Raw genomic sequence first — 55,515 nt, 5'->3', positions numbered from 1 at the left:
TTTGATTTTGCCACGCCAATTGAGCGGCGCCACCCCGAAGGCGCTTGGGCATCGCAGAAATGGCACCGCTATGGCGATGACGTGCTACCACTGTGGGTTGCCGACATGGATTTTTACTCACCACCCGCCGTCGAGCAGGCGCTACAGGCGCGGGTGCGCCACGGTGTCTACGGCTACGGCGAGGTGCCTGCCTCGCTTGAAGAAGGCCTCTGCAACTGGAGTGACACGCACTACGGCTGGGCGATTCAGCCCGAATGGCAGCACTGGTTGCCGGGTGTCGTGCCTGCGCTACACATCGCTGCCTTGGCTCTGACCGAACCCGGCGATGCCATCTTGAGCGTGACGCCGATCTACCCGCCGTTTCTGGCGGTCGCCGAGCGCACCGGTCGCCTTGCCCAGCGCGCACCTCTGGCCGAACCCAGCGGCCCCCATGCGCCCTGGCGCCTCGATATCGACGCCTTGGAAGTGGCCATTACCCCGCAAACGCGGCTGCTGCTCTGGTGTCATCCGCACAACCCGACCGGGCGGGTATGGCAGATTGATGAGCTCGAACGCCTTGCCGCGCTCATCGAGCGTCACGATCTATGGGTCGTCTCCGATGAGCTGCACTGCGATCTGATCCTGGCCGAAGGCGAACGTCACCGGCCGCTGGCAGCGCGCTTTCCCGAGCTTGCTCGGCGTATCGTCACGCTATGGGCGCCGTCGAAGACCTTCAATCTCGCCGGGTTGAGTAGCGCCTGCGCGGTGATTCCCGACGCCGCGCTACGTCAGCGCTTCGTCGCCGCCTGCAAAGGGCTGCTGTCGGCGGTCAACGTGCTGGGGCTGGTCGCCGCCGAAGCAGCCTACCGTGAAGGCGAACCGTGGCGCCAGGCGCTTTTGGCCGTCCTGCGCGCTAACCGCCAAATGCTGATAACGCACGTAGAACGGTGGCCAAACGTGACCATGGCGCCGCCGGAAGCGACGTATTTGGCTTGGCTCGACATGCGCAAGGCGGGCCTTGGTGCTTCGCCCTACCAGCGTTTGCTGGACGAGGCGGGCGTGGCGCTCTCCGACGGGGCTCCCTTTGGCTTGCCAGGGTTCGTGCGGCTCAACTTCGGCACCACCGCCGCCCAGCTCGAGGCGGCACTGGCGCGTTTGGATCGCGTGTTGGTGTGAGTCCTAGAAAAGACGCCTCAATACATCAGCGCGAAGAGCTTGCGACGGTAGGCCACGGTCAGCGGATGATCGGCGCCAAGGGCGTCGAACACCTGCAAGAGGGTCTTACGCGCCGCGTCCTCGTTATAGGCGCGGTCACTTTTCATTAGTGCAAGCAGACCTTCAAGGCCCGCATCGTAGTCGCCATCGGCGACTTGGCGCAGGGCGCGCTGGTAGCGAGCTTCGCTATCGTCACGCTCGCCCAGGGCGGCAATCTCTTCGCTGCTGAGCGCCTGTTCGGCAAACTCGATGCTGGCGCGAACGCCGCGCGCTGGGGCGGCGTCGCGCTCCTCGGGCGGTAAGTTATCCAGCACGCCGCGCGCGTCCTCACCGCGCCCTTCGGCGACGAGCACGCGGGCCATGGCGACCTGATAGGCGTAGTGCTCGGGGTATTGCGCCATCAGCTCCTGGTAGATGGCGCGCGCAGTGGCGGTGTCGCCTGCTTGAAGCGCCGATTCGGCTTGCTCTTCAGGGCTCGGCGCGGCCTCGGCGGGCGCCGGGAAGTAGCGGCCGAGCCACTCGCGAATCTGCTTCTCAGGCAAAGCGCCCTGGAAACTATCCACTAAGCCGCCTTGGCTGATCAGTTTGACATCGGGCACCGAGCGCACGCCCAGCTGCGCACCAATCTCGGGGTTAGCCTCGATGTCGAGCTTGGCCAGAATGAAGGCGCCGGCGTATTCGAGCGCCAGCTTCTCCAGAATCGGCATGAGGTTCTTGCACGGTTGGCACCAGGGCGCCCAGCAGTCGAGTAGAACCGGCACCTGCATGGAGGCTTGAAGCACCTGCTGGATGTTGCTGGCGTCGAGCTCGATGATGACGTCGTCGCGGCTAACGTGGGCCGTAGTGCTCGCTGCGGGCGCGTCGTCGTTCGGCGTGGGCTGGGCCGACAGAGGATTGCCGGTACGGGGATCGATAATCGCCATGGCATCTGTGCTCTATTGAAAGGGGAGTGAATACGGAGCGTGAAGTACGCATGAAGAAAGCATGCCACAAGATATGTAGGCGCGGGAGGCGATATTCAAGCGCCAAAACGCCGACGGTATGAGGGCCGTCGGCGTTTTGGTAAGGGTAACGCTTACTGGCGCGAGGCGAGCTCGTCCTGCATGCGATCGAACATCGCGTACATATCGTCGCACAGCGCCTGGGAGGGCTCGTGGTCGGAGCCAGGCTGCATCATTTCAAGCTCCGCCTGATGCTGCATCAAAGTGCTCTCGACGTCTGCCGCCGACATGATCTCCTCAAGCTCCGCGCTGACTTCGTTGATCTCGCGGCCCTGCTGCGCCTGGGCGTTGGCGTAGTTTTCGACGTCGCCCTGAACGCTTTGGCTGGCGGCCATCAGCGCGGGCGTGGTGCAGGCCTGCTCCTGGGCGAAGGCGCCCTGAGTTGCCATGGCACCAACGATAGTGAGAAAGAGAGCTGTCTTCTTCATGAGTTCACGTCCATTTGAATGAGATGAAGCGGCATTAAAACACGCGCGCCTATTCGAAGACACCTTCGGTTGAGAATCGTTCCGAAGGGCGCTTGGGGCGTGAGGGCAGCGCAGGCAGCACAGCCTGGGTCAGCGCCTTACCCGCCGCCGAGTGCAGCGTTAGCGGCTGAGTGACGGCGCGATCCTCGACCAGTCTGCCCGCATCCATCACCAGCACGCGGGTGCAGAACTGGCTGACCAGGCGTAAGTCGTGTGTGATGAACAAAAACGCTACGCCAAACTCACGCTTGAGCGTTTTGAACAGCGCCAAGGTTTGGCGCTGCAGATGCAGGTCGAGGTTGGATACGGCTTCATCGAGAACGATCAGCGCCGGGCGCGGCGCCAGCGCCCGGGCGATGCAAACGCGCTGCAGCTGCCCGCCGCTCACCTGGTGGGGGTACTTATGGGCGTCACTGGCGACAAGCCCTACCGAGCTCAAGAGCCTAGCGACTTCGGCGTCGCGCTCGGTCGGCGTCAACGTCGTCAAGTGACGCAGCGGCTCTTGGATGATCTCGCCGATCGTCAGACGCGGGTTGACCGCGCTCTGAGGGTCTTGAAAGACCATTTGCACCGTGCGGCGAAAGTCGTGCCAGGTATCGGTATCGAAGCCCTGCAAGGAGCGATCCTTGAAGCGGATCTCTCCGGCGTTGGGCGCTTCTAGCCCGGTCAAGAGCCGTGCGAGCGTGCTCTTTCCGCAGCCGCTGCGGCCCAGTAGCGCCACCGTCTCACCGGCTTCGATGGCAAACGATACCTCGTGGAGGACCGGCGTTGACTTGCCTGCGCCGACTAACGAGAAACGGCGATAAGCGCGACAGACCGCGTGGGCGGAAAGCAGACTCATAGCGCCTCCTTGTGCGCGTAAAGCGACAGATGCGCGGCAACGAGATCGCGCGTTATGGCCTGCTGAGGCCGATGGAAGATCGTCTCGACCTCGCCCTCTTCGATCACGCGGCCTTGCGCCATCACCAGCACCCGGTCGGCGAGCCTTGCTACCACGCCCATGTCGTGCGTCACCAGCAAAATACCCAAGCCGTGCGACGTTTTGAGCCGCTCGAGTAGATCCAGAATATCGCGCTGAACGATCACATCCAGATCGGTCGTCGGCTCATCGGCGAACAGAAACGGCGCGCCGCTGGCTAGGGCCAGGGCGATCATCATGCGCTGGAGCATGCCGCCCGAAAGCTCGAAGGGGTAGCGTTTGAGCAGCGTCTGCGGCTGTTCGAGCCCCGCCGAGGTCATGGCCTCAAGAATACGCTCGCGCCAGAGACGCTTGGGAACGCCAAGGGCACGAAAGCTCTCGCTGGCATGATCGTTTAGCGAGCGCACTGGATTGAAGGCGCTGCGTGGGTTTTGCATGATCGAGGCCACGGCGTGACCACGAAGCTTAGCGGGTGTTGCGAGGGTATCATCGAGGCGAACGTCGCCGCCTACTTTCTGAACCCCCGGCGGTAGGGTGTCGAGCGCGGCAGCACACGTCATCGACTTGCCCGAGCCGCTGGCACCAACCAGCGCCACGACTTCACTGCGGTAAAGAGTGAGCGATACGTCGTCGACCAAGCGGGTGCGGGCTTCGCTAAGCGTGCTATCCACCTTTAGGTGGCTAAGTGCTAGGGTGCGGTGCGCGTTCAATGGGCGTGCTCCCGGCGAAGGTGAGGGTCGAGGCGGTCGCGCAGGGCATCGCCCAAGAGGTTGAAGGCCATGACGCTGACGAATAGCGCGAGCCCCGGCCATAGCATCAATAGCGGCTCGGTCCAGACGAACTGACGCGCGTCGGAGAGCATAACACCCCACTCGGCGGTGGGTGCCGCGACGCCTAAGCCGAGAAACGAAAGCCCCGAGACATGGAGCATGATGTGACCGATATCGAGCGACGCCAGCACGATGAGCTGGGAGAACGTGGCCGGCAGGAGATGGCGCACGAAGACACGCGTGCGGCTCGCACCGGCCATGTGCGCCGCCGCGATGAAGTCACGGTGTTTTAGCGACAGCACGATGCCGCGCACGATTCGCGCGTACCAGGCCCAGTGCGACAGCGCGATGGCGATCACCACGTTGGTAAGCCCGGTACCTAGCATGCCGATCATGAACAGCGCCAGAACGAAGGTAGGAAAGGTCAGAAAGACATCGGTAATGCGCATGATCACCTGATCGACGCGCCCGCCAACGAAGCCAGCGGTGCCGCCGATGACGATGCCCAGCGTCAGCATCACACTCAAGGTGATGGCGACCACACCTAGCGATACGCCGGTGCCCGCCATCAGGCGGGAGAGAATATCGCGCCCTAGATGGTCGGTGCCCAGCCAGTGCTCGGCATTGGGCGACTGCAAACGCGCGGTGAGATCGACGGCGTTAGGGTCGAAAGGCGCTATCCAAGGTGCAAGGCAGGCCGTGACGATCAGGGCTAACGCCATGACCAGCGCGATGCGCGTCGTCCAGCGAGCCTGTTGCCAAAAAGAGGTGAGCTGCGTGGATGGGGTTGCTACCGCTACGTTCATTCTGCCCCCTCCGCCGAGAGTCGGATACGTGGGTCGGCCCAGGCATAAATGATGTCGACGATCAGGTTACACACCACGAAAATGGTCACCATGAGCAGGGTAAAGCACTGAATGACGGGATAGTCGCGATTGAAGATGGCCGACACCGCAAAGCGTCCAACGCCCGGCCAGCCGAAGATGCTTTCGATGATCAAGGTACCGCCAATCAGTTCGCCGATGTGCATGCCGACCGCCGTGATGATCGGCAGGAGCGCATTACGAAAGACGTGCGAGCGCTCGACATGACGTTCCGGCAGGCCGCGCAGGCGAGCGTAGGTAACGTGACGCTGGCCCTTCACCTCGAGCATGCTGGCGCGCAGGAGTCGGGCGTTGATCGATAGCGACATCAGCGCGATCGCCACAGCGGGCATGACCAAGTGCGCCCAGCCGCCTCGCCCCATGGGCGGTAGCCACCCCAGGTGCACCGAGAACAGCAGCACCAGCAGAAAGCCGAGCCAGAAGTTGGGCATCGAAACGCCGATGAAAGCGATCAACCGCACCCACTGATCGGGCGCCTCGTCCTGATGGCGCGCCGCCCAGCGCCCTAGAGGAATCGAGATGCCAAGGGTCAGTAAGAGCGCCACGCCGGCCAACTGCAAGGTAGCGGGCAGGTAGTAGAGCAAATCCGGCAGAACCGGGCGCTGAGTCGCGTAGGAGACGCCAAAATCGAGCTGTAGCGCACTCTTTAGCCAGGTGATGTACTGCACCAGCAAGGGCTTGTCGAGCCCCAGCATGATGCGGGCATGCTCCAACGCCTGAGGCGTTGGCGGCACGCTGGACAAGCGCAAGTAGTCCATCGCCGGGTCCGAAGGCCCCAAGCGCAGCATGAAGAAGATCAGCGCCGATGCGGCGAGCAGCATCAGCGGTAAAAGCAGTAAGCGTCGCAGAATGAAACTAGCCACCGGTTACTGACCTTGAGGTGCGATACGTTCGAAGGGAATTTCGCTTGCCATGGCGCCAAAGGGAATGGGTCCCAGCTCGGGGCGCGCCACCGCAATGGCGTTGGTGTACGTCAGCGGCACATAGATGGCGGATTCGTGCAGCCTCGTTAGCAAAGCGGTATAGAGCTCACGGCGCCTCTCTTCGCCTGTGGTCGTCAGAATGTCGCTGATCATGGCATCGATGTCGGCTTTATCGTCGAGCCCTAGCTGAGCTTGGTAGTCAGCGTGGGCAGGCACGCGCATGGAGCTGATGAAAGCGTGCGGATCGGAGGGGGCTCCCCAGGTGCGATTGAAGATCATGCCGAAGCGACCGTCGCGCTGGCGCGCATAGACGCTGCTCTCTTCCTCGCCGATCAGGCGCGTCTCGATACCCACGCGCGCCAAGTCCGCCTGAATGATTTCGGCCATCGACTTCGATACGGCGTCGTTGCCGACATAGACCAAATCGGTGCTCAGGCGCGCGCCTTCACGCTGGCGCACGCCTTCTGCATCGCCCAATCTCCAGCCCGCACCCTCCAACAGCTGTCGCGCGAGCTCGGGATCGAACGCATAGGGTGCAAGAGGCACATCCGCATAGGGCAGCGTGGGAGAGAACAGCGCATCAGCCGTTGGTTGCGTGCCATAAAAGACGGTGTCTACCATGGTCTGCTTGTCGATGGCGTGATTGATCGCCTCACGAACGGCCTGATCGCGAGTCGCTTCCTGCTGGCTGTTGATCGCTAGCATTTGGGTCGCGATGGGGTCGGACACTTCGGTAGTGAACTGGCCCATCTGCTCGAAGCGCTGGAAGGTGTCTGGGGAAATGGGGCCATCAACGCCATAGATCAGGTCGATCCCACCCGTTTGGAAAGCAATGGCGCGGGTATTGGGGTCGGGGATGACGCTAATATTGACTCCCTCAAGCGCTGGCTTCTCACCCCAGTAATGTTCGTTACGCACGAAGTGGTCGTATTCGCCCAGGCGCGTGTCGGCCAGTACCCAAGGGCCGGTGCCGATGGGCGCGGTGATACCCTGCGCTGACTCACCATCAATCAACTGTGAGGGGGCGACGAAACGAAACGGCCGCGGCAGCGAAAGATCCTGCAGTAGTGGGTAGTAGCTGTCTTGAAGCGTCAAGCGCACATGGTGCTCGTCGATCACCTCCACCTGTTGGATCTGGTTGGTAAGCTCGAGCCAAGCATGGCGTTCGCGGTTAGCTAGAATGGCATCGAAGTTGGCCACGACTGCCTCTGCATCGAAGGGTTCACCGTTAGAGAAGGTGACATCGTCGCGCAGGGTGAACTCATAGGTACGGCCGTCCTCGGAAATTTCCCAGGCGGAAGCGAGCCAGGGCGCCAAGCTGCCATCTTCCTGATACTTCACCAGCGGCTCGAAGACCATGACCTGAGCGAACATCTGGTTGGGTGAATAGAGGTGCGGATTGAGCGGCCCGACGTTGACCGGCCAAGAGAAACCGAGCGTTTCGGCTGCGGCTGGCCCCGCCAGTCCGGCGACGAGCGCAACAATTGATGCCGACTTGAGAAGTGATCGCATGAAGTTTCCCGAGTGCTTGGTGCTATTGGTATGACGAATTTATAAAAACATCATACTCTGCTTAAGCGTTCGGCGTCATACCAAAAGATGCCCCAGCCGGAGTCGATCAATGAGGTTCATGACAGATAGTCGGCGAGCCGGGTGGCGGCCGAGCTTGTCCAAGCGGCGCGACATGGCTGCTTCACGCCGGTAGGCGGAATCGCCGGACAGGTAGGTTATGACCGCCACCTCCACGATGGCGGATTTGGAGATGCGGCTCAGCGCTAGCGGCTCGGTCGGCACGGGTCAATGACTTCCATTGTGTCCTGCAACCCTTTAGGTCATTCGTTGGCGAAGATGATGTCGACGCGCCGGTTCTGTGCGCGCCCTTCCGGATTATCGTCTCCGTTCGGCAGAGTGTTTTCAGCAACAGGTTCGTGGAAGCTTCGCCCGTCTTCCTCGATCTCACGTGATGTTCCCAGCACATCACGCAATGCGGAAGCAACCGCTGCGGCCCGCCGCTCCGACAGGCCCTGATTGTACGCATCATCGCCTATGGAGTCCGTGTGGCCGATCACATGAATCGCCCCCACCGTATCCATCAACTCGTTATCGGCGATGGCCCGAACAATCCGTTCCGATCGAGCATTGAGGACATCCTCATCGAAGGCAAACAGCACATCCGCGCTCAGCGTGATCGTTGTCTGATCCTCGTCTTCGACCTCTGCCCTGAGACTGCGAGGTGGGGAGACCTCAAGACGCACCGGCGGGGGGATATCGATCCTGCTGATACGGGAGGTCAACGGAGAGATCGAGGCGGCAATCTCGGCGCTGTCCGGCGTGCTCATCTCGTCAAGAAGGTCGACATCTTCAGCGATTGCCCATGACGGAAGAGACATCGTAAGAAGCGCAACAAGTAATAAATGGGCTGTGCGATACAACATCATTCCACCTGGTAGGGGACATCGGTAAGCGGCGGCAAGGCGACCCGTTCTGCCTCCAGATAAAGGTCGAAGCTCTCCATCTCTTCGACCGGCGTTCCGAAATAGAAATAAACCGTGCGGGGGACGCCTTCAGTCATGGGAATCACGCGGCTTGACCCGCGGGTGACCAGTTGATATTCAAGCAGATTGGCCGGATCGATCAGTCGCGCATTTATAGGATTACTGAGATTTGCGCCCAGCACCTGGGCGAGATCGGGGCTGCGTCCGGAAAAGGGCTCGATCTGCCATTCTGGCGTGAACGTTACCCCGATCCGCAGCAATTCCCCGACGATTTCCATCGACGTTACTTCGATCGTGACGGTCGCACCGCTTTCGCCCGGAATATCGACGACCAGCGGGGCCGCCACGGCATCGCCCCCCGCTGCTGCTTCGCCCTGGATCACGGGAGTCTCAGAGGCCCCGTTGCCCGCTTGTTCGGTGTCATTGGCATAGGCTGCCGAAGTGATGGAAAGCGCCGTCAGAATGGCTGCTGCTTGCGCGAACGATATATAGCGCATCGAGAAACTCCTTTGCAGAAACTGTACTTTTGATGGGCCGCTTATGCTGCCGTTTGATCTCGACAAATGTGAAATGTGAAAAGACAGAAGTTAGCTCGTTTATCGATCAGCCCACTTGAGTGTTCCATTTTAAAAGTTAGTGCATCGCTGGCCTTTGTTCCATGAGAAGAGTGGTTTCCGGGGCTGGCGGGCGATAGCCCAATCAGTGGGGGAGGACCAAAGGGCACCTGCTCCAACAGCCGCACCAGCCTGCGCGAAACGCTGATCTGCTCCGGGCTCCACTCTTCACGCAGCCGGTCGGCGACGGCGGCAATCATACTGGGCAAGCGCTTTTTCCACTTCCAGGGTGTACGGCGACGGTGATCACTGAGGGGCTGGGCCTGCTCGGGGTCGTAGTCACCAGAGAAGGCAGTAAGGGTACCGGCGCTGGCCTTCCTCTACCGTGCGACCCAAAGAGCTGCGGTCATTCTATGAATTCCGAGTTTCAATGGCAGTCTGGTGGTTCATTATCACTTTTTCTTATTTGCCGTTCGGCGCGACTTTCACGGTAGAGGGTTCACTGCACCAGAGCGTGGCTAGGTCTTCGGCGCTTTGCCATTGACCGTTTCGAGGTCGGCGAGAATAGGGCAGTTGGGGCGATTGTCGCCAGCGCAGCAGTCGGCCAGCACTTGCAGCGTATCTGCCATCTGCTGAAGATCCTCGATTTTCTGGCGAAGTTCTGCGATGTGCGCTTGTACGATGCGCTTTACATCGGCACTTTGGCGGCTTCGGTTGCGCCAGAGCCCCAGCAATTCACTAATCCCAGCGACCGAAAAGCCCAAATCGCGCGCCCGCCTTACGAAACGCAGTATGTGGATGTCGTTGTCGGAGTAATTCCTATAGCCCGATGCTGTCCGGGCTGCCGGCGGGATTAGTCCGATCTGCTCATAGTAGCGGATCATCTTGGCCGAGACGCCCGAAGCACGCGCAGCATCCCCGATGTTCATGTTCATTCCTCCTTTCTCAGTGTGCGGCTGCGGCGATTCGGGGACCGGCCTGTGAAGCCATCTCCGCTTTGGCTGTTAGAGGCGCGCCAGCGCTTGAGACGCAGCGCATTGCTGAGCACGAACACCGATGACAGCGCCATTGCGCCGGCTGCAAAGATCGGCGAGAGCAGAATGCCGAAGGCTGGATAGAGCGCGCCGGCCGCCAACGGAATCAACGCCGTATTGTAGGCGAAGGCCCAGAACAGGTTCTGGCGGATATTGCCGATGGTCGCGCGCGACAGAGCGATGGCGTTCGGCACGCCCTTGAGGCTGCCGGTCATGAGTACCACGTCCGCCGCTTCGATAGCGATGTCGATGCCCGTGCCGACGGCAAGGCCGACATCGGCCTCGGCGAGCGCCGGGGCATCGTTGATGCCGTCGCCGACGAAGGCGAGCTTGCCGTGCCGGGCCTTGAGCACTCTAATCGTCTCGACCTTGCCTTCGGGCAGCACCTCGGCCACCACCTCGTCGATGCCGAGACGTTTTGCGATGGCCTCGGCGGTGCGACGGTTGTCGCCAGTAATCATCGCGACCGTGAGGCCGAGATCGTGCAGGGCGGCGATGGCGGCAGGGGTCGTCTCCTTGATCGGATCGGCGACGGCGAGGATCGCAGCCAGCCTGCCGCCGATGGCGGCATAGAGCGGCGACTTGCCCTCGTCTGCCAAACGCGCGGCCGTTTCCCTGAAGATGCTGACATTAAGGCCGAGCCGCGTCATATAGCGATCCGCGCCGATCTCGACGCGCTCGCCGTCTGCTTCCGCCTTGACGCCGAAGCCGGTGACGGACGCGAAACTCGAGATGGACGGAATGTCCAGCCCATCGGTCTCGGCCAACTCGACGATAGCGCGGGCGATGGGGTGTTCGGACTTCGCCTCGACGGCCGCAACTTTGGCCAGCACGTCGTTGCGAGCGAAACCCTCGGCCACAATGAGATCGGTGAGCGCGGGCTTGCCCTCGGTCAGCGTGCCGGTCTTGTCGACTGCGATCACCCTGGCGTCCTTGAGAAGTTGCAGCGCCTCGCCCTTGCGGAAAAGTACGCCCATCTCCGCGCCGCGTCCGGTGCCGACCATGATCGAGGTGGGCGTGGCGAGCCCCATGGCGCAGGGGCAGGCGGCGATGAGTACAGCGACCGCATTGACCAGCGCGAAGGTCAGCGCCGGGGACGGCCCGAAGACGAGCCAGACGAGAAAGGTCAGGGTCGCGACAGTAATCACGGCGGGAACGAACCACATCGTGACCCGGTCCACCATGGCCTGGATGGGGAGCTTGGAGCCTTGAGCCTCCTCCACCATGCGGATGATCTGAGACAGCACCGTCGCACCGCCCACCGCCGTCGCGGTGAAAGCCAGCGCGCCCTTCTGATTGACGGTGCCGCCGACCACCTTGCTGCCGACCGTCTTGGCGACCGGGATCGGCTCGCCGGTGATCATCGATTCATCGACATAGCTCTCGCCCTCGACGACCTCGCCATCCACTGGCACGCGCTCGCCGGGACGCACCTCGACCACATCACCGGGCGCCACCTCGTCGATGGCGATCTCGGCGGTTCTGCCGTCGCGGCGCACGCGGGCGGTCTTGGCCTGCAAGCCAACCAGTCGCTTGATCGCTTCCGAGGTGCGGCCCTTGGCCCGCGCCTCAAGGAAGCGCCCGACTAGGATCAGCGTCACGATGACGGCGGCAGCCTCGTAATAGACATTGACCGTCCCGGCGGGCAGCAGCGCGGGGACGAAGGTCGCAACGAGCGAATAGGAATAGGCCGCCATGGTGCCGACTGCGACGAGCGAATTCATGTCGGGAGCGAGTCGAGCGAGCGCCGGGAGGCCCTTCTTGTAGAAGCGGATGCCGGGCACGAACAGCACCAGCGTCGTCAACGCGAACTGAATATACCAGTTCCACTGCATGCCGATGGTCGACATGATCAGCTCATGCGTGCCCGGAATGAGGTGCGAACCCATTTCGAGGATGAAGACGGGCAGCGTCAGCACGGCGGCGAAAGTCAGGTCGTGCTTAAGCTTGGCCTGCTCGGCCTTCTTTTTCACCGCCGTCTCCTCTGCATCCACCGTGCCGCTGGCTGAGCTCTTCGCCGTGTAGCCCGCACCGGCGACGGCGGCGACGAGCGCCGCTGGATCGGCGGAACCCCGCACGCTTGCGCGCTCGGTGGCTAGATTGACGGTGGCATCCGTCACGCCCGGCACCGCCTTTAGCGCCCGCTCGACATTGCCCACACAGGAGGCGCAGGTCATGCCGTCGATAGAAAGCTCGGTCGTAGCCGCAGGAACAGCATAGCCTGCCGTCTCCACCGCCTTGACCAGCGCCGCCCGGTCGAGCGGGCCATCGCCACGTACAACGGCGCGCTCGGTCGTGAGATTGACGATAACGGCGCCAACGCCGGCCACCTTCTTCAGCTCGGCTTCAACGCGCCCGACGCAGGACGCGCAACTCATACCCTCAATGGGCAGGGTGATTGCGGTTTCCGGCAAGGAGCCGCGCTTGATAAAGGGGGGCATGTGGTCTCCTTGGAATGACTGTTTAAAGTGTCCAGCAAGAAGGTAGGGCTTCCCAACGCTGGAAGGTCAAGGCTAATTATTTCTGGATTCAGGTCCTTGACTCTACAACGATGGGAGGCTTTAAGTTGAAGTTTTAAGGCGAAATAAAGGAGGTGTTCACGCGCAGCTTCCACGGTCGGCTCCGTAGATGCTGCCGCCGACAGCGGCCTATCGAGTAGCTAACGACCGCATGCATGAAGGTATGATGATCGAATTCGCTGGTAACACAGATGTAGATTTCATGCGCGGCATGATCCCTCATCACCAGGGTGCGATCGACATGATGCGAGCATGGCTCGCTGATCGCGAATACTAAGGATAAGAGGCGGATTTATTAAAAATAGAAGCAACCGGGACCGGGTTGGAGCCGATGACCTTCAAGGGTCTACAATGAGCTGAGCCCGACGCGCGCCTTCCCTCGATATACCTAACAAACACAAAAAACCCGATTCTCTGAAAGAATCGGGTTTTTCTGAATGATGGTAGCGGGGACCGGATTTGAACCGATGACCTTCGGGTTATGAGCCCGACGAGCTACCAGACTGCTCCACCCCGCATCAACGTGGGCATATTCTACGGTTTTTTAGACCAAAGTCAAGCGCTCTGTGAGAATGCCCGTTCAACGCCATTCGCAGCACTGCCGTATGCAACATTGGGGGAGTACAGCTATGCTTGAGAGGTCAAGGCATGGCGCCTTTAAGAGTAACGATAACGTGCCGGTCTTGCTCACTGCAGGGCGCGTACCGATGGCTCCGTCGCGCTCACTCATGATGGCTTGCGATGCCCAGCAAAAAAGCATTTGCCGCTAAGCCTTTCGCCATATCAGGGAGATAGTCAATGGCCAATCAAGCTCTCGTCGCCTGGGTCACGGGTGGAACAGGTGGTATCGGGACGGCGATCTGTCGCGGACTGGCTGCGGCGGGATATCAGGTGGTGGCGGGGTATCGCAACCCCGACAAGGCGGCAGCTTGGCTCGAGGAGCAGCAAGCCGATGGGTTTCATAATATCGCCATGTCGGGCGTCGATCTCTCTGACTACAGCGAATGCATCAACGGTGCGCGCGAGATCACCGAACAGCATGGCCCCATTGCCGTACTGGTCAACTGTGCGGGCATTACTCGCGATGGCACGCTCAAGAAGATGTCCTACGAGCAGTGGCACGAGGTGATCGATACCAACCTCAACAGCGTGTTCAATACCTGCCGCAGCGTGATCGAACCCATGCTCGAAAGCGGCTATGGGCGCATCATCAACATCTCCTCGATCAACGGGCGCAAGGGGCAGTTTGGCCAGGTCAACTACGCTGCTGCCAAGGCGGGCATGCACGGCCTGACCATGTCATTGGCACAGGAAACGGCGACCAAAGGCATCACCGTGAATACCGTCTCGCCGGGCTATATCGCCACCGACATGATCATGAAGATTCCCGAAAAGGTGCGCGAAGCAATCCGTGAAACGATCCCGGTCAAGCGCTATGGTACGCCGGAAGAGATCGCCCGGCTGGTCACGTTCCTGGCCGATAAGGAGTCGGGATTCATCACGGGGGCCAACATAGATATCAACGGTGGGCAGTTCATGGGCTGACACTATGAGTCTTACACTATGAGCTGATGCGGTCTGCGTCATCGCTAACGAACGGCGGCGAGAGGTTTTCCCCTCGCCGCCGTTCGCTGTGTAATAGCGGTGATATTTAGGGGGGAGGTACACGGCTGAGATGTTCCAGCAGCGCCCCCAGTTCGCGTTTTTCTTTCTCCCACACTACAAGTGGCATGGGTCCAAGCGCTAGTATGGCGGCCAGCACCGAGCGGATTTCTGCTTCGCGGTCGGGAAGCTGATTCATGCCCTCGTTGAGGCGCTCGACCTGGATGGCCAGGCGTAGCGGCTCGTCGCCCTGCATGACGCGTCCCTGCACCAACAGCGCTAGATGAACGCGAAGCCGCGCCAGGCGCTCGGCCATCTCCGTTGCTTGAGCGCTCGATGCTTCTTGAGCCAAGGCTAACCGTTGGCGATTGCGCGTCTTGTGCGCGTTGCGCGCCTCGGGTGGCAGCGCTTCGTTACCTACCACGGCCTGCGCATCGACCTCATCGCGCACGCCTTCATCGAGCGCCTTTTGGTCGGCGGCGAGGTGAGCGCGCTGGAGCGCGATGAGGCCCTTCCACTGCCGGGCGATCTCGGCCATTGCCAGACGGCTCAAGCGCTCGCGGCGAGCACGAACGATGCCGCTCAAGCGGCGCTGCATACCTTCGCTGCGGCGATGGCGGGGCAGGGGTTCTAGCCGCTCGGCCTCGGCGAGAAAGGCGTCTAGCTTGGCACTTTCGCTCGCGTCATTGGGTTGCCACTGCTCCATCTGATCGATCAGCGCTTGCATGGCGTCGAGCTGCGTCTGCTGATACGAGGCGCGCGCTTTGCTCTGCTCATCGCGTTCAGCAAACAGGCGGTCACACTCAGCGCGAAAGGCTTTCCATAGTGCCTGCTCCTCGCCCTTGGGCGCGCGGCCCAGCGCGCGCCACTGCTGCTGTAGCGCCTTGGCCTGCTCGATACGCTGTGAAAGTGGTTGATCGCTATTGCTCAGCGCTTGAGTGGCCTCGACCAGGTGACGCTTGTGATCGGCGATCTGCTCGGCGCGCTCGTCGATCAGCGCCTGCAAGCGGTGACGGATCTTACCGAAGCGGCGGCCGATGGCGTCCGCCTGCTCACGTGGCACCGGCGTGTGGTGGCGCCACTGGTGGCGGGCTTTGTCGCGAATTTCGCGCAGCGCATCGGGGTCGGCATTGTCGGCGGGCTGATCGAGCAATGCCTCGAGCTGTTCGCAGAGGGCCTCGCGCGCTTTGAGGTTGACCTCGCGCTCCTGACTCAGGCGCTCGCGCCAACTGGCAAGACGCTGGTGAATGCGATCGGAGGCGCTGCGAAACTGCGTTGACTGCTCGCGATTGGCAGCGGCGTCGCCCAGGGCGCTCCACTCCTTGACCAACTGGCGATGGCGGCGGTCGAGCGCGTCGTCGCTAAGCGTTTCATCATCAGCCAAGGCCTCGATTGCAGCGCACAGCTGCGTGCGTTTAGGGCCTGCGGCAAAGCCGCGCCAGTCGCGCATCTCCGCCAAGCGCGCGCCAAGCTTTTTGAGGCGCGCCTGTAGCGGCTCGGCGTCGCTCCCGGTGAGCGCATCGATAGCGGGTTTGACGCGCTGGTGAAGACGGTTGGCATTGTTGAAGTTGCCGCGCTCGAGCCACTGCTCGAGGGTGTCGAGATCCTCTTCGGCTTGAGCCAGCGATGGCGAGCTCGCCGCGCTATCAGCGTTGGCGCCCTCCAGCGCGCGGCGGGCGTCAGCAATCAGCGGTGGCGCCTTGAGCTCGCTTGGCCAGCGGCACGCGCGTAGCGCTTGTTCGAGAGCGGCATAGTCGTCCGCTTCCAAAGCGCGTTCAAGCGTGGGCGCTTGCTCCAGCAGGCGCTGCCAGGCGTCGCCAAAGGTTTCGGCGATGGCAATGGCGGCCTGGTAGCGTTGGCGCTGTGATTCACTGGGCGGGTGGCTATCGGAGAGCGTTTGCCAGCGCTGACCGTGAAGGCGGCGCTGGGCGGCGAGGCTCGCCATGTCTTGAATGCTCAGTTTGCGCGCATGGCGCAGGGCGGAGAGCGTCTCTTCGAGCGAGGTGATCAACTGTTCGCGCTGCTCGCTACTCTGGTCGCGCAACGACTCGCTGTGGCGCTGTGACTGCTCTCGGGCCTCGTGCTGTTGGAGGGTGCGCCGACAGCCGATGATCGCCTGCTGATAGCGCGTCTCCTCTTCGGCGCTTGCGGGATGTGTCAACTGCTCCCACTCGCGCTGCAGATGGCGCAATCGAGCACCATAGAGCGGTTCCCAAGCAGAGCGTGCCTGCTGCTCGAGCTGGTCGAGCACGTGCTTACGCTGGTTCTCTTGCTGGGTGACCCATTCGGCGTCGGCGCGTAACTGGCTCAGGCGGTCGCGCGCCAGACGCATCACTTGGCGGTCGCGGCGCGCCTGTTTCACCAGTTGTTTGAGTCCCTCTTCGCTGGTAACGCGCTCGGCAGCGCGCTGGCGCACGCTGGCGACACCATTGTCGCAGGCCTGCTCGATCAAGTAGGCCTCGTCGTCGAGGCGTTCGAGCGCCTGCAAGCGCAGGCCAAGGTTGTCGCCTTCGAAGGCAATAGCCGCTAGTAGGCCGGGCTGCTCGATGCGCGCCAGCAGTGCTTTACGCGTGGTCAGGTCGGTGCTGCCAATACGCCCGCAAAGGCGCCCGAGCAGCGCTCGGTGCGCAGCGCTGTCTGAAACGGGAGCGTTGCCGAGCCAAGAGGCGGCTTCGTCCATGAGCCGAGGCAGATCATCGAGGCGCTCAAGGGCCGCCCAGCGCACGCTAGCGTCTGGGTCTTTGGTCAGGCGCTCGAGCGTTTTACGCTGCTCGGGGTTAGCGGGGTCGAGAGTTGCGAGCGCCTGGCGGCGCGTCTCGGCGTCCGGGTGCTGCCAGCGAGGCGCGAACAGGCGTCTAAACAGTCCGTGCATGGATCATCCTGTAAACCGGTACTTCGCGTGAAAAAAATTGGCCATCGACGAACGGGCGGTTGCAGTTGCCGACGCTGTCGCTTAGCTTTGCTTATTCTAACCGATCATCACATGGAGTTCGGCCGTGAGTCTCAACGTGGATAGTGCCGACGTGGCCTTCACCTTCAAAGGCGGCATGCTGCCGATGACCGTCATGGAACTGGCCAGTGCGGACCCCGAACATATTCGGCGCCAACTGGCAGGAAAGCTTTCGCAGGCTCCCGCTTTCTTTCAGCATACACCGGTTGTCCTGAGCGTGGAAAAACTCGATGAGCCACACTTGGCGCTCGAGCGTATTTGTGCGGTATGTCGCGATCACAAGCTGTTGCCGGTCGCGGTACGCGGCGGCAGCGAGCCGATTCGCCAATCGGCGTGGGCGCTGGGCTTGGGCTGGTTTCCGCCAGTGGAGGAGGGGCGCGCCCGAATTCTTGAGAGCGTATCCGAGCGCACGAACGATGCCGTCGACCCCGCAGCCACCGAGGTGGTCGAGGAGCGCGCCGCCGATGCGCCGGTGGCCTTGAGCGAGACCACACGGCTTTATCGCGGTACGGTACGCTCGGGCCAGCAGGTTAGCGCCGCCGAAGGTGATCTGGTGGTGATCGGCGCGGTCAATGCCGGAGCCGAGGTGCTCGCTGCTGGCAGCATTCATGTCTACGGCGCCCTGCGGGGGCGGGCGCTGGCGGGCATCCACGGCAACGCTCAGGCCGGCATTTACTGCCGCGAACTCGAAGCGGAGCTGATTTCGGTGGCCGGGACCTATAAGCGTCTCGAAGACATCGACCCCAAACTGCTGGGGGTGCCCGTCGAGGTGCACTTCGTAAAAGAGCAGCTGGAAATCAAACCGTTGGCCTAGCGTGACGCCAGCGGGTTTGACGGCAGTAGGCGACGTAAGGAAGGCTTATCCGTTACAGTGGCATATCGCTCGGCGGCGGCGTTTAGCGCAACGTCCCACGACATACCTCTCGTAGCCCAACTTCAAGAAGGAAGTGACTCTTGGCCAAGATCATCGTAGTGACCTCAGGTAAAGGGGGGGTCGGCAAAACCACCAGCGCCGCGGCAATTTCCACCGGGCTTGCGCTGCGCGGCAAGAAGACCGTCGTCATCGATTTCGACGTTGGTCTGCGTAACCTCGACCTCATCATGGGATGCGAGCGTCGCGTCGTGTATGACCTGGTCAATGTGATCCAGGGTGAGGCCGGGCTCAATCAGGCGCTGATTCGCGACAAGCGGGTCGAGAACCTGTTCATTTTGCCGGCCTCACAAACCCGCGACAAAGACGCTTTGACCAAAGAGGGCGTCGCCGAGGTGCTGGAGAAGCTCAAGGCCGAGTTCGATTTCATTCTGTGCGATTCACCCGCGGGTATCGAGCGTGGCGCGCAGTTGGCGATGTACTTCGCCGACGAAGCCATCGTCGTCACCAATCCCGAGGTCTCCTCAGTGCGCGACTCCGACCGCATCCTTGGGCTGCTCTCCTCCAAGACCCAGCGCGCCGAACAGGGCCAGGACCCGATCAAAGAGCACCTGCTGATCACCCGTTACAATCCGCAACGGGTGACCACCGGCGACATGCTCACCCTCGAAGACATCCGCGAAATTCTGGCCGTTAACCTGCTCGGTTTGATCCCCGAGTCGGAAGCGGTGTTGCGCGCCTCCAACCAGGGCGTGCCGGTGACCCACGATGGCGCTAGCGACGCAGGCCAGGCCTACGCCGATACCGTGGCGCGACTGCTGGGCGAAGAGATACCGCTGCGCTTTCACGAGATGCAGCGCAAGGGGCTTCTGAGCCGGATGTTTGGAGGGAATCGTCGATGAAACTGCTGGACTTCTTGAAGCGTGAGCGCAAGAAATCCGCGTCGGTAGCCAAGGAGCGTCTGCAGATCATTGTGGCGCATCAGCGCAGCCAGCGTGGTCAACCCGATTACATGCCGCTGCTCGAACGCGAGCTGCTGGAGGTCATTCGTCGCTATGTCCAAGTTGGCGACGATGCCATTCAGATCTCGCTGGACAGCGAGGACAACTGCTCGGTACTAGAGCTGAACGTTACCCTGCCCAAATCGTGACGCGGCGGGCGCCGGGGTTATGCTAGGCTTGGGCTTTTGAGTCCAGCGGAGAGCATGTTGATGGCGCCATCCAGTGCCGCCCCGGCCAGTTTCCTGTGGCATGATTACGAAACGTTCGGGGCCGACCCGCGACGGGATCGGCCCGCTCAGTTCGCGGCCATTCGCACCGATGCCGAGTTAAACGAGATCGGCGAGCCGATCGAGCTCTATTGCAAGCCCGCCGACGACTACTTGCCGCACCCCGCCGCCTGCCTCATCACCGGTATCACGCCGCAGAAAGCCCAGCGGCGCGGCGTCCCCGAAGCCGAGTTCGCTGCTGAAGTACTGCGCCATATGAGCGAGCCGGGCACCTGTGTGGTCGGCTATAATAGCTTACGCTTCGACGACGAAGTTTCGCGCCACCTGTTTTATCGTAATCTTCTCGACCCCTACGCGCGCGAGTGGCAAAACGGCAATTCGCGTTGGGATCTGATCGACGTGGTGCGCGCCTTTCATGCTCTGCGCCCTGAAGGTATCAACTGGCCGCAGCGTGACGACAAGACCCCGAGCTTCAAACTCGAAGCGCTTACCGCCGCCAACGGCATTCCCCACCAAGGCGCCCACGACGCTTTAGCCGATGTCCGCGCTACCATCGCGCTTGCTCGGCTTTTGCGCCAGCATAACGCCAAGCTCTTTGACTACCTGCTGGGGCTGCGCGGCAAGCGCGCGGTTTCGCGCCAGCTCGATCTGCCCAGCGCCAAGCCGCTGTTGCATATCTCCCGACGCTACCCGGCAAGCCGTGGCTGTAGCGCCTTGGTGATGCCTTTAGCCGAGCACCCAAGTAATCCCAACGGGGTGATCGTCTACGATCTCAGCGTCGACCCCAGCGACATGCTGGCGCTATCGGCCGAGGCCATTCGCGAACGCGTGTTCGTAAGCCAGGCCGACCTCGCCGAAGGCGAGACGCGAATCCCCCTCAAGGTGATCCATATCAACCGTTGCCCGGTAATTTTCCCCGCCAGCGCGCTGAAAGAGGTCGAAGGGCCGCAAAAGGGCGAGTACGGTGCCATCGTCGAGCGTCTTCAGTTGGATCTTGATCGCTGCCGCCAGCACTGGAAGCGCCTGCGCGAGGTGCCCAATTTGGCCCAAAAGGTCGCCGAGGTCTTCGCCGCACCCCACGACGGCGGCGTCGACGATCCTGATCTCATGCTCTATTCGGGAAGCTTCTTCTCGGCGGCCGATCGCCAGCAAATGGAAGCCGTGCGCCAGCTGCCCGCGTGGGATCTGGTAGGACAACGCTTCGCTTTCCAGGATGCACGGCTTGAAGAGATGCTGTTTCGCTACCGCGCGCGCAGCTATCCCGAAACCCTCGAAGGGGAGGAGCGCAGCCAGTGGGAGGCGTTTCGCTGGCAGCGGCTGAACGACGCCGCAACCGCAAGCCTGACGCTCAAAGGCTTCGCGCGTGAGATCGAGCGCTACAACCAAACGACGCTGAGCGATGCCGAGCGCCAAATTCTTGAAGAGGTCGTAATGTTCGTCGAGGCCATGCTGCCCGCCCAGGCCTTCGAGGGGTGAAGGCCTGGGCGTGGCTCGCGTTATCGAGAGGTGGCGGTCGCAGGCAGAGGGCTCAGCGTCTCGCGGTAGTCGGCGGCGGGGGTGGCGTCGTCACCAGGGTCGAAGCGGATGTCGAGCTGGTGCGCGCGTAGCGCGGGCCAAGCGTCTTTCAAATCTTCGAGGCTCACGTCGAGCACCGCCTCGGCTAGCCGTTCGCGCTGATCGAAGCGGATCTCCTCGAGCGCCGTGGCCTGCCAGTAGCGCGTTGCCATGCCCGCAAGGCTGGTATCGCGTTGGCGCAGTTGGTTGTAGACCGCTTGGCGGTACGTCGCGAGCTCCTCTTCAGTGAGTTCGTCAAGCCGTGCAGTGGCCTCATCGAGGAAGGCGTCCATATGCGCGACGACCTCGTCGCTTCTCACATCTGGCGATTGCACGATGAGCGATACGCCCGGCGCTTCGAGAATCGGCGAGTAACCGGCGTTGACGATATAGCCCAGTTGCTCCTCGGTGCGCAGTCGCTGATAGAAGGGCGTTTCCAGCCACTGACCGATGACGCTGAGCGTCGCTTGCTCCTCGATACTTTGGTTCCTTCCTTGTAGATAGCGCATCACCAGCGTCTCCTCGCGGCGGCTATCCGGGCGCAGCACGGCGTCGTCGCCTTCGCCAATGGCCAAGAGGCTGAAACTGTCGATATCGTCGCGCTCAAGACGCGGGCGCAGGGTGCGCTCGATGAGTGCGGCCTGCTCGCGCGCTTGCTCGGCGTCGAGGTTGCCCACTGCCATACCATCGACGTAGAGCGCGTCGAGAAAACGCTTTCGGTAGTCCTTGAGGTGGTGCAGCGTCAGCCGCTGGCTGGCGGCGAGCAGCTCATCGGTCGACCACTGCGGCGTTAGCAGCGTTTCGCCCAACAGGCGGCTCGCCTGGGAGGTCAGAGCTGACTGTGGAGCGTTGCGCCACTCGCGCTCGAGCTGGTAGCGCACGCGCTCGAAGGAGGCCTCGCTGATGTCGGCGCTTTGCAGTTGCATCAGGGCACGTTCGATCAGTGGCGTCTGGCCGTCGCGCCAGCCCGAGAACGAGAGCGTAATGCCGCGAGCGTGGGGATAGGCGCTGAACGACTGTCCGGCCAGCCACGCAGGGTAGAGGGACTCGTTCAAGCTGTCGTTGACCCAGCTCGCCAGCAGGCGGTTGAGCACGGCCTCTTCTGCCGAGCGGTTGATACCCGGATGCTGCAGACTGACGCGCCACTCGACGCTGGGCGTATTGAAGCGCGCATCCTGCATGTGCCAGACGGTGAAGTGCGGCGTCTCGATCAGTACGCCCGGCGCCTCGTCTTGCCCGGTTTGCAGAGTCAAATCGTCGGCGATAAAGGGGTTGGGGTCGGCAAGACGTAGCCCCGGCAAGGCCGTGCCAACGCCAGTGTGGGTGATGTGACGCCAGGCAACGTTGAACCAGGGTGAGATCTCGTCACTCTCGATGTCAGCGGCGGAGTAGACCCGAATCAGGTTCTCGGGTGTCAGGGCGTCGAGATACATCTGTTCACGCTCGAGGTCGGGGCCGTCCATGCGGTAGGCGGCGTACTGAACGTCCTCCACCGGATAGCGTGAGAGGCTCATCGACAGACGCATCGCCTCCTGCACCGGGGCGCCATGCTGCTGAAAGCGAAACGCCTGTTCGAGCAGGCGCTTTTGCTCATCGTAGCGCCAGGGTTCGAGCCCTTCTTGATGAATCTGGTCGATGGCGGCGAAGAGCGTCGCCTCGATGTCATCAAGGCGCTCGGCGCCGCTTGGGGTGAGCCCTACGGAGACGACGAACAGCGCCTCGTTACCGTCGCCACGCGCAAGTCCTGTGGAGAGCGTATCGGCAAGCCCTGCATCGCGCAGGACGGCAAATAGGCTGCCCTCGCCCTCGTCGCCGAGCAGGTGACTCAGCATCTGGGTGGGTTTGGTGCGGTATTCGTCGGTGGGGTCGGGGATGGGAAAATAGAAATTGATCTGACGACGATCCTGCAGCGACTGACGCTCCAGGTAGAGCGGCAGCGTTTGGGGCTCGACTAGCGGCGCCTCGATCTCGGGCGCGCTTAGGCCGTTGTCAGGAATGCGCGCGAAGCGTGTGGCGACCAGTTCCTCCAGGGTGTCCAGCGACTGCGGCGCCACCACGGTGAGGTTCATGACGTTGGCGTCGTAGTGTTGATGGTAGAAGTCGATGATGCGCTGGCGCAGGTTGGCCGCCCCTTCGGGCGGGTTGGCCAGGGTCTCACGGCTGCCGACGGCGAACTGCGTCGTGGGGTTGTCCGGGTTTAAAAAGAGGTTCAAGACCTCGTTTTCCCGCCGTGACTCGTCGCGAATGCGTGCCATATATTCGGAGTGAATGATATTGCGCTCGCTGGCCAGATGATCGGCGTTGAACAGCGGTGTGAGGAAGAATTCGCTGAAACGGTCCAGGGCGCCGGGTAGGGCATCGGGGGCGATATCGAAGAAGTAGTTGGTATCTTGCTGGGCGGTGAAGGCGTTGTGCGAACCTGCGTGGTTCGAGATGTAGCGCTGGTAGGCATCCGGCTCAGGATAAGGCTCGGTGCCAAGAAACAGCATGTGTTCGAGAAAGTGGGCAAGCCCCATCAAATCTTCGGGGTCTTGAGCGCTGCCGACGCGTACGTTCATCGACGCAGCCGCTTTGTCGGCGTCGGGGTCGCTGACCAAGAGCGCATTGAGACCGTTTTCCAACGTCAGTACGCGATACTCGCGGTTATCGTGCGGGCTGACTCTGGGGGCGACGACCTCGGCGATGGCGTCATCGGCGGCGGGGGTGATGGCAAACGCCGGGGCGGTTGAATAGGCAATTGCGATGGGCAGTGCGAACAGCGCCGCGCCAAACACCAGGGCGCGGGCCAGCGGTCGCCGTGTCTGCGAGCGCGGCGTTAAACGAATGGACAGGGGCATCATGACTCCTATGACACGGCCCAGCGCAACATCGGCCCGATAGGGTGGGCGCAGGCCGATGATTGGTAGGCAGGGTGATTGACATGTTTTGATACCGGAAAAGCGCCCAACAGTTCCAGGGGCGCTGGCGTCAAAAGGCGATCGAGGTCCGGCTCGGGAGTGGCGGGATCGAGCCAAGCGGTGAGATTCTCCCGGGCCATCACTAGCGGTAAACGGTCGGTCAGCGAGGCGAGCAAGGCATTGGCGGGCACGGTGATCAGCGCCAGCGAATCGGTAAAGTCGGTCAGCGTCGTGTGGTAGCGACACCAAAGCCCACCCAGCAGCAGCGGCGCGCGAGTGGCGGCGGTAACGAGATAGGGCTGCTTGCCCCGCGCCTGGGTGCGCCAGACATAAAAACCGCTGACCGGCACCACGCAGCGCCGGGCGCGAAACGCCTCGCTGAACATGGGGCGCGAGGCGAGCGATTCGGCGCGGGCGCAGTGAGGCGCGTGATCGAGCACCTCGAGCCAGGGCGGCGTCAGACCCCAGAAAAGTGACTCCAGATGGAGCGCGCCTTGGCGATAGCGGATCGCCGAAATGCCTTGGCGCGGCGCGAGATTAGGCGATTCGCGCAGCGGCTGATGGATCTCAAGGTTGGGGAGCAGACGGCCAAGTGGCAGCTGCTGAACGTGCAATCGCCCCGTCATTCCTGGCTCCTTCGGTTATCTAAACGGTGATACGCCGAGTCGATAAGCGCTTGGCGCGAACATCGGCTGGCGTTGGCGCGAAATGTCGGGTTTTTAACTCGAAAACAGTGTTCGATATAGGGTATCCTATCTTACCCCTCGTTTCTGTTCGTCGTCGACCTGAAGAGATCGCCATGGCCCGTCCCAGACAGCATGCGCCCGATGCCCTTCATGCGCAGGTCATGCACGCCTGCGATGAGTGGCTGGCCCAGCAGCCCGTTCACGGGCTCTCTTTGCGCGCGCTGGCTCGGGAGATCGGCTGTGCGCCGAGCACCCTGCTCAAGCTCTATGGCAGCTTCAACAACCTGCTGCAGCACGTCAACGTCGAAACCTTGGCGCGCCTTCAGCGCATGATCACTGCACTCGACGACGACGCCCCCGAACCCTGGCTGCGCTCGCTCGCCCACGCCTATTGGTGCTTTGCCGAACAAGCCTGCTACCGCTGGCAGCTACTGTTCGACTATCCGCTGGCCCAGGAGGGCGAGCTCGATCAGCGTCAAAGCGACCTGATCCAGGCGCTGTTCACCCAGGTGGAGTCCTCGCTCAAGACCTACCAGCCTGCGCTCGACGATCTTGAAGCGCGGCGCCTTGGGCGTACGCTCTGGGGTAGCGTCCATGGCCTCGTGCAGCTAGGGCTCAACGAACGCTTAGGCTACTGGCAGGGCCAGCAGCTCAAGGTCGATGAGCTCCTCGATCAGTTGGTGAGCACGGTGCTGGCGGGGCTCAAGCAGCGCGGGGCGGCGTCGTGACGTGGTACACCAAGACCATTCGCTTCGTTCTGCGCCATCTCATTTTGGTCGCCATGGGGCTTTGCTACCGGCTGCGCGTGCGTGGTCGGCATCATTTGCCGCGCCGGGGGGCGGCGCTGGTAGTATGTAATCACGTAAGTTTCATGGACGCCTTGGTGCTTGGCGGAGGCAGCCCGCGGCCGCTGCGTTTCATCATGGATCAGCCGATTTTCGACTCGCCCTGGCTCAAGTGGTGGTTTCAACTGGTGGGCGCCATTCCCGTCGAGTCCGAGAAGCGCGACCCTGGTGCGCTGCGTCGCACGCTTGAAGAGGTGAGCCAAGCACTGCGCAACGGCGAGGTGGTCATGGTCTTTCCCGAGGGGCGGCTCACGCCCGACGGCGACGTGCACACGTTTCGTCGTGGACTCGAGACCATCGTCGCCCGCGATCCGGTGCCAATCATTCCGGCGGGGCTGGCGGGGCTTTGGGGGTCATGGACCTCGCATCGGGATGGCCCGGCGCTGAAGAAGCGGCCGCGGCGCTTTCGCGCCAAGGTATGCCTGCACTTTGGGCCTCCGGTACAGGCAAGCGATGCCGGTGACATGCCGCTGCGCAGTTACCTCGAAGCCCAGGTGCGCGCCCTCAAGGCAACCGCTGATGACGAGTTGGCGCGGCGCAAGCGCAAATCCTCACGCTAGCGACGTTGCTTAACGAAGTTCTTAGCGCCGCTTCTGCTTCTGCCAACAGCGCGCCGACGTGATCAGGTTGTCGCGAATCTCCAGTATCTCTAGCCGTGTTGCACCAATTTGAAGGCAGGCGGGGCCTTCGGGGAAGGCTTCCAGATGCTCGAGGATCAGCCCGTTGAGCGTTTTCGGCCCGTCGGTGGGTAACTTCCAGCCCAGGAGCTTGTTGATCTCGCGGATCGTCGCGGTACCTTCGATGACGTGGCTTCCATCGTCCTGGCGGTGAATCTCATCGTCCTCCAGTACGTCGGTGGTGAACTCGCCGACGATCTCTTCGAGGATATCCTCCAGCGTCACCAATCCCTCGACGTCGCCGTACTCGTCGACCACGATGCCGATGCGTCGCTTCTGCTTCTGGAAGTTGAGCAGTTGGGTATGTAGCGGCGTCGATTCGGGAATGAAGTAGGGCTCGCGCGCCTCCTGAACGATCGCCGCCTTGGTCACCTCGTCGCGGGAGAGAAAGCGCGCGGCGTTACGCAGATGCAGCATGCCGATGATGTTGTTGATATCGCCCTTGTATACCGGTAAGCGCGTGTGCTGGCTGGTGCGGATCTGGGTCAGGATGGCGTCGAGGTCGTCGTCGAGATCGATGCCCAGCACCTCGTGGCGCGGCACCATGATGTCGTTGACGGTGACGTTCTCCAGATCGAGGATCGACAGCAGCATTGCTTGGTGACGATAAGGGATGAGCGTGCCCGCCTCGTGAACGATGGTGCGCAGCTCGTCGCGGGTCAGGTTGTCGCCACCGCCCTCGACGCTCTTCACTCCAAATAGGCGCAGCAGGCTGTTGGAGACCATGTTGACCAGCCACACCAGCGGATAGAGCAGCTTCAAAAGCGGCTCCAGCGCCATGGAGGAGGGGTAGGCGATGCGCTCGGGCTTGATCGCCGCGTAGGTCTTGGGCGTCACTTCCGAGAAGATCAGGATGGTGATGGTCAGTACGGCCGTGGCAATCGCCGGACCCGAGACATCGCCGAAGTAGTGAATGGCGATGATGGTGGCGATGGACGCGGCCAGGTTGTTGACGAAGTTGTTACCGATCAGGATAACCCCGATCAGCCGGTCCGGCCGGGAGAGCAGGCGCACTACACGCTTGGCGTTGCGGTTGCCGCTTTGGGCGCTGTGGCTCAGCCGATAGCGATTGATCGACATCATGCCGGTTTCGGAGCTGGAGAAGAACGCAGAGAGCAGGATGAGAGTGGCAAGTAAGCCAAAGAGTAATCCCAGGGGGAAGTCGTCGCTCAAATCGAAGTTCCTATAATGAGGCGTCTATTGTTTGTCGAGTGGTGCTTGTCGTGTGGCTAATGGCCGGAGTGGTGCGCTAGCGATGAAGTACGATTTCCAGCACGAACTTGCTGCCGAAGTAAGCCAATACCAGCAAAAAGCAGCCGCCGAGCGTCCAGCGCACGGCGCGCATGCCGCGCCAGCCGAACCGGTAGCGGCCCACCAGCAGCGTAGTAAAAATGGCCCAAGCGGCCAGCGATAAGATCGTTTTGTGCGCTAGGTGCTGAGCGAAGAAGTTATCAAGAAAGATCAGGCCGCTGGCGATGGAAACGGTGAGTAGGGCAAGTCCCGCCCAGACCAGCTCGAAGAGCACGCGCTCCATGGTGGTAAGCGGCGGCAGCGACTGCACGATGCCGCGAATGTGATGATGCTTCAGCGCCTGGTTTTGCAGCCCCACGAGCACTGCCTGAACGGCCGCGATGGCGACCACGGCAAAAGCTAGCGCCGAGGTGATCGCGTGGACCAGTATGCCGGGCGTCAGGCCATCTGGGCCTGCCTGAGCGGGGAGTCCGGTGGCGACGATCAGCGAAATTCCGGCCAGCGGAAATAGCACGATGCTGGCGTGAAGTACCGGCTTGAACAAACTGGAGATTAGCAGCACGTTGACGGCGACGGCCATCAGTAGCGTAACGCTGGTAGTAAAGCCGGGCAGCAAGCTAGGGGATTGATAGAGCAGGCCCACGATCACCGGGATTTGAAGTAGCAACGCGAGCGCACCCAGTAAGCGCACCATGCCTTGGCGCGGTGGCACACGGCGAAACAGCGTCATGCCCTGCCAAATGGCGGCGGCAACGTAGAGAACAAACGCGATAGTAGCGAGGGGTAGCGCCTGCATGATGCTTTCCGTGCGCCTTGCAGCGCATTGCCTGATGAAGTGAGGTCGAAACGATTCTCCTACTATAACGAATCCTGACGGGATCGCACAGCAGGCCGCTGCGAGGGCGCCATGGAGACTCGGCGCGTTGGCGCGTATAATCCCCCACAACATCGGTCCGGGTGCAAGCCCTGGACGGCAGCGACGGAGGCAGAAGCCCCATGTTTCAGAATCTAAGCGATCGTCTTTCCCAGACGTTAAAGGCCATCAAGGGTCAGGCGCGCCTGACCGATGACAACATCAAGGATACGCTGCGTGAGGTGCGTCGGGCGCTGCTCGAGGCCGACGTTGCGCTGCCGGTCGTCAAGGCGTTCATCGAGCGCGTACGCGAACGCGCGGTGGGCCAAGAGGTGTCCAAAAGCCTCTCGCCGGGACAGCAGTTCGTCAAGATCGTCCAGCAGGAGCTCGAGGCGATCATGGGCGAGGCCAACGAAGGCCTCTCCCTCAAGGGGGCGCCTGCGGTCGTGCTCATGGCCGGTCTGCAGGGGGCGGGTAAGACCACCTCGGTGGCCAAACTTGCGCGCTTTCTGCGCGAGCGCGAGAAGAAAAAGGTGCTGGTGGTGTCGGCCGACGTCTACCGTCCGGCGGCCATCGATCAGCTCGAAACCCTCGCCCGCGAAGTAGAGGTCGACTTCTTCCCGTCGCGCTCGGACCAGAAGCCCGTCGATATTGCCGAAGCGGCCATCAAGCACGCCAAGATCCAGTTCCACGACGTGGTGTTGGTCGATACCGCCGGGCGTCTCGCCATCGACGAGGCGATGATGGCTGAGATCCAGGCGCTACATAAGGCAACCGCGCCCCAAGAGACGCTCTTCGTCGTCGACGCCATGACCGGCCAGGACGCGGTGAATACCGCTAAAGCGTTTCATGAAGCGCTGCCGCTGACCGGTGTGATCCTCACCAAGGCCGACGGTGACGCTCGCGGCGGGGCGGCGCTGTCGGTACGCCACATCACCGGCAAGCCGATCAAGTTCATGGGGATGGGCGAGAAGGTCGACGCCCTGGAGCCGTTCCACCCGGACCGCGTCGCTTCGCGCATTCTCGGCATGGGCGACATGCTCTCGCTGATCGAAGAGGCCGAGCGCACGGTCGATAAGGAGAAGGCGGCGCGCCTGGCCAGCAAGGTCAAGAAGGGCGACGGCTTCGATCTGGAAGACTTCCGCGAACAGCTCCAGCAGCTCAAGAAAATGGGCGGCATGGGTAGCCTGCTCGGCAAGCTGCCCGGCATGGGCCAAATGGCGGAGCTTGCTCAAGGCGGTGGCCCCGAGAAGGAGCTGGGCAAACTCGAGGCGCTGATCAATTCGATGACGCCCAAGGAGCGCCGTAAGCCCGACATCATCACCGGCTCGCGTAAGCGCCGTATTGCTGCTGGAGCAGGCCTTCAGGTGCCGGATCTCAACCGCCTGCTCAAGCAGCACAAGCAGATGCAGAAGATGATGAAAAAGGCCGGCAAGAAAGGCGGCATGCAGAAGATGATGCGCGGCATGTCCGGCATGATGGGCGGCGGCGGCCCGGGAAGCCCCGGCGGCATGGGCGGTCTAGGCGGCCCCGGCGGCGGCATGGGGGGCGGCCCGGGAGGCTTCCCCTGGCGCTGATCCGACGGCGCTTATTGGCGCCGTAACGCATGCCATGACGATGCAAAAACGCCTGCGAGGATGACCCGCAGGCGTTTTTGTATTTGCGAGCGAGGCGCGCGATGGATGTCAAAAGCGCACGTGTCGGCGGTAGACCAACACGTCGCCCGTTGGGCGGATATGGTGCAGTGGATAGCTGAAAGGAACCGGGGCTGGTTGGGCAGTGGCGTGACTGCCGGGGCTCAAGTGGTACTCGAAGGCTGGACTTCCCGCCACGCTGACGTAATGCGCTCCCCACTGAGTGTGGAACGGCTGATGTATATGGCCGCAGAGAATCCGTCGTGGTGTTTTTCCCAGCAGTTGGCCTAGGCGCTCACGCCCTTCGATCAGGCTATAGGTATCCCAGTGCGGGTTGCCGGTGATTACGGGTGGGTGATGCATGACGATGACCGTCGACGCCGCAGCGCTTCGAAGCTCTTGGGCGAGCCAGTCGAGCCGCTCACTGCAAAGCGCGCCTACCGGGCTTGCCGGGATCACCGTATCGAGGCCTAGCAGTGTGACCTCAGCCATATCCACTCGTGCATTGAGAAATGCACCCTCGGCAAGGCCGCTTAGCCGATGGGCGAGCCCTTCACGCATGGCGCAGCGGCGGTCGTGGTTACCCGGCACCGCCATGACCGGCATGGCAAGCGGGGCGAGCAGGGCGGCTAGGCATCGATAATCCTCTGGCGTGCCACCATCGGCTAGGTCACCGCTAATGACGACGATGTCCGGTCGCGGGTCGAGGGCATTGATATCCGCCACTAGGGCGGCAATGACGCGCGCGATATCGGCGCGAGTCTCGCCGGTTTCGGCTCGCTCGGTGAAAAGATGTAAATCGGAGAGGTGGGCTATCAGCATGAACGGCAACTCGCGTGGGCACCGGCCTAGCGGCCGATGCGAGATAGTACGTCGGCTTTGAGAAAGCGCTCGATCACGAGCATGAAGCCGATGGAGGGGATCAGCAGGATGAGCGAGGTGATGGCGGCGACTTGGTAGTTGCCGCCCATCGAGGCGTTGAACATCAAAAGCGGCAAGGTGGTGATCTCTGGCGCGCCGACAAAGAAGGTGCCGGTGAACTCGTCCACGCTATCCAAAAACACGAAGATGGCCGCAGCGAGCAGCCCCGGCAGCGCCTGGGGCAGGGTGACATCGACAAATGTTCGTAGGGGAGTTGCGCCTAGGTTACGCGCTGCTTCTTCGAGATTACGATCTGCCGCCGCGAAGGCGGCAGTGGCAATCCATACCGCATAGACGAGCCCGGGCAGTGCGTGCACCAGTACCACACCGATGAGGGTGCCAGTGAGGCCAAGTTGGTGAAAGATCGCCGCGATGTTGACGAAAATCGGCAGGTTAGGAAACGCCTGCGGCAGCAGGAACAGTAGCATGATGGCGTGGCGCCCGGGCAGTGGCAGGCGCGCCAGGGCGTAACCAGCGGGTACGGCCAGCGCCATGGAGAGCGCTACCGCCGAGAGTGCCACTATGAGTGTGTTGGTAAGCGAACTCCAGGCCCCCGCGCGGGGGCGAAACACCCGAGCCCAAAAATCGAAGCCCCAGACGGTTGGCAGAGTATGGGGGTAGAACCACTGCTCGGCGAAAGCCCACAGGGCAAGGTTTAAGAGTGGCCCGAAAACGATAAAGGCGATCAGCCCGAGTAAAAGGCCTAAACCAAGCGGCGTTAGCAGACGAGACGGGGTCATCGCTGAGTCTCCCTGGCAAGCGTTAGACGCAAGTAGACCCAAGCGGTCACTGCGGTGAGTGCGTAGGAGAAAAGCCCCAGGGCGTTGGCCACGCCGTAGTCGCCATAGTAGGTGATCCGGTGCGCCATCATCGAGGTCATCATGGTGGGATTGCCTGCAATCAGCATCATGGGTACCGACAATACCGAAAGCATGGCTACCAGTGAGAGGATCAGTCCGACCCACAGCGTTGGGGCCGCTTGGGGGAGTACGATGTGGAAAAGCGCCCGTAGTCGCCCAGCGCCCAAATTGCGCGCCGCCTCGCTATGGCTGGGCTCTACCGCCGCCATGGCGCCTGCGAGCAGCAGCGTAACGAAAGGGATCTGTTTCCAGGCAAAGGTTAGTATTAGCCCACGCCAATCCAGAAAGCTCTGGGCGCTTTGCGCCGATAAAAGTCCCGTCTCGATCAGGACGGTGTTCATCATGCCGTTGGTGGAGAGAAAAGAGCGCGATAGCTGCCCCGCCACGACAAAGGGAATGAACAGCGGCCAGCGATAGAGCCAGCGGAGTACACGCACCGCCCAGCGGGTGGCGCCCAGGGTCAGGTAACCGGCAATGGCGATGGAGGCGATAGCGATGAGCACAAGTGCACCAAGGCTCACGCCAATGGAAAACGCTACGTCACGTCCGTAGAGCGTGAAGGCGCGCACCACATGAGCAACGGTCAGGCCATCATCGCCGTGAAAGGCGCTAGCCAGCGAGCGCACCAGCGGCAGCGCGTAGAGCAGCACGACAGCTGTCATGGCCGGAAACACCAGTACAATCCCGAGTCCCCATCGCGGACGCTCAGAGCGCGGTGCACCTATGGCAGTACAAGAGGATGAAAAGGTCATGGTCGTTTATACGTTGAGAGGGCGCTGAGCGCCCCCGGGAGTTGGGAGGGTATGGCTGTCGACCGTGCTAGCGGCTGACTTGGGCCTCGTAGGCTTCCAAAATGGCGCGGAAATAGTCGGTCTGAGGCATGGAGAACCCACGAGTGGCGAGTGTCTCTGGGTCGACATCGGCATAGAGGGTTTCCCACTGCGCGTCACTCAATTCGCCGCGCACGTGCTCGGCATCGATACCTGGAAACCAGTTGAACTCACCGACAATTCCCGCAGCCTGCACCTCGGGGCTGGTGGCCAGGGAAATGAATGCTGCGGCGAGTTCGGCGTGTTCGGCACGTTCGGGAATCGTGTAGTACATCGGCTGCCCCGGCATTCCGGGTTCGGGCAGCAGTAGGCGGAAGTCAGGATTGAGTCGGCCGTCGGCTTTCCAGGTGTAGTACATGTCCATCCACACGGGGCCCATGCTGATCTCGCCCCGGTTCATGGCATCCATGGTGCCGGCATTTCCTGGTGTCAGGGTGACGTTGTCGTTGAAAGCACGAAGCCCCTCAAGAGCATCGTTCCAGCGGGCGGGTGCCTCGTCGTCCCAGGGGCCGTTTTGTAGCGTATCGGCCATGTCGGTGAAGGCGTACATCCAGCCGAATACGAAGCCAACGCCTGCCATACCGCCGGTTATGCCGTTGTAGCCAAACGCTTTGGGGTGTTCCTCGACCCACTTGGCCAGTTCGGCGTAGCTCTGCGGAGGCTCGGCCAGTAAGGCTGGGTTATAGGCCAGGGCGATCTGGCTCTGGAACATTGGCATTACATAGCCTTCCACATTAACGCCTAACGCATTGCGGGTGTTCTCGCCGGTAGCGAGCGCGGCGGTGTCCAGATCATCGGTATAGCGGCGTAGAAGCCCCTCCTCCACCATCTGCCCGGCCATGCGCTGATGCACTACCGCAACGTCTATGCCCCAGTTTTGCTGGTTACGCTGGGCGCTGAGCGTTTCGTAGATCGCCTGGCTGCCCGCGTCACCCGTGCCGGTGCCTAGCGCGCGTACGGTGACATCGGGGTGCATCGCCTCGAAGCGTGGGGCGAGGAAATCGTTGACGTAGGCGACCATGTTGTCGTCCCCGGCGGTAAAGACGTTGAGCGTGGTGGCGGCTCCTGCCTGATGGATACCGGCGGCAAATCCGAGTCCGAGAACCAAGGCTTTCATGGCGGAAGGTTTCCAGGTGTGTGCCTTCATGCGGTGTGCTCCTGAGCGTTGAGTGATGGCATATAGCGGTGATCCGGTCCGAAAGGTATCAATGCGCTTTCGGGTACCTGCAGGGTGACGAAACGTCCTGCTTCGACGGGAGTGCGTGCCGTGGCAAACAGCGTCTGGTCGTTTGCCGTGACACCGATCTGGTAGCCATCGCCGGTATAGACGCACTCGGTTACCTGCCCCCGACGAACGAGCGCATTCACGCTCGGAGCGACATCGACACGGGCCTCACGGGTGCGAAAGCCAAGCGTTTTGGCGCCAGCCAGCGCGGATGGGTCCTGGGGTGAGCAAGCTACCGTGTTGTCCACGCCTAGAAAGCGTGCAGCCTCAAGATCCGCAGGCTGCTGATAGAGGCTGGCTGGTGGCGCGACCTGGACGATATGGCCTTCGCGCATCAGCACGATCTGGTCGGCCATTTGCAGTGCTTCTTCCTGGTCATGGGTGACCATTACCGTGGTCAGCCCCAGGGACTTCTGCAGTTGTCTAAGCTCACCGCGGAGGCTGCGCCGAATGGAGGCGTCGAGGTTGGAAAGTGGTTCATCTAGTAACAGAAGCGGTGGATCAATGATCAATGCCCGTCCCAGCGCGATGCGCTGGCGCTGGCCGCCGGAGAGTTGGGTGACACTGCGGTGCTCGAAGCCGCCAAGCGCGAGGCGTTCGAGCATCGTCGCTACCCGTTGGGTGCGTTCGTCCTTAGGGATGCCACGTAACTTAAGGGGGTAGGCGAGGTTATCGCCCACGTTCATGTGCGGCCATAGGGCGTAGGATTGAAACACCATGGCGGTGTGGCGCTTCTCGGGCGGAAGCTCTGTGATTGAGCGCTCGCCTAGGCGAATGTCGCCGCTGCTTAGCGGTGTGAAACCGGCGATAGCGCGTAGCAGCGTTGTCTTGCCGCAGCCGGATGGGCCCAGCAGGCAGGTAAAGCTGCCTGGTGTGACGACAAGGTTGATGCGTTCGAGAATCCGGCGTGGGCCGAGGTCAACCGTGACCTCACTCAGGCTTAAGGCGTTCATCGTTACTGGCGCTCTCCTGCTCAACCGCGTAATTTGAACACGCGTGCAAATGATCGATGAAGGGATCCTAGAAGACGTCCATGACGCTTTGATGTCGATTCGAAAACGAAGGTGTGAAACCCCGGCGGTTAACACACACCTTAAACAGTCGTGACCGATAATCCTTCGACGACGGTGGCAAGAAGGGGCTATATGAAGCAGCGAGGGAAGCGGGTGACCGCCGATGACGTGGCGGCAGCGGCGGGCGTGTCTCGGGTTATGGTCTCCCGGGCGCTCACACCGGGAGCGTCGGTGTCGGCGAAAAAAAGGGCGCATGTGCTGAGCGTGGCCGATGCCCTCGGCTACCGGCCCAACTTGATGGCTCGTGGGTTGACTGGGCGACGTATCGGGCTCATCGCCGTGGTGGTGGGGGATGTCTCGGCGCCTTACGAGTCTTGGCTTCTTAAGCATCTACTAAAAGCGCTGACGCACCATGGCTATCAGCCCTTGCTACTGCCTGCGGGTGAAAGCGATACCGCCGACACGATTCACCACGCGCTTGCTTATCAGGTAGAGGGTGCGATTGTTGCGGCGGGCTCAGTGAGTCGTGAAACCGCAGAACGTTGTCGACGCTCTGGCGCGCCGCTGGTGCTGATTGGCCGTGTGCTCGAAGGGGCCGATGTCGATACGGTATGCTGCGATAACGTTCAGGGTATGCGATTGATAGTTGATCATCTGATCCAGCAAGGGTATCGGCGCATTGCTTGGCTTGGTGGGCGCGCTGATGCCTTCTCAGACCAGGAGCGCGAGCGGGGAGTGACAATGGCACTCGCACGCCACGGACTTGAGATTGCCGTGCGGCGTCGCGGTGATTTCTCCATCGCAAGCGGTGCGCGGGAGGGGCAGGCGTTATTGGCCCTGGCGGCACGTCCAGAGGCGATCATCTGCGCCAACGATGCCATGGCGATGGGGGTGATCGAGGCGGCAAGCGCGCTGGGGATTGCGGTACCTAAAGCACTCGCCGTCACCGGTTTCGACGACGTGCCGACGGCAGCTTGGGCGCGTACGCCATTAACTACCGTGCGTAATCCGGTCGAAGAGACGGCCAGGCGGGCACTCGCGCTATTGAAGATGAGACTCGACGCCCCTGCTCAGCCAGTCCAGAGCGCTCGGATAGCCGTGACGCTGGTGCGCCGCGATAGTACCTGATGAGGTTTAAGGTGAGCGGCGTAGGTGGCGGGATACAGCGGTTGACGCCCCGGTAGTTTTCTGGCTGTCAGGCTTTCCAAGCCGGGCGCATTTGCGTAGAATGCTGCCTCTTCATGCGCAGGCATGGGTATTGCCATGCCACTTCGATGGGAAGCGTGGCTTCTCGTGGCGCTGTGAAGCGTATCAATACCCCGGACCAAAGAGCCCTCGTGGCGCTCTTTGGGACATCTCAACCGAAGGAAAATCGTATGGTTACCATTCGTCTGGCACGTGGTGGCGCCAAAAAGCGTCCTTTCTACCACCTGACCGTTACTGACTCGCGCAACGCCCGTGACGGCCGTTTCATCGAGCGTATCGGCTTCTTCAACCCGGTTGCCCGTGGTCAGGAAGAGCGTCTGCGCGTTGATCTGGATCGCGTTGCTCATTGGCAGGGCCAGGGCGCACAGCTCTCCGGTCGCGTTGCCGAGCTGGTCAAAGAAGCACGCAAGCAGGCGTAAGCCACACCGTTTCCAGCCAGCGCTGGAAGCAACCGCTGTCACCATCAGAGATCGTCAATGCAGCCGAGTTCACCCCGTTCCACTGACGATGCCCGCTCCAACGCCGCCCATGTGGTACTGGGTAAGCTGACGAGCCCCTACGGGGTCAAGGGCTGGATGAAGGTGTACTCCTTCACGAGTCCGATGGACAGCATTTTGGACTACCCCGAATGGTGGGTGCGCCAGGGTGATACCCTCAAGCGCTTTCCCGTGGTTCAGGGACGTCGGCAAGGTAAAGGTCTCGTCGTGCAGTTGGATGGCGTCGACGACCGCGATCAGGCAGAGCTTCTTTCCCAGGCGGAGATTCTTCTGGAGAAGGCCGAACTGCCCGCGCTTTCCGACGCAGAGTATTACTGGCATCAACTGGAAGGTCTGGCAGTGTTCACTCGCCAAGGGGCCTACTTGGGGCGGGTCGAGTACCTGTTCGAAACCGGTGCCAACGATGTCATGGTCGTTCGCGGCGACGCCGAGGCCATCGACAGGCGCGAGCGCCTGTTACCCTTTTTGCCTGACGACGTGATCGACGAGATCGATCTCGAGACCGGGCGGATGGTGGTCGATTGGGATCCGGAGTTTTGATGACCGATCCCGCAAGCGACGCACCGGCAGCACCTGCCTTGTGGGTTGGCGTGGTGTCTCTGTTTCCAGAGATGTTCGACGCGCTGACGCAGCAAGGGGTGATTGGCCGCGCGATAGACAACCAGCGGATCGCCCTCGAATTTTGGAATCCGCGCGATTACGCCACTGATCGTCATCGCAGCGTCGACGATCGTCCCTATGGCGGCGGGCCGGGTATGTTGATGAAGGTCGACACCTTGCGCTCTGCCATCCATGCGGCTCGTACGCGGGCTCGTGAAGCAACGGGGCAGGCGCCTACCGTGATCTACCTCTCGCCTCAGGGGCGGCGGTTGGATCAGGCAGGGGTCAAGCGTCTCGCCGACGCAGGGCCGCTGGTGGTAGTGGCCGGACGCTACGAGGGGATCGACGAGCGCGTCGTCGAAAGTGACATCGATGAAGAGTGGTCGATCGGTGACTACGTGCTGAGCGGCGGCGAGCTGCCAGCCATGGTACTGATCGACGCGGCGGCAAGGCTGGTACCCGGCGTATTGGGGCATCAGGATTCCGCTGTCGAAGACTCGTTCAACGAGGGGCTGTTAGACTGCCCTCACTATACCCGTCCAGAGGTGATCGACGGGAAGCAGGTGCCCGAGGTGCTGCTCAGCGGTAATCACGCCGCGATCAAGCGCTGGCGCCTGAAGCAGTCGCTAGGAAGGACCTGGCAGCGGCGGCCGGATCTTATGGCCGAACGCGAACTGGGGCCCGATGAGCGCAAGCTTTTGAACGAGTACCTCGACGAACACGCCCACAAGGCGGCGGTGCAGGGCGAAGGCGACTAGCCGCGCACCTGTGTCACCCATAACGACTCCCGCGTGGCTCGCTTCGAGCGCCGGGATCACGACTACCGCCACCCATGAACGAGCGGTAGTCACCACGTTATTCAGGAGTATGCACATGAGCAGCAAGAACAAGGTGATCCAGGCGATCGAATCCGAGCAGATGACCAAGGAAATTCCGGCCTTTGCACCGGGCGACACCATCGTCGTTCAGGTCAAGGTCAAGGAAGGTAACCGCGAGCGTCTGCAGGCCTTCGAAGGTGTGGTCATCGGCAAGCGTAACCGCGGCCTGAACTCCGCTTTCACCGTGCGTAAAATCTCCCACGGCGTTGGCGTAGAGCGTACCTTCCAGACCTACAGCCCGCTGGTCGACTCCATCGACGTCAAGCGTCGCGGTGACGTACGTCAAGCCAAGCTCTACTACCTCCGCGATCGCAGCGGCAAGTCTGCGCGTATCAAGGAAAAGCTGGCCTAATAGGTCGCTTGGAGGCAGCGCTACGCCGTGGCGCTGCCTGGGCAAGACCCCGTCACCGCTTTGCGGGGCGGGGTCTTGTCGTATCTAGGGGCAGGGTGGACCCATGCAGCGGATGCAGGTAACCGATAACCACGCCGATAGGGCGCTGATCGATGGCTTTCTCGATGCGCTGTGGCTCGAACGCGGCGCCAGCGACCATACGCTGGCCGCCTACCGGCGCGATCTCGAAGCGTGGCAGGCGCGTCTAGCGCATCTTGGTGAGGGCTTGAGCGATCCCGGCAGTGAGACGCTCACCGCTTGGTTCGACGAGCGCCGCGAGGCGGGTTATCAACTGCGCAGCAACGCCCGCCTGCTATCGAGCCTGCGCAGCTTCTATCGCTGGGCGCAGGCGAGTGGCCAAGTGGCCCGCGACCCGTTGGCCGAGATTCGCCTGCCGCCGGTGCGCCCGGGCCTGCCGAACGTGCTGGAGGAGGGCGAGGTCGAGCGCCTTTTGGCCGCGCCCGATGTCGCCACACCGTTGGGGCTTCGCGATCGCGCCATGCTGGAGTTACTCTACGCTTGCGGGCTGCGCGTATCGGAGCTGGTGGGGCTCGAAAGCGATGCCCTCAACCTACGCCAAGGCGTGGTGCGGGTGCGCGGCAAAGGCGACAAGGATCGCCTGGTGCCCTTGGGTGAAGAGGCCGTTGCCTGGCTTGAGCGCTACATCGCTACCGCGCGCCCGGCGCTGATGGGCGACCCCATGCGCCCGGCACTGTTTCCCGGCCGAGCCGACAAGGCGATGACGCGCCAGACCTTCTGGCACCGCCTCAAGGCTCACGCCTTGACTGCGGGCATCACCCAGCCGCTCTCGCCGCATACGCTGCGCCATGCATTCGCGACCCATTTATTGAATCATGGGGCCAACTTGAGGGTCGTACAGCTGCTGCTGGGTCATAGCGATCTCTCGACCACGCAGATTTATACCCATGTCGCGCAGGCTCGCCTGGAGAGCCTGCATGCCGAGCATCATCCACGAGGTTGAATCGACCATGCGTCACCGCTTTACGCTCTCGCCGTCCCGTTTCCCGCTGCGCCGTACCCTTACTGGGCTTGCGCTCTCCTGCTCGCTGCTGCCGCTTTTTGCCCAGGCTCAAAGCGTCGAGGCTCGCTTGGCCGATAGCCTCAGCGTCAACGGCCAGCCGATGCCGGTGAAAGAGATTACGGCCACCCCCATGCAGGGCATCTATCACGTTCAGTTGGAGAGCGGTGAGTCGTTCTACTCCAACGCCGAGGGCAGCTATTTCCTCGTGGGTGATCTGTTCGAAAACGGCGCCGAAGGCCTGGTCAACCTCTCCGAGCAAGCCAAGAATCAGGCGCGCGTTGAGGCCTTGGCCGCTATCCCCGAGTCCGAGCGCTTCGTCTATCGCGGCGTCGAGGAGCCCCGTGCCACCGTGGTGGTTTTCACCGACCCAACCTGCCCCTACTGCGAGCGCCTGCATGAGAGCGTTCCAGAGCTCAATGAGCGCGGGATTGCGGTACACTATCTGGCCTTTCCGCGCGCGGGCATGAACAGCGAAGCGGCCACCACCATCCAGCGCGCCTGGTGTGCGGACAATCGCAGCGAAGCGATGACCCGTGCCCAGCAGCGCCAGCCGCTTTCGGGCTCGGCGTCGTGCGATAACCCGGTGGGCGAGCAGTACGAACTGGGGCTCGAGCTGGGCGTCAAGGGCACGCCAGCCATCATCTTGCCCGACGGCCAGATGGTACCCGGCTTCGTTCCGCCGGAAAGGCTTGCTGCCATGTTAGGCTTGGACGACGAATGATGCCGTAACCCGGCAACGCTGAGACACTGCGAAACGACGCGCCCGGCACAGGGCGCACGCGCTCATACGAACCGTGCTAATGCGCACTGTTCACAAGCGCTGTTAATGAGCACTTTTGATAAGCACTGTTCATAAGGACTAAAGGGGATTGATCTTGAAACCGGTACGAGTAGGCATCTGTGGGTTAGGTACGGTCGGCGGCGGTACGTTCAACGTATTGACGCGTAATGCCGACGACATCGCGCGTCGCGCGGGTCGTCCCATCGTCATCGAGCAGGTCGGCCATCGCAGTATTCACCCCGACTGCGACATTACCGGAATCAACGCCACCACCGACGTTTTCGAAGTGGCGACCAATCCCAACGTCGACGTGCTGGTCGAGCTGATAGGCGGCTACGACATGGCCCGCGAACTCGTGCTCACCGCCATCGAACACGGCAAGCACGTGGTCACCGCCAATAAAGCGCTGATCGCCGTGCACGGCAACGAGATCTTCAAGGCGGCCCACGAGAAGGGCGTTATCGTCGCTTTCGAAGCCGCCGTGGCGGGCGGAATTCCGGTGATCAAATCGCTGCGCGAGGGTTTGGGTGCCAACCGCATCGAGTGGGTCGCGGGCATCATCAACGGTACCGGCAACTACATTCTCACCCACATGCGCGATGAAGGCCGTGCGTTCGAAGACGTGCTCGCCGAGGCCCAGGCGCTGGGCTACGCCGAGTCCGACCCGACCTTCGACGTCGAGGGCATCGACGCCGCGCACAAGCTCACCATTCTCGCCTCCATCGCCTACGGTGTACCGCTGCAGTTCGAGAAAGCCTTCACCGAAGGCATCTCGCGCATCACCGCCGAAGACGTCGAGCAGGCCGATAACCTGGGCTATATCATCAAGCATCTGGGCATTTCCAAGCGTACCGACCAAGGCCTGGAGCTTCGCGTCCACCCGACGCTGATACCCAAAGAGCGCCTGCTGGCCAACGTTCACGGCGTGAAGAACGCCATCGCCATCATGGGCGACGCCGTGGGCCCGACGCTCTACTACGGCGCTGGTGCGGGTGCTGAGCCCACTGCCTCGGCGGTGGTGGCCGATATTCTCGACGTTGCCCGCGATATCGCTACCGACCACCACTACCGCGTGCCCTATCTCGCCTTCAGCGGCATCGACGAAGACGTCAGCCAACTGCCCATCATGCCGATGGAAGAGATCACCACGGCCTACTACCTGCGTCTTCTCGCCGTCGATCGCCCCGGGGTTCTGGCGCGCGTGGCGACGATCCTTTCCGAACAGGGCATATCCATCGAAGCGCTGATCCAGAAAGAGGCCACCGAAGGTGAACTCGTGCCGATCATTCTGATGACGCATCGTACCAAGGAGCGCCAAATGAACGAGGCGATCCGCGAGATCGAAGCGATGGCCGACATTGCGGGCCCGGTGACCCGGATCCGCGTCGAAAGCCTGGGCGAAGGGGAGTAACCGCATGCGCTACATCAGTACCCGAGGCAAAGCACCTGCGCTCTCCTTCGAAGAAGTCGTGCTAACGGGGCTTGCCAGCGATGGCGGCCTCTACGTGCCGGAAACTCTGCCGCGCTTCTCTGCCGACGAGTTAAGCGCCATGGCCGGGCTCTCCTACGCCGAGATCGCCTTTCGCGTCATGCGTCCCTTCGTCAACGGCGAGATCGACGACGCCACCTTCAAGTCGTTGGTAACCGACGCCTACGCTACCTTTAGCCACGATGCCGTCGTGCCGCTCAAGCAGCTCGATGCCAATCACTTTCTGCTCGAGCAGTTCCACGGCCCCACGCTCGCCTTCAAGGACGTGGCGCTACAGCTGCTTGGTCGCCTGCTCGATCACTTTTTGAAAAAGCGCGGCGAGCGCGCGGTGATCATGGGGGCAACGTCCGGCGACACCGGGTCGGCGGCGATCGAGGGCTGCCGCCACTGCGACAACCTGGATATCTTCATCCTTCACCCGCATAACCGGGTATCAGAAGTGCAGCGCCGTCAGATGACCACGGTGTTGGCCGACAACGTCTTCAACGTCGCCATCGAAGGAAACTTCGACGACGCTCAAGCGATGGTCAAGGCGAGCTTTGCCGATCAGGGCTTTCTGAACGGCACGCGCCTGGTGGCAGTCAACTCGATCAACTGGGCGCGCATCATGGCTCAGATCGTCTACTACGTTGCGGCCGGTGTGGCCCTTGGCGCGCCCAAGCGCGAGGTGAGCTTCTGCGTGCCGTCGGCCAACTTCGGCAACGTCTTTGCCGGTTACATGGCGTATAAGATGGGCCTGCCGGTGAAGCAGTTCATTATTGCCACCAACGCCAACGACATTCTCCACCGCACGCTTGCCGACAACGACTTCTCCAAAAAAGAGCTCGAAGCTACGCTCGCGCCGTCGATGGACATCGTGGTGTCGTCGAACTTCGAGCGTTTACTCTTCGATGCCTACGAACGCGACGGTGCTGCCGTGGCGGCCCTGCTCGAACGCTTCCAGCGCGAACCGACGGCGATGGCCGAAGCGCCGCTTGCCAAGCTACGCGAGAAGTTCGCAAGCTTCAGCGTGGATGACGCCACCATTCTCGAGGTGATCCGCGAGGCCCATCGGCGCACCGGTGAAATTCTCGACCCGCACACCGCCACCGGCTACCGCGCCGCCGAGCGCGTCCGCGCCGACCAGGCGACGCCAATGGTGACGCTGGCGACGGCGCATCCAGCCAAGTTCGCCGAGGCGGTGGTCAAGGCAGGTTTTCAGGGCGTGCCGCTGCCAACTCACATGGACGACCTGCTCGATCGCGAAGAGCGCTATGCGGTGCTGCCCGCCGAGCTTGCCGCGGTACAGCGGTTCGTGGCTGATAACCGCCGCTAATGGTGGCAGTCGCAACTCAGTCGACGGCCAGTGCACCGGCGCCCCGGCTCGAACCCCGCCCGCGCGATGCAGCGGTTTACGCGCGGGCGCAGGGTGAAGGGCTTAGCGAGCTACAGGCAAGGCTTCTGGCTGCGCGTCTGCCGGGCTACCGAGGCGAGCTTGCCCCGCTGGTGACGCCGAGCCTGCGCTACCTGGCCCATCCGGAGAAGCTCGCCGACGGGCGCCGCGCGGCCGAGCGTATCGCCACGGCGGTCGCCGAAGGCGAAACCATCGGTATCCTGACCGACTACGACGTCGATGGCATCACCTCTCACGTGGTCATTCGGCGCACCCTGGTGGAGCTGTTCGGCGTTCCTGAACATCGGCTGCATAGTTTGATCGGGCATCGCATTCACGATGGCTACGGCATCAGCCTGCCGCTGGTCGAGCGGACGCTGGCACTCTCGCCCAAGCCCACCCTAGTGATCACTGCCGACTGCGGTAGCTCCGACGAGCCGCGTATCGCGCGGCTCAAAGCCGCCGGGATCGACGTGGTAGTGAGCGATCATCACGCCATGGCGCTGGAGGGGCCGCCGCCTTCGGCCTACGCCTGCGTTAACCCCACCCGGGATGACTGTGACTATCCCGACGCCACCATTGCCGGGTGCATGGTGGCGTGGTTGGTCATGTCGCTGGCGCGCGGCGTACTGATCGAGTGGGGCGCGCTGCCCGCCAGCACGCCCAAGCTATCCCCCTGGCTCTCCTACGTGGCGCTGGGAACGGTGGCCGACTGCGTCTCCTTGGGCGCAAGCCCCGCCAACCGCGCGGTGGTGAGTCATGGGTTGACGCTGATCAACCGCATGGAGGCGGCCTGCTGGCGGGCCATGGCGCAGCGTTTGGGCGCCGATAGCGTGCCCTTCGATGCCGAAACGCTGGCGTTTCAGATGGGCCCGCGTATCAACGCCCGCTCGCGCCTGGACGACCCGTATGCCGCGCTGCACTTCATGCTCGCCGAAAGCGACAGCGTAGCCCAGCGCCAGCTCGCCGTGCTCGACGACGACAACCAGTCGCGCAAGGCGATCGAGGCCGATATGGCCGAGCAGGCCAAAGCACTGGCAGCTAGTGCCGTGGAGGCCGACGAACCGGCGGTCGTGGTGATGTTGGAAGATGGCCATCCCGGCGTGCAGGGAATCGTCGCCTCGCGCTTGGTGCAGGCCTTTGGGCGAGCGGCGTTGGTGCTAACGCCAGCAGCGGCGCCGGGTATGCTTACAGGCTCGGGGCGCTCCATCGATGGACTACACCTGCGCGATGCGCTGCAGCGCACCTTCGAACTTGCTCCTGATGCGCTGCCGCGTTTTGGTGGGCACAGCGGCGCTGCAGGCGTTGGCGTGCCACGCGAGCAGGTCGGCGCGTTCAAGGCCGCATTTCTGCAGGCCGTGGCCGAGCAGCTCAAAGGGCGCACGCTCTATCCGCGTCTATGGACCGATGGCGAGCTCAGCGAAGCGCAGCTAAGCCTGGAAACGCTTAGCGAAATCGAGGCGTTAGGCCCCTTCGGGCGCGAGTTCGAGGCGCCGCTGTTCGAAGGACGCTTTCTCGTCGAGTCGCTGCGCCCAGTAGGCGCCGACGGCACGCATTTGATGCTGGAGCTCTCTCAGGGGCGAGTAAGCTGCCGTGCCATCTGGTTTCGCGCGCTGACGCCCGGCGAGCTGCCGGCCTTTGGTTTGGGCGATACGCTGCACTGCGCCTATCGACTCAACCGCAACCGCTGGCGCGGGCGTGAATCGTTACAGCTAATGGTCGAGCATGCGGGACTCGATAGCCAATAATTAACTAGATGCATAACCACGGCTATATAAATAACCACGACTAAGGAAGCGCCATGCGCGTGGAAGAACTACCCCAGGACCCGCATAGGCCCTACGAAGACCTCATGGCAATGCTCTTGGGCACGCTGTTCGTTGCGCTCGGCGTAACGTTCTATACCCATGCCATCTTGATGACCGGCAGTACCGCAGGTATGGCGCTTTTATTGAACTACATGACGGGGTGGAGCTTCGGCACCTGGTTCTTTGCGATCAACCTGCCGTTCTACTATCTGGCGATCAAGCGCATGGGATGGAGTTTTACCCTGCGCACCTTCGTTGCTATCGGCTTGGTCTCGCTATTTTCGGAGTTGACCCAGCAGTGGGTGCGTTTCGACAGCCTGCCTTCGCTCTACGCCGCGCTCATGGGCGGGGCGCTGATGGGCTTGGGCATGCTGATGCTGTTTCGCCATCGCACCAGCCTTGGCGGCATCAATATCCTCGCGCTCTATCTACAGGAGCGCTACGGGCTGCGCGCAGGCTACGTACAGCTCGGTATCGACGGGGTGATTCTGCTCGTCGCCTTGACCCAACTGCCGCTGGATCGGGTGGCCTACTCGGTGCTCGGCGCGCTGACGCTCAACTTGATCATCGCCCTGAACCACAAGCCGGGGCGCTACATTGGCGTGAGCTGATGCTGCCCTTTTCAAGCGCGTCGCGGTCGTCAGGTTCGACGCTCTCGATCAGACGGCACAGACTATGGCCGTTGGGCGTACCGTCGGGCATGTGCCGCCAGCTCGCTAACGCCTGCTCCATGCGTGCTGCCAGGGCCGTGAGCTCAATGATCTGACGCTGAATTTGGGGCAGGCGTTGAGCTAGTAAATCGCGCACTAGCGGGCAGGGCGAGTCTCCGTGGTCGGCATGAGCGAGAATGTCGCCGATTTCATGGACGCTGAAACCGAGCTTGCGTGCGCGCTGAATGAACGCTAAGCGGTTTAGATCCTGCTGGCTAAAGCGCTGATAGCCGTTTCCAGGGTCGCGCTCTGGGCGCAGCAATCCTTCGCGTGCGTAATGGCGCACGGTCTCGGCGGTAACGCCTGCCTGCCTGGCAATATCAATTACCCTCATACGTGCCTCCCCGGTCAGTGTTTTACCCGCGACGTCCATTAGTGTAACAGCTTGTCAGCGCTCGCTATTTTGTAGAGCCGATGAAGTGCACGACTAATGTATAAGCGAGAATTGGAATAAAACGCTCGTTTGGCCTTGCGCCCTAGACCCTCTTGCGCAAAAACTGAGATGGAGACAAGGAAGGCGAAGAAAGGGCTTCGTCAGGATCATTGGGAAAAGAGGCAGACCATGCATAATAATGTCAAGAAACTCTCCATGGCGGCGGCCATCGCCGCCGTAGGGTGCGCCAGCCAAGCTCACGCCGGGGGCTACCAGATCAACGAGCAAAGCGTCAGCGGCCAAGGTTACGGTCATGCCGGGCGCAGCTCCAACGTTCACGATGCCACCATCGTCTTCGGCAACCCGGCCGGGATGTCGTTTTTGGATCGCGCACAGATCAGCGTAGGTGGCACTTATCTCAACCCCAAAACCAATATCAGCAACGTAGAGGCCAGCCGTACGCTGGATTCAGGAGTGGCGCTGGGCGGCCTGCCGAGTGGCAGCCAGATTCCCGTGGGCGGCATTCCGGGAACTAACGAAGGCGATATGGTGCCCGGCACGCTCGTGCCCTTCGCCTTCTACGCTCATCCGGTGAACGAGCGCCTGGCCTTTGGCTTTGGTGTCTATGCGCCGTTCGGCTCCAAGACCGACTACGAAGACAGCTTCCAGGGGCGCTATTTCGGCAACTATACCGAAGTCACCGTGATGTCGGCCCAGCCGACCGTCTCCTACCGCTTCAACGACCAGTGGTCGGTGGGCGCAGGCATCACCTTCAACCGCATCGACGGTGAACTGCGCCGTCAGCTCCCCTCCGAGGCGGGTTTCAACGCCGCTGGTGACGTCGACTCGCGGGTAGAGGGCGATGACGACGCCTGGGGTTACAATCTGGGGGTGATCTATCAGCCGGTACCGGAAACCACCTTTGGTTTGACCTACCGCTCCAAGGTGGATTACACACTCGATGGCACCTTCGTTGCGCGCGACCCGGCGGGCAACGTGGTACGCGCCGACGACAGCGCTAGCCTCGATCTGACCACGCCCGAGACGATCAACTTCTCGGTGACCCAGCAGATGAGCGATCGCTTCAAGCTGATGTTTGGCGCTTCCTGGGTGCGCTGGAGCCGCTTCGACCAGATTCTCGTCCAGGGCGGCGCGGGCGACACCATTACCCAAGAGCAGCAGGACTACTCCAACTCCTGGGCCTTTGCCACCGGCGGTGAGTACCAGCTGACCCCGACCCTTGCACTGCGCGCCGGGCTTACGCTCGACTACACGCCGACCAGCGATGAGCACCGCAGCGTGCGGATTCCTTCCGACGACCGACGCATCTTCTCGCTCGGCGCAGGCTGGAGCCCGACGCCGGATCTAACGCTTGACGTCGCCTACTCCTACCTCACCGAGCGCGGAACACATGTCGAGCAGGAGCGCGCCGATCTTCTCGCAAGCCCTGCTACCGGTGGCCTACCGGTAGGGGGTGCGACCTACTCCGCTGACTATAAGAACGAGGCCCATGGCTTCGGCGCGCAGCTGACCTATCGATTCTAAGTAGCCTTTTTCGATAGCGCGCGTAGCACAACAAAATGCCCGACGGATGAATCCGCCGGGCATTTTTTAGTTTTCTATCTCTATCTTTGCTCTACCTTTGAGCACTCTATTTTGCTATGAGCGCGCGATCATTTACCGCATTTGCAGTTATGGCCGCAGTCGACGGAGCCGTCGGTGTGTCCAATGGCGCAGGCCTGCGAGCAGAACAGCTGGCCGTTTTTCTCGATGGCCTTGTTATCAACTGAACAATCACACTTGGGACAAGCACACTGCTGTTGAGACATGATAGACCTCCTTGGATGGTGTACTAATAAGCTTAGTGCGGGCTCCTGACGTTATGTAATCGCAAAATTTATAGTCTTTGGCTATCGCAATGGTACGAGCCTGCCTCATTTCAAAATCACCGCGCCGTTAGGGCAGGTGAGGCGTGCTGCGTGCGCAGCGTCAAGGCGTAACGGGTGGATGCGGGCGCCGCTGGCTTTGGTTACACTATGCGCATTGCATCTTGATCCATTCGATTTACGTCCATTCAATCTCACGCGTATCGGCGCTGCCTAGTGCGGCGGCGATCCTCGCACATCGTAGAGTTAAGGCGACGCCATGTTGGAAACCAACCCCATTCACAACCAGATCAAGGACCTGTCTGAGCGGACAGACGTTCTTAGGGGGTATCTTTGACTATGCCGAGAAGAAAGATCGGCTAGAAGAGGTCTCGCGCGAACTCGAAGACCCCAACGTCTGGAACGATCCCGACTATGCCCAGAAGCTGGGTAAAGAGCGGGCCTCCCTCGAGGCCATCGTGGCTACCATCGACGAGCTCGACCAGGGCCTCGGCGACAGCCGTGACCTCTTGGAGCTTGCCGAAATGGAAGAGGACGAGGCGACCGTCGACGAGGTCAAAAAAGAGCTCGACGGCCTTCAGCAGACGCTGGAAAAGCTCGAGTTCCGGCGGATGTTCTCCGGCGAAATGGACGAGAACAACGCCTATCTGGATATCCAGTCGGGCTCAGGCGGCACCGAAGCGCAGGACTGGGCCAACATCCTGCTGCGCATGTACCTGCGCTGGGCCGAAAGCCATGGTTTCAAGGCCGAGATCATCGAGGCCTCTGCCGGTGAAGTGGCGGGTATCAAGTCAGCTTCCGTGCATATTCAAGGCGACCACGCCTTTGGCTGGCTGCGCACTGAAACCGGCGTTCATCGCCTGGTGCGTAAGAGTCCCTTCGACTCGGGCGGACGTCGGCACACCTCCTTTGCCTCGGTCTTCCTCTCTCCCGAGATCGACGATGATTTCGAGATCGATATCAATCCTTCCGATCTGCGCGTCGACACCTACCGCTCCAGCGGCGCGGGCGGTCAGCACGTTAACACCACCGACTCGGCGGTGCGGATTACCCACGAGCCGACGGGCGTTGTGGTGGCATGCCAAAACCAGCGCAGCCAGCACGCCAACCGCGACTTCGCCATGAAGCAGCTCAAGGCCAAGCTGTGGGAGCTGGAGATGCAAAAGCGCAATGCTGCCAAGCAGGAAGCCGAAGATGCCAAGGCCGACATCGGCTGGGGCAGCCAGATCCGCTCCTACGTGCTCGACGACCAGCGCATCAAGGACCTGCGTACCGGCGTCCAATCCAGTAACTGCGACAAAGTGCTCGACGGCGATCTCGATCAGTTCATCGTCGCCAGCCTCAAGCAAGGTTTGTAATCGTTTCGGTATCCTTCACCGGTTTTTCCAAGGTATCCCATGGCTCACCAAGACCCCGCTGCACACGCTGCCGACGAGCAGAACGAGAATCACCTGATTGCCGAGCGCCGCGCCAAGCTCACCGCGCGCCGCGAGCAGGCCAAGGCCCAGGGGAAGAGCGCCTTCCCCAACGCCTTTCGCCGTGACAGCCTGACCGTCGAGCTGCAGCAGGCGCTGGGTGACAAGGACAAGGCCGAGCTCGAAGCGCTCGACCACAAGGCAGCGGTCGCGGGCCGGGTAATGCGCAAACGTGGCCCGTTCATCGTCATTCAGGACGTGGCTGGCCAAATCCAGCTCTACGTCGACAAGAAGGGGCTGCCCGAGGCGACGCTCGAGGATATCAAGGGGTGGGACATCGGCGACATCGTAGCCGCCCGTGGGCCGGTGCATAAGTCTGGCAAGGGTGATCTCTACGTCATGATGGTCGAGGCCGAACTCTTGACCAAGAGCCTGCGTCCGCTACCCGACAAGTTCCACGGTCTGACGGATACCGAGGCGCGCTATCGTCAGCGCTACGTCGATTTGATCATGAACCCGCAGTCGCGCAAGGTTTTCGAGACCCGCGCGGCGGTGATCAGCGCTATGCGTCGCTTCTTCGAGCAGCGCGGCTTCATGGAAGTCGAAACGCCGATGCTGCAGCCGATCCCCGGCGGCGCCACGGCGCGGCCTTTCGTCACCCACCACAATGCGCTGGATATCGACATGTACCTGCGCATCGCCCCCGAGCTCTATCTGAAACGCTTGGTGGTAGGTGGCTTCGAGAAGGTATTCGAGATCAATCGCAACTTCCGTAACGAAGGGCTCTCGACGCGCCACAACCCCGAATTCACCATGGTCGAGTTCTACTGGGCCTACGCCGACTACCTCGATCTGATCGACATGACCGAGCAGATGCTGCGCGGCATCGCTGGCGACGTGCTGGGTAGCACCGACGTGCCCTATCAGGGCGAAATCTACGATTTCGGTAAGCCGTTCGTGCGCCTGACCATGCGCGAGGCGATTCTCGAGCACGGTGAGGGGATCGCGCCGAGCGAGCTGGCATCCCTCGAGGCGGCCAGTGCGTTAGCCACCAAGCTTGGCATCAAGGTCAAACCGAGCTGGGGGCTAGGGAAGCTACTCACCGAGATCTTCGAGGAAGTGGCCGAGCACAAGCTCGACCAGCCGACGTTCATCACCGAATACCCGGCCGAGGTGAGCCCTCTTGCGCGCCGTAGTGACGCCGATCCTTTCGTCACCGACCGTTTCGAGTTCTTCGTCGGGGGGCGCGAGATCGCCAACGGCTTCTCCGAGCTCAACGATGCCGAAGACCAGGCCGAGCGTTTTCGTGAGCAGGCCGCCGAGAAAGACGCGGGCGATTTGGAGGCGATGTACTATGATGCCGACTACGTACGCGCACTGGAGTACGGCATGCCGCCGACGGCAGGCGAGGGCATCGGCATCGATCGTTTGGTGATGCTGTTCACCGATAGCCCCTCGATTCGCGACGTGCTGCTGTTCCCGGCGATGCGCCCCGAGGTCGAGTGACGCCTTGAGCGCTCGCGAGAGCGCAGTGCCGGAATGGCGGCGTTATTGGTAAGTGGGCGCTATTGCGCCCATAATGACCACGTTTCGACGGTGAGGAGAGTCCCCATGAAACTGCTTAACCGCTCCGCTCTGAGCGTTCGACCCACCCAGCGCTTTGTCGACTGGATCAACGCGCTCGAGCCGACCGTGGGGGAGGATGATCTGACCCTGGGCGAGGTCGAACGCGAAAGCACGGTCTATCTGATTCCCGAGATGGACACCCCCGAGGCGCTGGAGACCTTCGTTCGCGACCGTTTCGAGGACATTCTCGAAAACGAGTTGCGCGCCTGGGAAGAGGACGAACGTCAGTGGCCCGAGGCGCTAGATTGGACGCTGTTCACCGATTTCTTGCGCATCGAACATAGCTACCTCGCCATCGACCTCGACGACGAAACTGCCCTCGAAGTCTCGGAAGTCGACGATACGCTGCTGCTGGATAACGAACAGGACTGACCCACTCGCCAACGCCGGAGCCTGCTCCGGCGCTGTCTTTTCTCTTATGCGACTTTTCCAGACCCGCCCCGGTGACGATGGCCTGCCCGGGCGCGAGCGAGCGCTCGCCGTACTGGCCTTGACCACGGGCACCCTGCTGGCGGTGATGGACACCACCATGGTCAACCTCGCGCTGCCGACGATGGCGGCCGACCTCGACGTGCCCGCCTCTCGCGCCGTGTGGATCACCAATATCTTCCAGGTCGTCTGCGCGGCCTTTTTGCTGGTGTTTGCCGGGCTTAGCGAGCTGGTGACCAGAAGGCGGCTCTATCTCTTTGGTTTGGGCACGTTCTTGGTCGGTTCGCTGGGTGCTGCACTGTCGCGTCATATCGATGTATTGCTGCTGTTTCGCGCCCTTCAAGGGCTCGGGGCGGCGGCTACGCTCTCCATTGGCCCTTCGCTCTACCGCATGATCTTTCCTTCACGCCTACTGGGCAGCGCCCTGGGGCTGAGTGCACTCGTCGTGGCGGGAGGCTACGCGGCGGGCCCAACGCTTAGCGGACTGCTGCTCAGCGTGGTCGACTGGCCGTGGCTCTTCGCCTTCAACCTACCGCTGGGTGTTTGCTCCTGGTGGCTGGCGCGCCGCGCGCTGCCGCGTGAGACCCCGCGCCAGGGGAGCTTCGATACGCCAGGGGCGCTTCTTTCCATGCTCATGCTGGCCAGCTTCTTTCTCGCCATGGACGCCGTGGGGCATACCGCGCCGCTGTGGCAAAGCGGTGGCTGGTTGCTGCTTGCCACAGTGGCCTGCTGGGGCTTCGTCTGGCGCCAACGGCGCGCGCGTTATCCGCTGCTGCCACTGGTGGTGTTTCGTGAGATGCGCTTTACCTTGGCGGTGTCGGCATCGGGGTTGGCCTTCATCGGCCAGGGGCTAACGTTCGTTGCACTGTCGTTTTTTTACCAGGAGCAGATGGGTTTCTCGGCGCTGGAAACGGCGTGGCTCTTCACGCCCTGGCCGCTTGGTATCATGCTGGTGGGGCCACTGGCCGGGCGCCTTGCCGACAAGATCAATCCAAGCCTTTTATCGAGCACGGGGCTTGTGTTCTTGATCGTAGGGCTGGTCGCTTTGGCGCTGGTCGATGAGCAGACCTCGGCGCTTGGTAGCCTGTGGCGCACCGCGCTCTGTGGTATCGGGTTTGGCCTCTTCCAGCCGCCTAACAACCGCGAAATGATGGGAAGCCTGCCGCCGGAGCGCAGCGCCAACGTATCTGGGGTGATGAGCACCACGCGTACGGTCGGGCAGTCCTTGGGCGTGGCGCTGGTGGGGGCGGCGCTGGCGTTAGGGCTCTCGATCCAAATGACGCTCTGGTTTGGCGCCTTGACCTCGGCGCTGGCCCTGGTGGCTAGCCTCTCGCGCGTCTCGCTTGCCCAGCGCGCTTTGCTGCAGCGCAGGGCATCGTCTGGATCGCGCTAAGCGCGTACAATGAGGCCAAAACACGCGAAGGAGGCGAATCCATGTCGGTGCAGTCACAAATCGAGCAAAAGCTGGCAGCGTTAGCGCCTGAGGCCCTGCAGGTGGAGAACGAAAGCCATCTGCACAACGTCCCCGCCAACTCCGAAACGCACTTCAAGGTCACTCTGGTCAGCGAGCGTTTCGATGCCATGATGCCGGTCAAGCGCCACCAGCAGATCTATGCACTGCTCGCTGATGAACTCTCAGGCCCAGTGCATGCCCTGGCGCTGCACCTATACACGCCCGCCGAATGGCAGGCGCGCGGCGGTGGCCGTCCCGACTCTCCCAACTGCCGGGGCGGCAGCGGCAAGTGAACCAAGAAGCGCTGCGACGGCAGTATCTGGACGCCATGGGCATTGTGACCTGGGCGTCGCGCTTCCAGTTGCCCAACGCGCGGGAAACCCAAGCGTGCGAATGGGAAGAACCCGTCGCCGAGAGCCCGGCCGCGCCGCGAGAGCGTCTGCAGGCGCTGCTCGACGATGCGCCCGCGCCTCATACAGCGCCGCGCGGTGAAACCCTGCCCAGTGCCAAGCCTGCCCGCCGCGCGCCAAGCGCTATTCGCCAAGCCCTTGGTCAGGAGGCGAAAGCCGCTACTCCCGAGCCTTCCGAGGCGACGCCAGCTCCCACGCCTACCCCGCGCGCGCTGGCGCCGTCGCTGCGCTTCACGCTTTCCGGGCTGTGCATTGGAGGGCGCTGGCTCTGCCTTCAGGCGGGGGGCGGCAACGCCCAGGAGATGGCGCTGATGCGCAACATGCTCGCCGCCGCTGGCGTGCCCCTTAGTGAGGTGCATGGGCTCGCGTTCTCCTGGCCGCTGATCGACAATGGCGCCAAGGTCGAAGAGCCGCTGGCCGAGGCGCGGGCGGGCGTCAGTGCGTTTCTCGCCGGGCACCAGGCGCGTCATGGCTGGCAGATCGAGCGCCTGCTCTGGTGGGACGAGCTCGACGTCGAGCCGTTTGCAGAGTTGCTGCAAATCGAGAACTCGCATTCGCGCACGCTCGATATACCCGTATGGCAGGGTGGGGCACTTGAAGCGATTGCCCAGAGCAGTGAGCAAAAGCGCGAACTCTGGCCTAGGCTCAAGGCGCTGGGTGCGTCGTGGTAACGGCCAGTGAGGTGAGGTTGAGCGCGCTGGATGCGTCGCATCTGGCGGCTCTAGTGGCGCTCGAGGGCATTGTCGGTAGCGGGGTAAGCGACCACTTGCTAAGTGGGGCGCTAAACTCGTCTACGAATCACGTGCTTGGCCTTTTCGTGGATGACGCCCTAGTGGGGTACGCCCTTATCGCGCGCCAGCCTTTCGATGCCGAACTCCAGGCCATAGGTGTCGCCCCTGGGCGGCGTGGTATGGGCTTGGGGGTAAGGCTGATGGCGGGTGTGATCGAGATAGCGCAGGCGTGGCAAAGCGAGCGTTTGCTACTGGAGGTGCGCGCAAGCAATACCGCGGCCCAGGCACTCTACCGGCGTTTCGATTTCAGCCAAGATGGGCGGCGAAAGGGCTATTACGCCGCACCGGGTCTTACTGGCGAACGCGAAGACGCCGTGCTGATGTCGCGCGGCGTCTAAGGTCATTATTTTGATAGCGATGTCGTCGGTCAGCGGTAGGTAGCGGCGTTGCTGGCTACCTGCCTTACGAGACGCTGTCGCTCTGCGTGGAGGTGTCGCCCTCTTTTAGCTGACCGAGCATGCGGTTCAAGCGCTCGACCCATTCGTCGCGCTCCTGCTTGAGGGTGGCGTTCTCGCTGCGAAGCTCTTCGTTTTCCAGCTTCATCAGCTCCAGCGCTTCCACCGTTGCGGTGATCTTCTGTTCGAGTTGATTGAGTAGTTCAAGGCTCATGCGTACCTCCAGTAGACAAAACGAGCCCGAGGCGAGCGAGCGCACCCGCCAGCGTGCAGTGCGCCGAGCGTAACGCCGCTGTCATTCGGCGGCAAGTGCTGTCTTAGCCCGGTAATGGCGTTTGGCGCCGATAGAGCCGTGCGCTGCTTTCGCCCGCCTGCGTTTCACGGTAGAGCTGCCAGTGGCAGGGGACCGTTGGCGTAAGCGTTGCTTCGACCTCTAGGTAGATCAAAGCGTCGTCGGCAAGCCAGTTCCCGAGCTCTAGCGCCTCACAGCATGGCGCGGCGAGACTCTGGTGAAAGGGTGGGTCGAGAAATACCAGATCGAAGCGCTCGGTAGGGGCGACGGTAAGAAAACGCAGCGCGTCTTGGGTCTGCACCTGGGCGTTGTGCGCGCCGAGAGTCGCTAGATTGGTCGTGAGCTGGGCGCTGGCCTTGGCCTCGCGCTCGACGAACAGCGCCTCACGGCAGCCGCGCGAAAGCGCCTCGATGCCCAAGGCGCCGGTACCGGCGAACAAATCGAGCGCGCGCTGACCGTAGAGCGTTTGACCTAGCCAGTTGAACAGCGTTTCGCGCACGCGGTCGGGCGTAGGGCGAAGCCCCGGCAGGTCGGGAATGGGCAGTTGGCGCCGCCGATAGTCGCCGCCGATGATGCGTAGTTTGCCGCGACGCGAAGCTGTGGCGCGAGAAGTGGCGGGTGAGCGAGAGGAGCGTTGTCGTGTCATGCGCGGATTGTAGCGGGCTGCTTGTCCAAAGTCTCGATGCGCGGTGATAGGATAGCCACCATATTGATTGTCTTTGTCGGATGACCCTACATGTTTGGTTTTTTCAAGCGTAAGAAGAAGCACGAGACGGACGAGCAGACGCTAGAGGAGCGCAACGCCCCTTCGGAGTCGGAGCAGGACGAAGACAGCGCCGCGCCAAAAGAGGAACGCGCCGAGGATACGCCCGTTGCACCTAGCGACGCAGCGGTATCGCATCCCGAACCCGAACCCGAACCCGAACCCGAACCCGAACCCGAACCCGAACCCGAACCCGAACCGGTTAAGGATCGCTTGCCAGCCGCCGCTGCCGAGCCAACACTCGCGCCAGA

General features: G+C 62.0%; 55 protein-coding genes, 1 tRNA gene and 2 pseudogenes (1 of these 58 running past the window's edge). 30 read left to right on the top strand and 28 right to left on the bottom strand.

Translation table 11 applies throughout. From position 1 onward, the window contains the following. Positions 1-1,155: the 3' portion of a MalY/PatB family protein gene (locus LLY24_RS16430; protein WP_259037406.1), read on the top strand. 6 nt of this gene lie to the left of the window's left edge; 1,155 of the gene's 1,161 nt are visible here — the last part of the coding sequence; its start codon lies beyond the left edge, outside the window; it ends in the stop codon at positions 1,153-1,155. A gap of 17 nt (positions 1,156-1,172) precedes the next feature. Here LLY24_RS16430 and LLY24_RS16425 read toward each other — a convergent pair whose 3' ends face one another. From LLY24_RS16425 to LLY24_RS16365, 13 genes and pseudogenes are all read right to left on the bottom strand, one after another. Beyond that, positions 1,173-2,117, bottom strand: a complete 945-nt coding sequence (locus tag LLY24_RS16425; RefSeq protein WP_259037386.1) for a tetratricopeptide repeat protein — start codon at positions 2,115-2,117, stop codon at positions 1,173-1,175. Between the two features lie 152 nt (positions 2,118-2,269). Next, on the bottom strand, positions 2,270-2,623 hold the full coding sequence (locus tag LLY24_RS16420; protein WP_259037385.1) for a hypothetical protein: 354 nt from the start codon (positions 2,621-2,623) through the stop codon (positions 2,270-2,272). A gap of 49 nt (positions 2,624-2,672) precedes the next feature. Beyond that, positions 2,673-3,503 (bottom strand): nickel import ATP-binding protein NikE, encoded by an 831-nt coding sequence (nikE, locus tag LLY24_RS16415; protein ID WP_259037384.1) that lies wholly within the window; start codon positions 3,501-3,503, stop codon positions 2,673-2,675. Next, a complete protein-coding gene (locus LLY24_RS16410; protein ID WP_259037383.1) occupies positions 3,500-4,291 on the bottom strand; it encodes an ATP-binding cassette domain-containing protein in 792 nt (263 codons plus the stop codon). The genes nikE and LLY24_RS16410 overlap by 4 nt, the downstream gene beginning before the upstream one ends. Further along, positions 4,288-5,157, bottom strand: coding sequence for a nickel ABC transporter permease subunit NikC (nikC, locus tag LLY24_RS16405; protein ID WP_259037382.1), 870 nt, complete (start codon positions 5,155-5,157; stop codon positions 4,288-4,290). The genes LLY24_RS16410 and nikC overlap by 4 nt, the downstream gene beginning before the upstream one ends. Continuing rightward, positions 5,154-6,098: a nickel ABC transporter permease subunit NikB gene (gene nikB / locus LLY24_RS16400; protein WP_259037381.1), complete on the bottom strand. Its 945-nt coding sequence runs from the start codon at positions 6,096-6,098 to the stop codon at positions 5,154-5,156. Before nikB ends, nikC begins: the two co-directional genes overlap by 4 nt. 3 nt (positions 6,099-6,101) lie before the next feature. Further along, positions 6,102-7,670, bottom strand: coding sequence for a nickel ABC transporter substrate-binding protein (nikA, locus tag LLY24_RS16395; protein ID WP_259037380.1), 1,569 nt, complete (start codon positions 7,668-7,670; stop codon positions 6,102-6,104). Positions 7,671-7,745: 75 nt separating this feature from the next. After that, positions 7,746-7,952 carry a hypothetical protein gene (locus LLY24_RS16390; protein WP_259037379.1) on the bottom strand — a complete coding sequence of 69 codons (207 nt, stop codon included), beginning with the start codon at positions 7,950-7,952 and terminating at the stop codon, positions 7,746-7,748. 38 nt (positions 7,953-7,990) lie between these two features. Further along, positions 7,991-8,593, bottom strand: coding sequence for an OmpA family protein (locus LLY24_RS16385; RefSeq protein WP_282563429.1), 603 nt, complete (start codon positions 8,591-8,593; stop codon positions 7,991-7,993). Further along, positions 8,593-9,150: a hypothetical protein gene (locus tag LLY24_RS16380; protein WP_259037378.1), complete on the bottom strand. Its 558-nt coding sequence runs from the start codon at positions 9,148-9,150 to the stop codon at positions 8,593-8,595. Before LLY24_RS16380 ends, LLY24_RS16385 begins: the two co-directional genes overlap by 1 nt. A 260-nt stretch (positions 9,151-9,410) precedes the next feature. Then, positions 9,411-9,545: pseudogene (locus tag LLY24_RS18405) on the bottom strand (IS30 family transposase); the annotation flags it as partial. Positions 9,546-9,725: 180 nt separating this feature from the next. Continuing rightward, on the bottom strand, positions 9,726-10,136 hold the full coding sequence (cueR, locus tag LLY24_RS16370) for a Cu(I)-responsive transcriptional regulator (protein ID WP_259037376.1): 411 nt from the start codon (positions 10,134-10,136) through the stop codon (positions 9,726-9,728). Positions 10,137-10,138: 2 nt separating this feature from the next. Then, positions 10,139-12,682: a heavy metal translocating P-type ATPase gene (locus tag LLY24_RS16365; protein ID WP_259037375.1), complete on the bottom strand. Its 2,544-nt coding sequence runs from the start codon at positions 12,680-12,682 to the stop codon at positions 10,139-10,141. 187 nt (positions 12,683-12,869) lie between these two features. Between LLY24_RS16365 and LLY24_RS16360 the strand changes: the two genes are divergently transcribed. Beyond that, positions 12,870-13,037 carry a DUF305 domain-containing protein gene (locus LLY24_RS16360; protein WP_345799661.1) on the top strand — a complete coding sequence of 56 codons (168 nt, stop codon included), beginning with the start codon at positions 12,870-12,872 and terminating at the stop codon, positions 13,035-13,037. A 164-nt stretch (positions 13,038-13,201) separates the two neighbouring features. Here the strand turns inward: LLY24_RS16360 and LLY24_RS16355 are convergent. Next, a tRNA-Met gene (locus tag LLY24_RS16355) sits at positions 13,202-13,278 on the bottom strand. A gap of 280 nt (positions 13,279-13,558) precedes the next feature. On the opposite strand from LLY24_RS16355, the gene phbB reads away from it, so the two are divergent. Next, the gene (gene phbB, locus LLY24_RS16350) at positions 13,559-14,305 is read left to right on the top strand and encodes an acetoacetyl-CoA reductase (protein WP_259037374.1); all 747 of its coding nucleotides are present in this window, start codon (positions 13,559-13,561) and stop codon (positions 14,303-14,305) included. 106 nt (positions 14,306-14,411) lie between these two features. Here phbB and LLY24_RS16345 read toward each other — a convergent pair whose 3' ends face one another. After that, a complete protein-coding gene (locus LLY24_RS16345; protein WP_259037373.1) occupies positions 14,412-17,234 on the bottom strand; it encodes a DUF349 domain-containing protein in 2,823 nt (940 codons plus the stop codon). Between the two features lie 124 nt (positions 17,235-17,358). On the opposite strand from LLY24_RS16345, the gene minC reads away from it, so the two are divergent. From minC to sbcB, 4 genes are all read left to right on the top strand, one after another. Beyond that, complete coding sequence (minC, locus tag LLY24_RS16340; RefSeq protein ID WP_259037372.1) at positions 17,359-18,126, top strand: septum site-determining protein MinC; 768 nt, start codon at positions 17,359-17,361, stop codon at positions 18,124-18,126. Positions 18,127-18,266: 140 nt separating this feature from the next. Then, positions 18,267-19,085 carry a septum site-determining protein MinD gene (gene minD, locus LLY24_RS16335; RefSeq protein WP_259037371.1) on the top strand — a complete coding sequence of 273 codons (819 nt, stop codon included), beginning with the start codon at positions 18,267-18,269 and terminating at the stop codon, positions 19,083-19,085. Next, on the top strand, positions 19,082-19,333 hold the full coding sequence (minE, locus tag LLY24_RS16330) for a cell division topological specificity factor MinE (RefSeq protein WP_259037370.1): 252 nt from the start codon (positions 19,082-19,084) through the stop codon (positions 19,331-19,333). The genes minD and minE overlap by 4 nt, the downstream gene beginning before the upstream one ends. A 60-nt stretch (positions 19,334-19,393) precedes the next feature. Beyond that, entirely contained in the window at positions 19,394-20,887 is a 1,494-nt protein-coding gene (gene sbcB / locus LLY24_RS16325; protein ID WP_259037369.1) for an exodeoxyribonuclease I, read from the top strand. Positions 20,888-20,907: 20 nt separating this feature from the next. Here the strand turns inward: sbcB and LLY24_RS16320 are convergent, their stop codons facing one another. Beyond that, a complete protein-coding gene (locus LLY24_RS16320) occupies positions 20,908-23,805 on the bottom strand; it encodes an insulinase family protein (protein WP_427854571.1) in 2,898 nt (965 codons plus the stop codon). 5 nt (positions 23,806-23,810) lie between these two features. Next, complete coding sequence (locus LLY24_RS16315; RefSeq protein ID WP_259037367.1) at positions 23,811-24,488, bottom strand: SOS response-associated peptidase; 678 nt, start codon at positions 24,486-24,488, stop codon at positions 23,811-23,813. A 173-nt stretch (positions 24,489-24,661) separates the two neighbouring features. Here LLY24_RS16315 and LLY24_RS16310 point away from each other — a divergent pair, with 173 nt between their 5' ends. Together LLY24_RS16310 and LLY24_RS16305 are read left to right on the top strand one after the other, a co-directional pair. Further along, positions 24,662-25,276, top strand: coding sequence for a TetR/AcrR family transcriptional regulator (locus LLY24_RS16310; protein ID WP_259037366.1), 615 nt, complete (start codon positions 24,662-24,664; stop codon positions 25,274-25,276). A 53-nt stretch (positions 25,277-25,329) separates the two neighbouring features. After that, a complete protein-coding gene (locus LLY24_RS16305) occupies positions 25,330-25,953 on the top strand; it encodes a 1-acyl-sn-glycerol-3-phosphate acyltransferase (RefSeq protein WP_267135379.1) in 624 nt (207 codons plus the stop codon). 21 nt (positions 25,954-25,974) lie between these two features. Here the strand turns inward: LLY24_RS16305 and LLY24_RS16300 are convergent, their stop codons facing one another. Both LLY24_RS16300 and LLY24_RS16295 read right to left on the bottom strand, forming a co-directional pair. Then, positions 25,975-27,243, bottom strand: coding sequence for an HlyC/CorC family transporter (locus LLY24_RS16300; protein WP_259037364.1), 1,269 nt, complete (start codon positions 27,241-27,243; stop codon positions 25,975-25,977). 76 nt (positions 27,244-27,319) lie between these two features. Continuing rightward, complete coding sequence (locus LLY24_RS16295) at positions 27,320-28,117, bottom strand: cytochrome C assembly family protein (protein WP_259037363.1); 798 nt, start codon at positions 28,115-28,117, stop codon at positions 27,320-27,322. Between the two features lie 200 nt (positions 28,118-28,317). On the opposite strand from LLY24_RS16295, the gene ffh reads away from it, so the two are divergent. Continuing rightward, the gene (ffh, locus tag LLY24_RS16290; RefSeq protein WP_259037362.1) at positions 28,318-29,751 is read left to right on the top strand and encodes a signal recognition particle protein; all 1,434 of its coding nucleotides are present in this window, start codon (positions 28,318-28,320) and stop codon (positions 29,749-29,751) included. Between the two features lie 108 nt (positions 29,752-29,859). On the opposite strand, the gene LLY24_RS16285 is transcribed toward ffh, so the two are convergent. The 5 genes from LLY24_RS16285 to LLY24_RS16265 all read right to left on the bottom strand — a co-directional run bounded on the left by LLY24_RS16285 (position 29,860) and on the right by LLY24_RS16265 (position 34,597). After that, complete coding sequence (locus tag LLY24_RS16285; protein WP_259037361.1) at positions 29,860-30,630, bottom strand: metallophosphoesterase; 771 nt, start codon at positions 30,628-30,630, stop codon at positions 29,860-29,862. 26 nt (positions 30,631-30,656) lie between these two features. After that, positions 30,657-31,469 carry an ABC transporter permease gene (locus tag LLY24_RS16280; RefSeq protein WP_259037360.1) on the bottom strand — a complete coding sequence of 271 codons (813 nt, stop codon included), beginning with the start codon at positions 31,467-31,469 and terminating at the stop codon, positions 30,657-30,659. Further along, entirely contained in the window at positions 31,466-32,251 is a 786-nt protein-coding gene (locus tag LLY24_RS16275) for an ABC transporter permease (protein WP_259037359.1), read from the bottom strand. Before LLY24_RS16275 ends, LLY24_RS16280 begins: the two co-directional genes overlap by 4 nt. A gap of 157 nt (positions 32,252-32,408) precedes the next feature. Beyond that, on the bottom strand, positions 32,409-33,566 hold the full coding sequence (locus tag LLY24_RS16270) for an extracellular solute-binding protein (RefSeq protein WP_259037358.1): 1,158 nt from the start codon (positions 33,564-33,566) through the stop codon (positions 32,409-32,411). After that, entirely contained in the window at positions 33,563-34,597 is a 1,035-nt protein-coding gene (locus LLY24_RS16265; protein WP_259037357.1) for an ABC transporter ATP-binding protein, read from the bottom strand. The genes LLY24_RS16270 and LLY24_RS16265 overlap by 4 nt, the downstream gene beginning before the upstream one ends. A gap of 192 nt (positions 34,598-34,789) precedes the next feature. On the opposite strand from LLY24_RS16265, the gene LLY24_RS16260 reads away from it, so the two are divergent. From LLY24_RS16260 to LLY24_RS16210, 11 genes are all read left to right on the top strand, one after another. Then, positions 34,790-35,785, top strand: a complete 996-nt coding sequence (locus LLY24_RS16260; protein WP_259037356.1) for a LacI family DNA-binding transcriptional regulator — start codon at positions 34,790-34,792, stop codon at positions 35,783-35,785. A 248-nt stretch (positions 35,786-36,033) separates the two neighbouring features. After that, a complete protein-coding gene (gene rpsP / locus LLY24_RS16255) occupies positions 36,034-36,282 on the top strand; it encodes a 30S ribosomal protein S16 (protein WP_259037355.1) in 249 nt (82 codons plus the stop codon). 57 nt (positions 36,283-36,339) lie between these two features. Further along, on the top strand, positions 36,340-36,900 hold the full coding sequence (gene rimM, locus LLY24_RS16250; RefSeq protein WP_259037354.1) for a ribosome maturation factor RimM: 561 nt from the start codon (positions 36,340-36,342) through the stop codon (positions 36,898-36,900). A gap of 38 nt (positions 36,901-36,938) precedes the next feature. Next, positions 36,939-37,718: a tRNA (guanosine(37)-N1)-methyltransferase TrmD gene (trmD, locus tag LLY24_RS16245; RefSeq protein WP_259037403.1), complete on the top strand. Its 780-nt coding sequence runs from the start codon at positions 36,939-36,941 to the stop codon at positions 37,716-37,718. Positions 37,719-37,833: 115 nt separating this feature from the next. Beyond that, the gene (gene rplS, locus LLY24_RS16240) at positions 37,834-38,190 is read left to right on the top strand and encodes a 50S ribosomal protein L19 (protein WP_259037353.1); all 357 of its coding nucleotides are present in this window, start codon (positions 37,834-37,836) and stop codon (positions 38,188-38,190) included. Positions 38,191-38,293: 103 nt separating this feature from the next. After that, positions 38,294-39,211: a site-specific tyrosine recombinase XerD gene (gene xerD, locus LLY24_RS16235; protein WP_259037352.1), complete on the top strand. Its 918-nt coding sequence runs from the start codon at positions 38,294-38,296 to the stop codon at positions 39,209-39,211. Then, positions 39,186-39,992 (top strand): DsbC family protein, encoded by an 807-nt coding sequence (locus LLY24_RS16230; RefSeq protein WP_259037351.1) that lies wholly within the window; start codon positions 39,186-39,188, stop codon positions 39,990-39,992. The genes xerD and LLY24_RS16230 overlap by 26 nt, the downstream gene beginning before the upstream one ends. Before the next feature lie 154 nt (positions 39,993-40,146). Then, positions 40,147-41,463 (top strand): homoserine dehydrogenase, encoded by a 1,317-nt coding sequence (locus LLY24_RS16225; protein WP_259037350.1) that lies wholly within the window; start codon positions 40,147-40,149, stop codon positions 41,461-41,463. Between the two features lie 4 nt (positions 41,464-41,467). After that, entirely contained in the window at positions 41,468-42,856 is a 1,389-nt protein-coding gene (gene thrC, locus LLY24_RS16220; RefSeq protein ID WP_259037349.1) for a threonine synthase, read from the top strand. Beyond that, the gene (locus tag LLY24_RS16215) at positions 42,856-44,661 is read left to right on the top strand and encodes a single-stranded-DNA-specific exonuclease RecJ (RefSeq protein WP_259037348.1); all 1,806 of its coding nucleotides are present in this window, start codon (positions 42,856-42,858) and stop codon (positions 44,659-44,661) included. Before thrC ends, LLY24_RS16215 begins: the two co-directional genes overlap by 1 nt. 53 nt (positions 44,662-44,714) lie before the next feature. Then, positions 44,715-45,332, top strand: coding sequence for a YitT family protein (locus LLY24_RS16210; protein ID WP_259037347.1), 618 nt, complete (start codon positions 44,715-44,717; stop codon positions 45,330-45,332). Here the strand turns inward: LLY24_RS16210 and LLY24_RS16205 are convergent. Then, entirely contained in the window at positions 45,286-45,765 is a 480-nt protein-coding gene (locus LLY24_RS16205; protein ID WP_259037346.1) for a MerR family transcriptional regulator, read from the bottom strand. The two genes, LLY24_RS16210 and LLY24_RS16205, sit on opposite strands and share 47 nt — an antisense overlap. Before the next feature lie 228 nt (positions 45,766-45,993). Between LLY24_RS16205 and LLY24_RS16200 the strand changes: the two genes are divergently transcribed. Beyond that, on the top strand, positions 45,994-47,349 hold the full coding sequence (locus LLY24_RS16200) for an OmpP1/FadL family transporter (RefSeq protein ID WP_259037345.1): 1,356 nt from the start codon (positions 45,994-45,996) through the stop codon (positions 47,347-47,349). Between the two features lie 128 nt (positions 47,350-47,477). On the opposite strand, the gene LLY24_RS16195 is transcribed toward LLY24_RS16200, so the two are convergent. Further along, the gene (locus LLY24_RS16195) at positions 47,478-47,633 is read right to left on the bottom strand and encodes a metallothionein (RefSeq protein WP_259037344.1); all 156 of its coding nucleotides are present in this window, start codon (positions 47,631-47,633) and stop codon (positions 47,478-47,480) included. A gap of 316 nt (positions 47,634-47,949) precedes the next feature. On the opposite strand from LLY24_RS16195, the gene prfB reads away from it, so the two are divergent. The 7 genes from prfB (at position 47,950) to LLY24_RS16160 (ending at position 54,152) form a co-directional block, all read left to right on the top strand. Then, positions 47,950-49,048 (top strand): peptide chain release factor 2 gene (gene prfB, locus LLY24_RS16190; RefSeq protein WP_345799660.1). Its coding sequence is split into 2 segments (ribosomal slippage): positions 47,950-48,024 and positions 48,026-49,048, totalling 1,098 coding nucleotides; the frame shifts between segments, so codons are not numbered across the junction. Between the two features lie 39 nt (positions 49,049-49,087). Next, a complete protein-coding gene (gene lysS, locus LLY24_RS16185; protein WP_259037343.1) occupies positions 49,088-50,611 on the top strand; it encodes a lysine--tRNA ligase in 1,524 nt (507 codons plus the stop codon). A gap of 105 nt (positions 50,612-50,716) precedes the next feature. Then, a complete protein-coding gene (locus LLY24_RS16180; protein ID WP_259037342.1) occupies positions 50,717-51,103 on the top strand; it encodes a hypothetical protein in 387 nt (128 codons plus the stop codon). A gap of 46 nt (positions 51,104-51,149) precedes the next feature. After that, positions 51,150-52,553 (top strand): MFS transporter, encoded by a 1,404-nt coding sequence (locus LLY24_RS16175; protein ID WP_259037341.1) that lies wholly within the window; start codon positions 51,150-51,152, stop codon positions 52,551-52,553. A 41-nt stretch (positions 52,554-52,594) separates the two neighbouring features. After that, positions 52,595-52,906 carry a BolA family protein gene (locus tag LLY24_RS16170; protein WP_259037340.1) on the top strand — a complete coding sequence of 104 codons (312 nt, stop codon included), beginning with the start codon at positions 52,595-52,597 and terminating at the stop codon, positions 52,904-52,906. Continuing rightward, a complete protein-coding gene (locus LLY24_RS16165) occupies positions 52,903-53,694 on the top strand; it encodes a hypothetical protein (RefSeq protein ID WP_259037339.1) in 792 nt (263 codons plus the stop codon). The genes LLY24_RS16170 and LLY24_RS16165 overlap by 4 nt, the downstream gene beginning before the upstream one ends. A gap of 11 nt (positions 53,695-53,705) precedes the next feature. Next, positions 53,706-54,152: a GNAT family N-acetyltransferase gene (locus tag LLY24_RS16160; RefSeq protein WP_345799663.1), complete on the top strand. Its 447-nt coding sequence runs from the start codon at positions 53,706-53,708 to the stop codon at positions 54,150-54,152. A 64-nt stretch (positions 54,153-54,216) separates the two neighbouring features. Here LLY24_RS16160 and LLY24_RS16155 read toward each other — a convergent pair whose 3' ends face one another. Together LLY24_RS16155 and rsmD are read right to left on the bottom strand one after the other, a co-directional pair. After that, positions 54,217-54,423, bottom strand: coding sequence for a cell division protein ZapB (locus tag LLY24_RS16155; protein WP_259037337.1), 207 nt, complete (start codon positions 54,421-54,423; stop codon positions 54,217-54,219). Between the two features lie 103 nt (positions 54,424-54,526). After that, the gene (gene rsmD, locus LLY24_RS16150; RefSeq protein ID WP_259037336.1) at positions 54,527-55,147 is read right to left on the bottom strand and encodes a 16S rRNA (guanine(966)-N(2))-methyltransferase RsmD; all 621 of its coding nucleotides are present in this window, start codon (positions 55,145-55,147) and stop codon (positions 54,527-54,529) included. A 90-nt stretch (positions 55,148-55,237) separates the two neighbouring features. Between rsmD and LLY24_RS16145 the strand changes: the two are divergent. Next, positions 55,238-55,515, top strand: a pseudogene (locus LLY24_RS16145) (signal recognition particle-docking protein FtsY); the annotation flags it as partial.

This window comes from Halomonas dongshanensis (assembly GCF_024790395.1).
Lineage (GTDB): Bacteria > Pseudomonadota > Gammaproteobacteria > Pseudomonadales > Halomonadaceae > Vreelandella > Vreelandella dongshanensis.
The sequence above is the reverse complement of the archived record's forward strand: the minus strand, read 5'-3'. Positions and strand labels throughout refer to the sequence as shown.

What these genes read in the sequence shown, in the direction of transcription:
- LLY24_RS16155 (WP_259037337.1), bottom strand. Translation starts at nt 54,423, where the DNA reads ATGAGCCTTGAACTACTCAATCAACTCGAACAGAAGATCACCGCAACG.
- LLY24_RS16345 (WP_259037373.1), bottom strand. Translation starts at nt 17,234, where the DNA reads ATGCACGGACTGTTTAGACGCCTGTTCGCGCCTCGCTGGCAGCACCCG.
- LLY24_RS16310 (WP_259037366.1), top strand. Translation starts at nt 24,662, where the DNA reads ATGGCCCGTCCCAGACAGCATGCGCCCGATGCCCTTCATGCGCAGGTC.
- ffh (WP_259037362.1), top strand. Translation starts at nt 28,318, where the DNA reads ATGTTTCAGAATCTAAGCGATCGTCTTTCCCAGACGTTAAAGGCCATC.
- sbcB (WP_259037369.1), top strand. Translation starts at nt 19,394, where the DNA reads ATGGCGCCATCCAGTGCCGCCCCGGCCAGTTTCCTGTGGCATGATTAC.
- nikE (WP_259037384.1), bottom strand. Translation starts at nt 3,503, where the DNA reads ATGAGTCTGCTTTCCGCCCACGCGGTCTGTCGCGCTTATCGCCGTTTC.
- LLY24_RS16425 (WP_259037386.1), bottom strand. Translation starts at nt 2,117, where the DNA reads ATGGCGATTATCGATCCCCGTACCGGCAATCCTCTGTCGGCCCAGCCC.
- xerD (WP_259037352.1), top strand. Translation starts at nt 38,294, where the DNA reads ATGCAGCGGATGCAGGTAACCGATAACCACGCCGATAGGGCGCTGATC.
- LLY24_RS16265 (WP_259037357.1), bottom strand. Translation starts at nt 34,597, where the DNA reads ATGAACGCCTTAAGCCTGAGTGAGGTCACGGTTGACCTCGGCCCACGC.
- LLY24_RS16295 (WP_259037363.1), bottom strand. Translation starts at nt 28,117, where the DNA reads ATGCAGGCGCTACCCCTCGCTACTATCGCGTTTGTTCTCTACGTTGCC.
- LLY24_RS16180 (WP_259037342.1), top strand. Translation starts at nt 50,717, where the DNA reads ATGAAACTGCTTAACCGCTCCGCTCTGAGCGTTCGACCCACCCAGCGC.
- LLY24_RS16285 (WP_259037361.1), bottom strand. Translation starts at nt 30,630, where the DNA reads ATGCTGATAGCCCACCTCTCCGATTTACATCTTTTCACCGAGCGAGCC.
- LLY24_RS16195 (WP_259037344.1), bottom strand. Translation starts at nt 47,633, where the DNA reads ATGTCTCAACAGCAGTGTGCTTGTCCCAAGTGTGATTGTTCAGTTGAT.
- LLY24_RS16205 (WP_259037346.1), bottom strand. Translation starts at nt 45,765, where the DNA reads ATGAGGGTAATTGATATTGCCAGGCAGGCAGGCGTTACCGCCGAGACC.
- rimM (WP_259037354.1), top strand. Translation starts at nt 36,340, where the DNA reads ATGCAGCCGAGTTCACCCCGTTCCACTGACGATGCCCGCTCCAACGCC.
- lysS (WP_259037343.1), top strand. Translation starts at nt 49,088, where the DNA reads ATGGCTCACCAAGACCCCGCTGCACACGCTGCCGACGAGCAGAACGAG.
- phbB (WP_259037374.1), top strand. Translation starts at nt 13,559, where the DNA reads ATGGCCAATCAAGCTCTCGTCGCCTGGGTCACGGGTGGAACAGGTGGT.
- LLY24_RS16260 (WP_259037356.1), top strand. Translation starts at nt 34,790, where the DNA reads ATGAAGCAGCGAGGGAAGCGGGTGACCGCCGATGACGTGGCGGCAGCG.
- LLY24_RS16280 (WP_259037360.1), bottom strand. Translation starts at nt 31,469, where the DNA reads ATGACCCCGTCTCGTCTGCTAACGCCGCTTGGTTTAGGCCTTTTACTC.
- LLY24_RS16175 (WP_259037341.1), top strand. Translation starts at nt 51,150, where the DNA reads ATGCGACTTTTCCAGACCCGCCCCGGTGACGATGGCCTGCCCGGGCGC.
- LLY24_RS16315 (WP_259037367.1), bottom strand. Translation starts at nt 24,488, where the DNA reads ATGACGGGGCGATTGCACGTTCAGCAGCTGCCACTTGGCCGTCTGCTC.
- LLY24_RS16320 (WP_427854571.1), bottom strand. Translation starts at nt 23,805, where the DNA reads ATGATGCCCCTGTCCATTCGTTTAACGCCGCGCTCGCAGACACGGCGA.
- LLY24_RS16420 (WP_259037385.1), bottom strand. Translation starts at nt 2,623, where the DNA reads ATGAAGAAGACAGCTCTCTTTCTCACTATCGTTGGTGCCATGGCAACT.
- rplS (WP_259037353.1), top strand. Translation starts at nt 37,834, where the DNA reads ATGAGCAGCAAGAACAAGGTGATCCAGGCGATCGAATCCGAGCAGATG.
- LLY24_RS16170 (WP_259037340.1), top strand. Translation starts at nt 52,595, where the DNA reads ATGTCGGTGCAGTCACAAATCGAGCAAAAGCTGGCAGCGTTAGCGCCT.
- LLY24_RS16365 (WP_259037375.1), bottom strand. Translation starts at nt 12,682, where the DNA reads ATGCCCCCCTTTATCAAGCGCGGCTCCTTGCCGGAAACCGCAATCACC.
- nikC (WP_259037382.1), bottom strand. Translation starts at nt 5,157, where the DNA reads ATGAACGTAGCGGTAGCAACCCCATCCACGCAGCTCACCTCTTTTTGG.
- rpsP (WP_259037355.1), top strand. Translation starts at nt 36,034, where the DNA reads ATGGTTACCATTCGTCTGGCACGTGGTGGCGCCAAAAAGCGTCCTTTC.
- nikA (WP_259037380.1), bottom strand. Translation starts at nt 7,670, where the DNA reads ATGCGATCACTTCTCAAGTCGGCATCAATTGTTGCGCTCGTCGCCGGA.
- LLY24_RS16380 (WP_259037378.1), bottom strand. Translation starts at nt 9,150, where the DNA reads ATGCGCTATATATCGTTCGCGCAAGCAGCAGCCATTCTGACGGCGCTT.
- LLY24_RS16385 (WP_282563429.1), bottom strand. Translation starts at nt 8,593, where the DNA reads ATGTTGTATCGCACAGCCCATTTATTACTTGTTGCGCTTCTTACGATG.
- LLY24_RS16275 (WP_259037359.1), bottom strand. Translation starts at nt 32,251, where the DNA reads ATGACAGCTGTCGTGCTGCTCTACGCGCTGCCGCTGGTGCGCTCGCTG.
- thrC (WP_259037349.1), top strand. Translation starts at nt 41,468, where the DNA reads ATGCGCTACATCAGTACCCGAGGCAAAGCACCTGCGCTCTCCTTCGAA.
- LLY24_RS16230 (WP_259037351.1), top strand. Translation starts at nt 39,186, where the DNA reads ATGCCGAGCATCATCCACGAGGTTGAATCGACCATGCGTCACCGCTTT.
- LLY24_RS16305 (WP_267135379.1), top strand. Translation starts at nt 25,330, where the DNA reads ATGGGGCTTTGCTACCGGCTGCGCGTGCGTGGTCGGCATCATTTGCCG.
- LLY24_RS16270 (WP_259037358.1), bottom strand. Translation starts at nt 33,566, where the DNA reads ATGAAGGCACACACCTGGAAACCTTCCGCCATGAAAGCCTTGGTTCTC.
- cueR (WP_259037376.1), bottom strand. Translation starts at nt 10,136, where the DNA reads ATGAACATCGGGGATGCTGCGCGTGCTTCGGGCGTCTCGGCCAAGATG.
- LLY24_RS16360 (WP_345799661.1), top strand. Translation starts at nt 12,870, where the DNA reads ATGCTGCCGCCGACAGCGGCCTATCGAGTAGCTAACGACCGCATGCAT.
- LLY24_RS16215 (WP_259037348.1), top strand. Translation starts at nt 42,856, where the DNA reads ATGGTGGCAGTCGCAACTCAGTCGACGGCCAGTGCACCGGCGCCCCGG.
- minE (WP_259037370.1), top strand. Translation starts at nt 19,082, where the DNA reads ATGAAACTGCTGGACTTCTTGAAGCGTGAGCGCAAGAAATCCGCGTCG.
- LLY24_RS16200 (WP_259037345.1), top strand. Translation starts at nt 45,994, where the DNA reads ATGCATAATAATGTCAAGAAACTCTCCATGGCGGCGGCCATCGCCGCC.
- rsmD (WP_259037336.1), bottom strand. Translation starts at nt 55,147, where the DNA reads ATGACACGACAACGCTCCTCTCGCTCACCCGCCACTTCTCGCGCCACA.
- LLY24_RS16210 (WP_259037347.1), top strand. Translation starts at nt 44,715, where the DNA reads ATGCGCGTGGAAGAACTACCCCAGGACCCGCATAGGCCCTACGAAGAC.